We start from the raw sequence: 57,671 nt of genomic DNA, 5'->3' as shown, positions 1-57,671 counted from the left end.
CCCCTCGGGTCCGAATAAAGGCCATGACTTCCTCTCCATACTTGGGATCGGGCACACCTACCACCTGAACGTCGACGATATCAGGATGGGTCAGCAGGAACTCCTCCACTTCCCGGGGATAGATATTTTCCCCTCCCCGCACGATCATATCCTTGAGCCTGCCGGTGATGACAAAATACCCATCCTCCCGCTCCATGGCCAAGTCACCGGTATGCAACCAGCGGTCCTCGTCGATTACCTGAGCCGTGGCCACCGGATCCTTGTAGTATCCCTTCATCACCAGATAACCCCGAGTACACAGCTCACCGGGCTGCCCAGGAGGCAGTTCCCGACCGGTCTCGGGATCAACGATCTTCACCTCAACTCCCGGCAAAGGCCGACCCACGGTATTTACCCGCACCTCCAGGGGATCATCGACTCTGGTCTGGGTGATCACCGGCGAGGACTCCGTCTGGCCGTAGGCAATGGTTATTTCCCTCACACCCATTCGCTCCATCACTTGGCGCATCACCGGAGCAGGACAGGTGGAACCAGCCATGATTCCCGTTCGCAGCGTGGACAAATCATACCGGTCAAAGTCCTCTAACCCCAACATGGCGATAAACATCGTTGGTACCCCGTGTACTCCGGTGCAGCGAGCCTGTTCAATGGCCTGCAGGGTGTGCACAGGATTGAAGTGATCGATTACCACCATCGCCGTTCCCTTGGTGACACAGGCCATCGTTCCCAATACCGAGCCGAAGCAGTGGAACAAAGGCACGGGGATACACAACCGGTCCTGCTCCGTCAATTGCATGCAAGCACCGATGGCATTACCATTGTTGACCAGGTTATGATGGGTCAACATCACTCCCTTGGGAAAACCCGTGGTACCAGAGGTGTACTGCATGTTGATCACATCGTCGGGAGTGAGACTGGCTGCCACCTGCTCCAATTCCTCATCGGTAATCTTGGCAGCGCCGGCCAAAAACTCATCCCACCCCACCATCCCAGCGGGCACTTCGTCGGGACCGTGTTCACTGGGCATGTAGATTAATCGCCGCAGCAAGGGCACCTGGGTGGAATGCCACTGACCGGGCTCTGCCGCAGCCAGATCAGGGCAAAGGGAGTTGACATGGGCGATATAATCAGAATCCTTAAATCCCGCCGTCAGAAACAGAGTCGTCGTGTCTGAATGGGAGAGAATGTACTCCAATTCCGATAACTGATAGTTGGTATTGACGGTCACCAAGACCGCACCCATCTGCGCCGATCCAAACTGCAGCAAGAGCCACTCCGGTGTGTTGGTGGCCCACACTGCGATGTGCTCTCCAGGTTTTACTCCCGCTGCCAAGAGTGCCTTTGCGATTTGCCGACACAAAGCGGCAAACTCTTGATAGCTCCACTGTAGATTCCGCTGCGGATAGATCACCGCGGGGCTACTGGGATATAATTGAGCAACGTGATTCAATACTTGTCCAATGGTCTTGTCTATTAGCTCCATAGAAACCTCCGTCTGGCAAATCTGCCCCTTCGCCAAATTTGCTACAAGTATATCCCAGCAGGAAGGCAGAAACAATAGAGCAGACAGGGCATTTACTCCTGGGACCAGGATTGGCTTGGGGTCTCAATATAGCACATTACCGGGCATACAACAGCGGAATCGCTATTCCCAAGAGCGCCCCGGCAAGGACTTCGTAGGGCGTGTGTCCCAGCAGCTCCTTCAACCGCTCCGGGTGCAGTTCTCTGTTCTGGTAGAAATCCACCACCATCTGGTTCAAAATCCGGGCTTGACGTCCTGCAGCCCTTCGCACCCCCGCCGCGTCGTACATTACAATTAAGGACAAGACAACGCTAATGGCAAAAAGCGTTGAATCAATCCCTTCCTTCAGTGCCACGGCAGTGGAGAGGGAGCACACCAGCGCCGAGTGGGAACTGGGCATTCCTCCCGCGCCCACCAGGCGACGCAAATCCAACTGTCTATGGCGAAAGGCATGAAGAACGGTCTTCAACACCTGAGCTACAAACCAAGCGACAAAGCAGACCTGTAAAATAGGTAGATCCTTGTTCATTAAATTCCTCCAAGCAGACAAGACGTCGTGATCTATAACATCCCGCAGGGCTAGGCATCTTACCAGGGGCAGTCCTAGCAAAAAAAGAAGTGCAGTCCATCTTCCGGCTGCACTCCTTTCATTTCTACTAATTGCGCTGGCATTCCTACCCCTTTAGAAATTGACAGGCAATTTGAGTACTCCTTTGACTGCCCGTGCCAGCCTCCTCACTCCTTCAGTGATTTCCTCCGGGGTTACTTGGGAATAGGCAAGACGAATGGTATTCTGGCCGATGTTATCGACGTGAAAGGGACCACCGCTGACATAGGCCACACCCTCTTCGATGGCCGCGGGTAACATCCTTTGCGCGTCGATGCCCGCAGGCAGCTGCAGCCAAACGAAGAAACCTCCCTCAGGCCGAGTCCAAGTACAGCCCTGGGGCATGAACCGAGCCAAAGCCTCTAGCATGGCATCCCTTCGGGCCGCGTACACCGACCGGAGCGATGCGATGTGCTCTGGCAAAACCTTGGCCTTCAGTACCTCAGCCACCAGCTTCTGGCCGTAGGAAGGGGAACACAGATCCGTTCCCTGCTTGGCAATGGTGAGTTTTCTCACCACTTCCTTGTCCCCTACCAGCCACCCAACCCGAACTCCGGGACTAAATACCTTGGAGAAGGAGCCCAAGTAGACCACTCGATTGTTTTCATCGAGGGCCTTGAGATGGGGCAGGGATTCCCCGGTAAATCTCAGCTGTCCATAGGGATTATCCTCGAGGATGATCAGGTTATATTCCTCCGCCACCCGGAGCAGTTCCTGCCGGCGGGATAGGGACAAAGTTGCTCCCGTGGGATTATGGAAGTTGGGAACTACATAGACAAACTTTACCCGTCGGCCCCGCATCCTCAGCTCCGTCAGCTTACTTTCCAAGAGATCGGTGCGGATCCCCTCTTCATCCAAGGGAATGCCAACTAGCTCCGCCTCGTAGTTATTGACCGCGGATAGCCCCCCGATATATCCGGGCATCTCCACCAGCACCACATCACCGGGATCCACCATTACCTTGGCGATCAGATCCAGTCCCTGCTGTGAGCCGCTGGTAATCAGGATGTTTTCCCAGTCACAGTCCACTCCCTCGGACTGCATCTGCTCTGCGATCAGCAACCTGAGTTCCTTCAGACCCTCGGTAGGCCCGTACTGTAGGGCCGCGGAGTTATCTTCCCGAAGCATTTTGGCGTGAATCTCTTGAATTAACTCCACGGGGAAGGTCTCTTTGGCAGGAAATCCCCCGGCAAAGGAGATTGCCTGACTTTCTTCAGCAACACTAAAGGCATCCCGGATAGCCGATGAACGCATACCCTGTGCTCGCTTCGCCCAAAACTCGTTATAGTTCATGAAATTCGGCCTCCTTATCACCCAGGTAAAATCGCTAACAAAAAAACCGCCTCTGCGCCTGCAGAGACGGCCATGACCGCGGTACCACTCTGATTGCCTATCCCCGTTGGGATAAGCCCCTCTTGGCGATGATAACGGTGTCAAACCGAGGCTGTTTTCCCGTGCTTTCCCGGTGGGAAAGCACCAGCCCAACTCAGAAGTGGCTCGCAATGAAGGGGATTAAAGCCTTGCACCCACCGGCTTCTCTCTGCAACCCACCAAACCATTGCTTCGCTTCGTCAACGCTTTTGCTGTGAAATTGGTAATTCCCAAAGACAAAAAGGCCCTTCATCCCTTTGGGACGAAAGGCCTCGTGTTACCACCCAAATTCGTTACCTTTTCGCAAAGGCAACCTCATGCAGTCTCCTCGACTGCCCTTTGTTAACGGAGTGTGCTCTCCGGGTACCTTACAGCACATCGCCTATCGGCACCGGCTCCCAGGTGGCCTTCCCAACTCATCGCCGTTGTCTTGCACCCACCGACAACTCTCTAGAGGACGGAGTGAAGTTGGTACTCTCCTGTTCAACGCCACGTTTGCTCTGTTAGATTAGCATACCAACTATTTTTGATAGTATACTACACCTACTTCAGAAGTGTCAATGGTATTTTGCAATATCTTGAATAATTATTCCTTGCCCAGTTGAACCTCCATGGCATAGGAGGAAGAGGAAATGGTGTCCCCCATCCCTACAGTGCTGACGGGATCCGGAATCACATGGGCAGGAACCACCATCACGATATGGTCCTCCATCACGGCATAGCCGGTTTCCATCAACTGTTGGGCATCCAGTCCGTGCTTTTCAGCCATTTCCTTGGCAAAGCCCTTTAGTTGAGTGTAGCCAATATCCGACAACTGGATATCCTTGGCTTCCTCCAGTTGACTGGGACCGGGATAGCCGCCATACCGCGCCTTCATCGCGTTCACTGCAGAGGCAAAGAGACAGGCTTGACGGACCTTCTCCGGTGCAATGGGGTAGTCCTTCCTGAGCAACAGCACGTAATAACCGAGGTTATGTACCTGAACCCGCTCCACCTGCATCTTTTCCAGCAGACGCAGGCCGCCCTGATACAGGGAATAGGCCCGTTCGTCCTCGGCAATGGCCTGGGATTCGGCCTCAAACCCAAACTCCGTCAAGACTCGCCGAATTTCGTTTTCATTGATGCCAAAGCTCTTGATCTCGCTGGCCACCCGCAGCAAGGTTTCCGGTTCCATTTCCGCGTACTTCATCGGTACATATTCGTAATGCAGCTTCAGGGCAGGGTTCTTACTCTTCAGCGCCCGCAGATGGTCCACGGTGTCCTGCATGAATTCTTCGTAGCTGCGGCCATCGGGATTGGTGGTGTCAACGTAATGGTAACCAGCCATAAAGGCCACTTCGCTGGAGGCACCTAATTCCGGTAAGTACTCTACCACAGGTTCCTGGAAGGACATCACGGCACCGGCCGGTCGCGTTGCCACAATCACTCGATTGGCCCGGGGAGTGACCACCTTAGCAACTCCAAAGTCTACCTCAATACCCTTGCCATACTCAAAGATCCAGTTGATCTTCGTCTCGTCCTCGGGTCGGGCCGCCTCCCGGATGGGAGCCAGTCCAAAGCCGTCATCGATCAGGGGAGTTTTCACCCGGTCATCGAAGAGACTGCTTTGCTTCGGTGACAGCAGAGCGGTATAGGCGATGGCTTCTGCCCCCAGGGCAGCCATTTGGTTGGCGATGATTCCCGCCTGTCCGCCCATACGCTCAGATTCGCCGGCAAACTGCTTGTCTAACCAGTTCATCAACTCCCGTCCCTCAAGGACGATGTGAAAGCTCTTGCCCTCTTGCATCATGTCTCGGAGGACCACGAGGAAGTCTTCCTTGGAACGGATTACCCCAACGTCTTCAACACTGCGATTTTGCACAGCTTGCATATCGATATCAGGATTGTCTTGAAGCAATCGCTGGATCTTTTCACTGGTAATGTGAGCCACCACGTCAACATTAGTATTGAAGGCTGCAAAGACGCGAAGGTTTAAATTTTCTTGACAGGCCTGCTGCAAATACCCTTGCCAGAGTTCAGTATTCAACGTATTCGACCCTCCTATATTGCTACGAAATTCACAGACTTCAATTCTCTATAAAGATTCTTCACCCTCACCACTAATCCTGCCCCGCAGGGCCTCAGGCCTTGACAAAGGTTTTTGTCACAAAGGGTGAGGTCATCAATCCCACCAGGGCCTCATAATCGGGAAGAAACTTCACCCTCTCACCTACTCTGGGAGGCATCCGTTGGCTGCTGGCTCCATCTCCTCCCATCCAGCGGAGGACCAAATGATCACTAGACACCCCAAGGAGCACCATATCCTCAGGAACCACCAAGCTCCCTGCTCCCAGGTCCTGTCGCCCCAGGGCCGAGACCACCTGGGTTTGCCCCACTGCCCCATCCCCCTCGGGGCTCTGTTTGGTCCCCACCTCAATTACCTCCGCCTCCAGCACAAAGCCATCCTGGCGCAGGGTAGGCAAGAACTGCTCCTCCACGGGATCCTTGCCCAAGAGCAAAGCCTCCCCCACCCTCACCTGGGTAACAGCCGCGCTCAAGGTCAGCAGGCCTTCCCGGTACAGTAATCCGCTGTTACCGCCGGATACAATGGCCAGTTTCTTTTCCAGGCGCCCTTCCACCAACGCCACCGCCTGCTGCAAAATCCCTTGACTAGTGGCTGAGGGTCCTGACGTCGACAAACACCCCATGTTGCACCCGATGCCTGCTAACTCTAAATTGGGAAGGGACTGGCACAGGTCCACCAGGTCCAAGAGCTCGGCCAGTTCCTTTCCTTCCCTGAGATCCCCGGCCTCTACCATTAATATAATCCTGTGCCGGGTGTGAGCTTTCCCCGCGGCTTGATCCAGGGCCTTTAGAACCACCGGCTCCGTATTGACGGAAAGGTCAGCCCACCGCACCACCGCCTCTACCTCCGACAGGGCGGGGGTACGAATTAACATCAATGGCGCGGTGATTCCAGCTTCCCGCAACCGCCGCAGATTTTCCCAGCGGGAGTCTGCCAGACCCTGGCAGCCACCGGCTAACATCGCCGACCCGATCCTGGGATTGCCCAAAGCAGCCTTGGTCACCCCATATACTTCTACCCCGTAGGCAGCAAACCAATCCACGATCACCCTAGCGTTGGCTTCGACTGCTGCAAGATTGATGCGTAAAATCGGAGGCACCTTAGGCCAGCTCCTCTTCTAACTCGATGGGCACACTATCAACCAGCTGCTCAATCAACCCCTCGGGAGTAATCCCCCGCAGCTGGCTTTCCGGTCGCAGCAGAATGCGATGGGCCAAGACCGCGGTCGCCAGAGCCTTGACGTCATCGGGAAGGACAAACTCTCGGCCCTGAAGAGCTGCCCGGGCCTGGCTGCCCCGCATTAGGGCCAAGGAAGCCCGGGGACTAGCCCCGAGGCTGACATCCCTGTGGTTTCTCGTGCTGTGAACGAGACGAACTATGTACTCCGCCACCGAGGATTCCACGTAGACCCTTCCAATCAGTGCCTGGGCCTGAAGGATATCCTCTGGCTGGACAACGGGCTTGAGGGTGGTAATGGGATGATCTTCTCTCAGGCGGGCCAAGACCTCCAGCTCTTCGGAAAAGCTGGGATAACCCAACCTAAGGCGCAGGAAGAAGCGATCCAGCTGCGCCTCCGGTAGAGGAAAGGTGCCTTCGTACTCGATGGGATTTTGCGTAGCCAACACCATGAAGGGCCGGGGTAGTTGGTGACTTACCCCGTCAACGGTAACTTGGCCCTCAGCCATGCATTCCAGGAGGCTGGCTTGGGTTCTGGGAGTGGCGCGGTTAATTTCATCGGCCAGCACTAGATTGGCGAAAATCGGACCGGGGCGAAAGCGAAAGTCCTGGTGTTTTTGATCAAAGACCGATACCCCCATCACATCGGAGGGCAAAAGATCGGGGGTAAACTGAACCCGCTGAAAAACACCGCCCCAGGAGATGGCCGCCGCCCGGGCCAGCATCGTCTTGCCCACTCCGGGAACATCCTCCAGCAGTACATGTCCCCTGCTGAGGAGGGCAACCAGCAGTAGTTCCACTGTCCTCTCTTTGCCCACAATCACCTGGGAGATGTCCCCCATGATTTTCTCTCCTAGATCTGCAATCCTTTCCGCATCTTGCCGATGCAGCCAATTATCTGGTGACCTTGTCTCTGATTCCTGCATACTAGCACCTCCATATCGCCCCAGACCTACTTCCCCGGAATGAACCCTGTAACCCTTCCTCGTCAATTGGGGTGACTGCTGTCCCTTTCCCCTTCCGCACCTTGAATCTCAGTCCAGGCCGCCTCGACCCTATCCCTCACCCCAGCCTGGGGCAGATAATAGCCATATCGTGCTTCCTGGTAGGCCTGCACAATAATCGCAACGGCGTCCTGGTACTGACTAAAAACCTGCTTCAGCCGTGATCCGTATTCCTGCGCGGTCTGATGTCTCGCCCTGGCTGCGCCATAGCTCTTGGCCCTTTTGGCTAGAGCGACAAACACATAGCGCAGATACAAACTCAGAGTCGACGGTGGACCCTGGTCCCAGGAAAACTCACCCTTGATGGGTTCTGCAGCGGTTCTTGACCGGTCCTTCAAACCCGAGGGCCTTGGGACAAGGCCCTTCAGGGTTCGCCTTCCCCACCGCAGCAAAAGGGCATAGCACCGACGAAGATGCAGGAAGATCAAGAGGGGAAGCCTCAGCAGCCCGGGCACCCGGGCGATCTCCTCGCCGATGAACATCACTACTACCGCCCCGACCATTGCCAATATTGTTCCTAGCACCAACAGAATTAGCAGAAGAAAAAGCAGCGATTCCAGCAAAGGGGCCTCAACATCCTCCGCTAGCCAAGGGGAAGGAGACTGCCCGGCCGGTGGGGCCGCAACTTCCGCCGGATTACTCCAGGTTCCCTCTAACCTGGTAATCGGTGCCAGCAGCCTCCCTAACCACTGCATCACTGCGGTGAAGGGTAGAATCGGCCAAGGACCGGGCACCAACAAACAGAAACCGACAACTCCCGTCGCGGTCACCAGCAAACCGGAAAGCCACCGGCCCGGCAAAGCTCCGTCGACCTGTACCCGACTCTCGCGCCAGATAGTTTGCAGCCGATAAAGATAGACACATCCCTGCAGGGCCAAACCAGAGGCCACAAGGAGCGCAGCGGAAAGCACCAGGCTTGGCTTCCACTCTAAAGGGAAACCGCGGCTGGCGGCAACTTCGATGGCTATCGCCCCGGCCAAAGCAAAGCAGGCCAGCCAACCCAGTACCTTCCGGGTCATCTGCCCGACAACGCTCACCCGCCCAAGGTCAGCCCGATACTGGGAAAACATCGCCTCTTGCTCCCAGGACAAATTGCCCTGGCTGTAGTCGGACTGGATATCCCGCAGGGTGCCAAGGGTGAAAAACTGCCCTCCCAAGCTGCAACCCTCAAGCCACCCGAAGGTGACCAACAGGACCGGTACATACACCTTAGACTCCCGCCACACAGCTAAAGGCGAAGGTGGCAGAGCCCCTTTACTGCCAAGGTACAACAGCAGATAGGTTCCCGCTAGGATCACAGCCAGTTCCAGGACTCTGGTGGTGACGGGAGTTCTGGCCTTGATCAGAATCGGAGTCAACCAGACACCTTCTAGAGCCGCTGCCGCAGCTGCCAGCACCACCCAAGGAGGAATCCCCAATGCCGGCAAAAAGATCTGCAGAAACTCCCGCATCACCATCACCGTCGCGGCGACGAAAATCGTCGCCAAGGCCGGCAGCACCAGTTGCTCCATCCAGTGACTTTGACGCTGGGCCAAGTACTCCATATCCCCAGCCATGACCTCCGCCTCCCTTCTTTCTCCAGGGCTAAATCACACCGCTTTGCCGCAACTGCTGCCCACGGACCTGCAGGATCTGCAGCGGCGATCCCGAGGGTCGGTGCAGCCACTGCCGGTGACTTACCCCTCCGGTAACGAAAATCTTCACCACATAACCCGACTCAACCAAGGACAAAGCGGTAGCCACCAGGGCAGCGGAATCCCCAGGGGAGACCAGCAGCAAAGTGGCTCCCCGGGGAGAACTCCGGGCCTGGTGGGCAACAAGCTGGGGAAAATCTCCAGCAGGAGCACATCGGGCCCTGGCCAGTACCTCTAAGGTTTCCATTAGATGGCTTTGCCCCTTGCCCCAAGGGATCCGCAGCCAATCCTGGGGGCTGCCTGGCAGCGATGAATTAAGGAGAAAGGTGTAGGGTTGGTCCCGCTGGCCCAGATAATAGGCCAGGGAGGCCGCGGTTTCAATGGCCAGTTCGCTATCGGTGAGCCAGGAATCCACAGAGTATTCCCGGGCATCGAGATTGAGGGCCAACAGGGTATCCGCGGTGATGGTGTGATCGAACTGTTTCACCTGAAGTTGTCCCGTCCTGGCGGTAGCCTTCCAGTGAATCGCCCGGCGGGGATCTCCCGGTTGGTAACCACGAACTCCAGCAAAACGAGAGGGATCGGGGTAAATCCTCTGCGGCGGCGGTAAAGGCCCGATGGGCGAGGTTGGATTTAGGCCCAATTCCTGCAAGGGATAAACCCTGGGATATACGATTAGCTGATGAAATAGGGCAAAGGAACGCTGGACCTGATGAAGGCCAAAATAATCTCCAGCAGTTACCGTTACCGGTCCCAGTTGATAGATTCCCCGCCGACGACCGGTCACCACATATTGGACCTGGCCAGTGGCCTTTGCCGGCAGCGACAGAACCCATTGCCGCACTGCTCCTCCTTGGATCTCTACGGGCAGATGCTCCCTTACCGACAACCAAGCAATGGGCAGCGGTGTGGGATTAGTAAGCTTCAGAGCAATACCGGTGGTATCTCCGGGAAAAAGGCGAGTTTGATCCGTCACTCGCTCTAGGCTGATCCGCTCCACCACTGCCATCAGCACCCTACCACCGATGAAGTACACCAATCCAAGGGTCAATAGGCCAAGGTAGGCAATCCGGACCGGCCACATCACTGAGATCAGCGCCAACAATACGAGATAGAGTTTCCACCAGTTCATCCCTATGCGGTACCCGTTGTTGACACCACTGACCAACGGGCCTCCTTCCCCCCTATCCCCAGGTAGCACTAAGGGGTGCCCCCAAGGACACCCCTCACTTACCTATTCCTCCTTCAGCCACCGGTTCCTTGTCGTAGGTGCTCCCTTCCTAAGGGGCCTCCTACTGGGATGCGCGCACCGACTGCAGGATCCGAAATCCCTTATCCTTAGCCAAGGTAGCGACGTTGCCGAAGAGGCTGGCCATGTGCTTCTCCATGCTCTTGGCCCCCTGCTTGGTGCGAATCACCAGACAGAGACGGCCTCCCGGCTCTAATCGCTGGTAGGCTTCTTCCACCAGAGGATAGACCACCTTTTTTCCCGCCCGAATGGGAGGATTGGTGAGAATCAGGTGATAATTTCCGGCGGGCAGGGGAGCAAAACCGTCTCCCAGAAACACCTCAGCATTGGTCACATTGTTCAGCTCTAGGTTACGCTCTGCCAAGGCCACAGCCCTGGCATTGACATCCACCAGGTGCACCATACAGGCCGGAGATTGGTCCGCGGCCACCAGTCCAATGGGACCATAGCCACAGCCAAGATCACAGATCAAACCGGAGGCGGGAAACTCCACAGTCTCAATCAACAGGCGGGTACCTTCGTCAACATGCCCTTTGGAAAACACTCCAGCATCGGTGACAAACCGATAGCTTTTTCCCCGCAGGGAGGCAGTGATCTCCCTCTCATCGGTTTTGCTTTCCGGTTGTGCAGTAAAGTAGTGTTGTGATGACATCTTAAAAGGGTAACTCCTCTTCTTCGGCGGCAGCAACCTCACCCTTGGTTCCCTTGGAACCAATGAATACCGCCCCTTCGATAATTCGATCAAAACTGCTCCAGGAGTCTCCGCTTTCGGCAGTAGCCTGGGCCAGCTCGGAAAAGTGGGCAATTTGCGCATCCATCATATCGGCTTGGTGCAGGATACAAGCTTCCACCGTCTGGGGACGCTTTGGCGAACCGTACTCTAATCTCCCGTGATGACTAACAATCATATGCAAAACTCGTTGCGCGGTCTCTTCGGGAAAGCCGGGAATTTTGGCAACAGCATCCTGGACCCAATTTGCCCCCACGATAATATGCCCCAATAGTCTTCCCACGTCGGTCATTTCGATTACACCCTGGTAGGAATACTCCCTGATCTTGCCAACATCGTGCAAGAGCACTCCCACGGCCAGAAGATCCCGGTCGACGAAGGTGGGGTACAGGGTAGCGGCGGTCCGAGCAAACTGCCAGACATTAAGGGTATGCTCAATCAGTCCTCCCAGGTAAGCCTGGTGGACGCCTTTGGCCGCCGGAGCGGTAGCAAAGGCTTCAAAGATCTCTTCGTTGCCGAAGAACACGCCGAGAAGTTGACGCAAGTAGCGGTCTTCCACGGATTTTACAAGGGCCTGAACTTCCCGCTTCATTTCTTCGATGCTCCGGCTGGTACTGGGCACTAGGTCGGCCAATCGATAACTACCCTCGACGGCCTTCTGCAAGTCGGTAATGGTCAACTGCAATTCGCCCTTAAAGCTGCCGACACTGCCACTGGCGTAGACGACATCACCGACCCGAAAACAACGGGACAGGTAATCGGCATTCTCCCAGACCTTGGCCTGCACCGTCCCACTCTTATCCTGAAGCACTAAGGAAAGAAAATTGCCGGGCTTGCGGGCAAAGGACTGCAGTTGCTTTTCCGCTACCAGGAAGAAACTGGAGAAGCCCTGTCCCTCCTGCAAATCTCGAATATACATAACCAACCTCCCGTTTACACTCCAGGCGTCAACTTACCCGTTGCACCATTTGCTGTCGCTCCCTGACCAAGGACATCAACTGGAAGAGACTGTACAAGTCCTCAACGTTATGGCGAAGGATGCCTAACATCAGCTCCGGTTTCTGCTCCACCACAAACCGATGATACAAGTCTGGAATCAAGTGTCCAGGCACATCATCTAAGCGCACCCGATTGAGCAAATATGCCTCCAAGGTGGTCAACCGGCAGTTGGGCAAGATGCCTCGATACAGCTTTCGGGCAGCGCTTAACAAGTCGATATGCAGGATCGGCTGCTGGAAGGACATTCCATAGTATTCAGCCCGAGTCCGCAGGTAAGGAGCATCAAAGCAGCGACCATTGAAACTAACCCACACTGGATACCCCTTTAAGAACTCCAGGGCTGCAGCCACCGCCGCCGCTTCCTCGTCAAAACTTCGGGCCAGGTACTGCTGGCAGGCTAACCCACCTTCCCGCTGAACCATCGTGCCGATCAAGAATAGCGGGCGAGTTCCGTTTAAGCCCGTGGTCTCCAGGTCCAGAAACACCACGTCCCCGGAGCCAAAATATCCCAAGAGGTAGTACTCATCGGCTCCGAACCGCCCTAGGTAGGCAATATCGCCATCGGCAATGGCCTGCACCAACTTCCGGGCCTGCCTCCCCCACCGCTGATGATTGACCAAGGAGCGAAGATCGGTGTATCCCTCTTCTCGCAACTTGCGGGCATTATAGGGACCTACCCCATAGAGTAACTCCAGACAGGAGTACAACTTCTGGGGATCGCCTCCGACCTCAAAGGTGCCTGAGCGGTTCTCTGTCAGGTGCAAATAGGTGCCCTGTGGGGTTGTGACAATCCGGGAACCGGGAAAATCTAGGGCCGGCTCCGGTGGAGCCAAATTCCCTGCGCCCCTAGCTGTGGTGCCCTGGGGAGCCGGCAGTCTGCACCCTTGCCTTTCCCGCAGTCGTTTCTTCAGCGACAATCCCGACACAGCCCACCAGCCTCCCCCTTAGACTACTCCCCATCAATCTCCAGTTCCTGAGCCAGTTTCACCAATTCCTGTCGAAAGGGACTATCCACATCTGCCGCCTTGAGGCCATCCTTCACAGCCTTGGCCGCCGCAGCCTCGGCCCCACTGGCCCAATAGGCTAAGGCCAAGTGGTAGTACACCTCTGGCAGGGCCTGGGGATCCAGCTGATCCTCCCCCACCGCCAGGGCTCGCTTCAACAACCGAACAGCCTCCAGATACCGCCCTTGGTGGTAGTAACCCCAACCAAGAGTATCTAAGTAGGCGGCGTTATTGGGCTCGAGACCAACGGCAGTTTCTGCTAGGGATACTGCCTTAGCGATATGGCGGTTCCCTTCGATATACAAGTAGGCCAAATTGTTATAAGCCACAGCCAGCTTCGAGTCAAGCATCAGGGCCTGCTGTAAGTGGGCCTCTGCCTTGACATCGTCGCCCAAAATCAAGTAGGCATACCCCAGGTCCAAATGAACGGCAATGTTATAGGGATCCAACTGTACTACCTTGGTAAAGGATTGGGCCATTTTGGTGAAATCGCCCTCTGCCCTGGCAGCCTGTCCTGTCTGTAGGTTAATCCGCATTTCCTCCAGCAGAGCTACTTCCAGATCCCTGCGCTCCCAATGTTGGTCCCACTCCACCTGACTTAGCTGCATCTCCATGGTTGCCATCTCCGAGGTCACTCGAATCATGGTAGGAAACCACCGGTGATCATCGTGACGGCGGAAGACCGCCACCAATTGCTCCCCCGAGGGATGGCCTACTCCGCTGAGGGTAAAGGCGGTAATTTGGCCGCTATCATCATCCCGTTGGACTAGGCTGACCTCAAGAATCTCCCGCCACTGATCGCCGCTGAGCTCATAGCGCAGAGGAACCCCCCGCTGCCAATCCAGCCATACCCGTCCAGTCCAGGGGACTACCGTTGGTTCCTGCTGTTCCCTCTGCTTAAGCACCGACGGGTCGGGAATGATATCCAAGACCAGAACGTCCTGTCCTGACCAAACCTCTCTCTGGGCCGTCAATACCAGCAGCGACCCAAGGTATTCGCCGAGACTGGCCAGCCGCACCATCGGGATGAGATAACCCACCCCTTGGGGATAGTAGAGCCAATCCCCCGATTCTCCTTTGTTGGTCCAATAGGCATATCCCAAACCGTCACTGACCACAACCCGGCGACCGGCCAGATTATCGGGACTGTAATAACTAAAGCGATACAGATCCTGGTCATAGACCTCCAAAGTTCCCGCCAGTTCCATACTCAAGGGTTCAATTTGTCCTTGGAGAGAGACAACCACATCGGCAGAGAACTGCGTTGGGAAGCTAAAGGCCCGTTGAAAGCCCGATAGCATTACCTGGATCTTGGCCAAATCCACGGGTTCCGACGGTTCCGTAAAGGACTGGGCCGCAAGAACCGTCACTGGGGCCAAGACGATAAGCAAAATCACCACCCACGACCACTGCAACCTTCTGGGCAACAGTAACACCTCATTTTCCGAGTTTCGGCTGAGACCCAAAGGGAGCATCCTGGTTTCGACATCCCCTTTGGGAACCATCCCGACTACCCTTTCAAGATTTGGTCGGTGCTGCGGAAATGCAGTTTTGCTACACTTTCTAAAATCTTCGGACCCTTGGCAGCCACCAATTTCTTGCCCGGTTCAATAATGTGCGTTGCACCCTTAGGCAGCGTCATCCCCACCTGCTTTGATAATCGCTCCAGAGTCTTGACGAAGACCGAACGGGCCAGAATCGAAGCCGCGGCCACTGCCACATCGGCTTCAGCTCGAGGCCGCTGCTGGATCTCGATCCGCCGACCCCGCCTTTGCAGGGCATCTAGTACCACTTGCTCACTGCCAAATTGGTCGATAATCGCTAAATCACAGGGGTGTTTCGCCAAGAGATTTTCAATCACCCTACCATGGGCCCAGGCCGAGAGCCGATTTAAATTGGCACACTTCCGATACAACTCATTGTACATGGCCGGTGAAATCATCACTATTTCTTGTAAGCAGGAGGCAGTAATCAGATCCGCCAGTTGGTTGACTCTCCCATCGGAGAGCCGCTTCGAGTCAGCGACTCCCGCCTGGAGCAACAGCTCCTGTTCATCGTTACTGCGAAGCATCACTCCGGCGACTACTAGATATCCGAAGTAATCACCTTTGCCTGCTTCATCGGTACCAATACGAGGAAAATGCTCACTCACTATGTAACCACAAACCCTTCTGTATGAAAACCTTTCTCCGCCTATTCCTCACTTAGACGCTGGCTTCCCTTTCTCCCCTGGCTATGGTGACTCCCGAGCTGGTACCGAGGCGATCGGCGCCGGCCCTGATCATAGCCATCGCTCCGGGATAGTCCCGAATTCCTCCGGAGGCCTTGACCTGCGCTGTATTTCCCACTACCGTCCGCATCAAGACCACGTCTTCCACCGTGGCACCACCGCCACTAAATCCCGTCGACGTCTTCACGAAGTCTGCCCCCGCGGCCGAGGCAAGAATACAGGCCGCAATCTTCTTCTCCTCCGACAACAGTCCCGACTCAATGATCACCTTAACCAAGGCCTCACCCTTGACTGCCTCCACCACGGCCTTAATGTCTTCATAGACCAGCTGGTAGTTGCCGCCTAGTAGGGCTCCGATGTTAATCACCATATCCACTTCCCTGGCGCCCTGCTCTAGGGCCTGGCGAGCTTCATAGGCCTTGACCTGGGGAAGGGTGGCGCCCAAGGGAAACCCAATTACCGTACACACCGCAACGGAGGAATTCTCCAGGCGCTTTGCGGCAACCTCGACCCAGACGGGATTAACACATACCGAGGCAAAGTCATACTCCATCGCTTCATCACACAGCTCACAAACATCTACCGCAGTGGCCTGTGGCTTCAGTAAAGTGTGATCGATCCTTTTGCACAATGAAGTTTGCCCTTCCCAGTCGGTAATGTCCCTGGGTTCTGGATTCTCCGAGGGGATATCCCTTCGTCCCAGGGAATGGAAATACTCCACCAACCCATGCCTGACCCGGAGAATCAGCTCTGCGTTCATGATTAACCTCCCCTTCTCATGGGGTAACCCTGCTCGGTACCCATTAGCTACTCTGCCAGTAAGTCAGCAATCGAAGACAACACAAAATCCGGACGGATCTCAGAACTGGCCAACATTGCCTCATCGGTAACGCCGGTCATCACCAGAGCCGATGGAATTCCGGCATTTTGCGCCATCACCATATCCGTCTCCAGACGGTCTCCCACCATGATGCAATCCTGACCGGCTACCTGGAGAGCACTGAGGGCGATGTCCACCGTGATGGGACTGGGCTTGCCAACGACCACCTCCACCTTCTTGCCGGTGACACCTTCAATGGCTCCGATCATTCCCGCCGCGTCGGGAACTTCCCCACCGGGAACGGGACAGGTCCGATCGGCATTGGTAGCAATGAGCTTAGCGCCCTTCTTCACTGCCTGCAGGGCATGATTAAGCTTGTCGTAGTGGAAGGTGCGGTCAAAGGCGATGATCACATAATCTATTTCATAGTTCACTTCGTCGGGACTGAGGGTATAGGCGATTCCTGCCCGTTCTAAATCGGTTAGCAGCGCCTGTTCTCCGATGACATAGGTCAAGGCCTTGGGGTCCCGTTTCTTCAGGTATTGGGCGAGGACGTAGGTGGAGTTGACTACCTCTTCTTCCTGGGTTGGGATTCCCAGTCGGGTCAATTTCGCCGCGTAATCGGCTCGGGTTTCCAAGGGTTTGTTCGAGAGAAAGACTACTTTCTTTCCCAACTCCCTTAGCCGCAGAATGGTCTCCCGCGCCCCAGGGATCAGCTCGTCGCCTAGGTACACTGTTCCATCGAGGTCAAAGATATATCCATCAAATAGCTGCATAGTTATCACATCCCGTCTCGTGTATCTAACTGTCCTGGTCTTTGCCACAGTTCCTTTCGACTAGTGGATACGGCAACCACTGGGCCCCCTAGGACCATATCGATATCCTGCTGGTCCCGGATCAGTCCACCGGCAATAATGGGTACCTGGACCTCCTTGGCCAAAACATCGGTCCAGTAGGGCACCACCAGTGCCGGCAGCACCTCGACGGCATCGGGTTGGGAGTTGCGGATCACCTGGATCCCAGTGCGCAGGCTCTCGGAGTCAAGGAGAAAAACCCGCTGAATTGTCAGTAACTGACACTCCTTGGCATACCTGATCAGGTGACTGCGGGTGGTGACGATGCCGTCTAACCCCACTTCCTCGGACAAAAACCGCATCCCATCGAGATCCCGTCCAATTCCGGTGGTCAAGTCCACATGGGCGAAGGTCAACAGACCATCGTCCGCCGCCCGGGAGACCAGATCCCGCAACTTAAAGATACTCCCTCCGAGGAAAAACACCGTCTGTACGCCCTTGGCAATGGCCGCTTCTACCTCAGCCGCTTCCCGCAGCCCGGCAATGATCGGAGCCTGCCGAAAATGTTGCGCCAGAGTTTGCATCCCGGCGGCACCTCCTCTCCCAATACTTCAACTTCGCCGGCAAGAACCCTGCGTCAAGGGTCCAAGGTACTCCTCTAGCCGATGTCGCTACCCCGCCGACAGAGGATTGTTTCTTGATCCGTAACCACCCAATCCACGGGAACATCGTGGACTTCCCCGGGAACCATCGGTAGCAACTGCTCTTTAAAGGCTATCCCTATCTTGCTACCGGTAACTTTTGGCAAGAAACGATCGTAATACCCAGCACCATATCCAATCCGATACCCCCGGGGGTCAAAGGCCAGTGCCGGCACGATGACGGCATCAATTTCCTGGCCTGGAATTTGGCCTTCCCTCAAGTCCGGCTCACGGACACCAAAAGTGCCAGGGCTAAGCTGCTCCCAGCCTACCACCGGCACGGCAAGTAGCTCTTTAGTTCGCGGAACGGTGAGGGGAAAGGCGACCCTCTTGCCCTGGCGCCAGGCCCAGTTAACCAACTCAGTGGTATCCACCTCACTACCCATACTGGCATAGACCATCAGCACCTTGGCCCCCTGCACTTCGGGCATGGCCAGTAAGCGAGTCACCACTTGATGACTCTTCTCTTGTCGCTCCTTGGGGCTGAGCCCATCCCGTCGAGCCAGCACCCTTTGCCGCAGCTGCCTCTTGTTTGCCGCCAAATCCCTTCACCTCTATTCCCTTACCTGCCTGCCCCTTTGCAACCGGTTTTTCTCCAAGACAAACCAGCCAATTCCCCAAAAGATGATCAGGCCTCCCAAGAGCTGTGCCCCCGTGGGGATCTCATGGAGGAAGATCATCGCCAAGATCACAGCCCCCACCGGTTCCGCCAACACCGATACCGAAACCACAGACACCGGCAAATAGGCCAAGGACCAGTTAAAGAGGGTATGTCCTAAGAGGTTGGGACCCAGGGCCAAGGCCAAGAGAATGAGATAATCCCAAAGAGAGTAACCAAAGAAGGGTACCTGGCCAAGGGCCATGATCAAAGCCGCGACCAACGCGCCGACCCCGTAGACAATGGTGACATACAAGCCTAGGGAAAGCTCACGCCGCACCACCTGCCCCAACAGCAAATATCCCGCCATGAAACCCGCGGCCACCAAGGCCAACAGATCCCCCACCAGATATTGCTGCGATGCCTGAAGATCTTGACTGCCGATAATATATCCCCCAACTAGGGTTACCGCCAGGGCGGCAATCAGCTTGGAACTGACGGGCTCCCGCCACAACAGCCACGAGATGCCTAACACAAAGAAGGGATGCAGCGTCACCAGCACCGTGGAGCTGGCGACGGTGGTCAGACGCAGGGATTGAAACCAGGTATAGTAATGCAGCGCCAAGAACACTCCCGACAGTGCCGCCAAGGCAAAGTTCTTCCCTTGGGCCGTTAGCTGTCCCTCCCGGCGATACCGCCGCACCTCACTGCAGCAGACCGGAACTAGGACCACAGCAGAAAAGAAAAGACGGTAGAAGGCAACGGCAATGGGAGACACATCGGTAAGCCGCACCAAAACGGCAGCAAAGGAAACAGCAGCCACTGCCAGGATTAGAGCCCCATAGGCAAGGCGGGATCCACCCCGGAGGTCTACCGTTTCCTTTGCTGATTGGATATCAATGTCATTGTTCAAACTCATCGCCTCAGCTATTGCCCCTTGGGCAGCACCAAAGACACCGCCATGTTATCCGGGGCAAAATGTTGTTTCAGGCGTTGTTCCCCATCTTCAGGCGTAATTCCTTCTAGGACACTGAGGTAGTCGAACAAAGACGTGCCCCGGAAGTGGTAGCGAATGTAATTGTTGGCGATAAATTCCAGGGAATCAAAGGCCTGAAGAAATTCGCCGATGGCTTGCCGCTTCACCCGCAGGAAGGCATCGTGGTCAAAGCCCCGAGCCAACTTATCCTCAAGGTCCCCTTTGATCTTTTCGATTAATCCCTCCGGGTCGGTGGTTTCCCCGCCTAACATGGTAAACCCATATTGGGGTTCGGCGGTGTAGAAGGCACCAAAACCGTCATCGATGAGACCGGCCTCATAAAGTTCGGTGTACAGACTTGAGGTGGGCCCAAACACCACCTTGTGCAAAAGGTTAGTAACCACCGTCTGGCGCAGCAGCTCAAGCCCTTCTCCCGGGGAATTATCCTTCAGCCCCAGGTACACCAGGGGCCTTGACACCACCATCTCTTCGATAATCCGCTCCTGGTTAATCTCGTCGGGCTCTTCGGGATAAATCCGCTCAATTCCCTGATCCAAGGGGTTTTCCGGTTGACGCACATGGGCTGCAGCTAGTTCTACCACTGCCTGGGGATTCACATCCCCGATGACAAACAAAGCCATATTCCCGGGATGGTAGAAGGTGCGGTAACATAGCAACAGATCCTCTTTGGTGATCTGATAGATGGACTCGACGGTGCCCCCCACCTCAATGCGCACGGGATTTTTTTGATACAGGGCCTGCAGCAGGTTGGAGTAAACTCGGCGACCGGGACTGTCGGCATACATTCTCAATTCCTGCTCGATAATCCCCTTCTCCTTGGCCACATTGGCATCGGTGAGATAGGGGGTTTGGACAAACTCCAGCAAGGTTACCAGGGCTTCGGTAAACATATCGGTACCGGAAAAGAGGTACGAGGTAATGGTGTTGCTGGTGTAGGCGTTGGCCGCGGCCCCCAGTTCGGCAAAGCGATCGAAGACCGGCCGGTCCTCTGATTCAAACAACTTATGCTCCAGGAAATGGGCTATGCCGTCGGGCACCTTCACCCTTTGTCCAGTGCTGGGGTCGACAAATTCGCTGTCGATGGCTCCGTATTTCGTGGAGTACACCGCGTACTTTTTCTGAAACCCCGGCCGGGGCAGAACAAAGACCTCTAGACCCTGGGGCAGTTTGCAGTAGTGAAGGGTTTCCTGAAGATGAGTATTACTGAGGGTTGATATTTTCACCCTTTTCCCTCCCCTCTTGATTGGTCAAACAATACACTGTATCCAGTAGGAACCGCTGGGCGGCGGCCACCGCCTCATCCTTGGTGACGGACTCAATTCCCCTCACCATCTCGTCAATGGAAAGGATCTTGCCTCTAACGATGCCCGCGACCGTTCGGTCAATTACCAACCCCGCGGAATCACCCGCGGACTTCAGCTGGTTGATCAATCCCTTCTTCGTGGCCGACAGCTCAGCTTCCGTAATCTCTCCCCCTTGGAGAGAGGCCACCTGGTCTGTGATGATCTCCACTGCCCGGCGGTAATTCTGGGGATCGATCCCAGCAGTAGCTACCAAGGTACCCTTGGTGGTATTGAGATTTGATGAGGCATAATAAGCTAGGCTGGCCTTCTCCCGCACATTGACAAACAACTTAGAATGGGGAAAGCCCCCCAAAATCCCGTTGGCCACCAGGGCAGCAAAGTAGAGGGGATCCGCCACAGTGATCCCGGTCCGATACCCTAAGAGCAATATCGCTTGGTTAATGGGCTGGTGCTCGATTACTTCCTTGACTTCGGCCACGGTGGATTTGACCACCGCCGGAGGAATCGATTCCGTGGTTCCGGTCCGGGGAGGAAGCAATGGAAGCAGTAGGTCCACCACCTCATCGGCCTGGATATCGCCGACGACAAACACATTGATCGGTGCCGTACCCCTGACCCTTTGCCAATGTTCAGTCAAACTGGAGCTAGTAACCACCTCCAGTTCTTCAATGGTTCCATATTTATAGCGGGACGCAGCTTCCGTGGCGTACATCGCTTCGTTAAATCTTTGGTGAGCGTATCCCCGTTTGTCGTTGATCACTGCGGCAATCCGCTGACGCATCAAGGCCTTTTCCTGATCAAGATATTCATCAATAAATTGGCCCCGCTCCATGCGGGGATAAAAGGCCAACTGGGCTGCCATGGATAAGGCTGCCGCTAGTAAACCAGGCTCGGAAACATATTTGGGATTTACCGTCAACACCTCAGTGGTGATCAGCTGCTGCTCACCGATCTTCATCACGTCGGAACCATGGCGGGTCCCGTAGAGATCCGCCATCCGCAGGGCGATCTCTCTAGTGGTACCCCACTGCTCCGTTCCCCGGGCATTGACAAAGGGCAGCAGCGCCGATGCTGCCGTGTTATCGGCCAGATGGCGATGCAAAACAATCTTGATGCTGACATTTTTGAACTTCGGCGTGGGCCATACCCACAATTTCACCCCATCCTGTAACTGGTGGGACACAAATCCCATCTTAGTTTTCACCCTTTCTTCTACCACGACCACAAACCCAAGGGGTAACTGCTCACACCCACCAACGGCGGTTCATAAATTAAAGTGAGCACAAATTCACCATCAGCTTTGCTCGGACTAGGAGGAATTTTTATGACTGAGTCCTATCAACTGCTTCGGCAAGCCAGAGACCTGTTGCAGGAGGAAGTCAGACAGCTGCAGGAGACCATCGAAAGCAAACAGGCCAAACTCGATCAGTTAAACCGCCTAGTGCACGGGTCAGCTACGCCATCACCGAAGCTGACCATTAGCGAAGTGATCATCCAAATTTTGCAAGACTCGCCGACTCCTTTATCGGCTAAGGAAATATGCAGTAAAGTTCGCGAGATGGGGGTTCGGCAAAAGGCCACCAACCCTCATAATAGTATTCTTGCCCTACTTCACCATCTAAAAAAACATCCGGACTCACAGGTTTGTCAGGATCAAGACAAACGTTGGTACTGGAAGGGAGCCGCCTCCGATCACCAATCTCCTACCGATGCCAACGACTAAGCAGCCGATTGAGCCACCCCCGCTGGAGGGTAATGGCGGCATGGGGACACAGCTCCTGACAACAATAGCAGCGAATGCAGCTTTGGTAATCAATGACGGCGACATCCTTCATGGTAATCGCCCCAGGGGGACAATGGCGCTCACAGATGCGGCAGCTTTGACACAACTCAGGCTCCACCACCGGTTGGGCAAAGGCATAGGCCTGGAGCCAACGATGCAGCAGTGGCGGAAGACCTCTAATGGAAGTATGGGTCCCCGACACGGTTTGAAAATCATCCTGTTTCAGTTGTGAGATTGAGGCGCCGACCACATCAATAAACTTAGGGTTGGCCCGCCCCACTCCCCTCTCCTCGGCAAGGCGCAATGGGACAATGGATAAGGGATCTACTCCGATTAACTGACAGGCAACGGCATCGGCAGCCACCCCGTCCCTACTGACGATCAAGGCCCCCAACTTCTTTGGCTGCCCGTTGCGAGGTCCCGGCCCCTCCATGGCAACGATACCATCGATTACCGCTAATTGGGGGCTAATGCGTTGATACAAGTCCACCAACATCCCGGAGAAGTCCTCAATCTCACGAAACCGCAGATGCAGCTGCGCCTTAAAGGTCCCGGGAATGCAGCCGTAGAGATTTTTCACCGCCCCGGTGTAGCCGGTAAGGCCGTGGGTCTTCAGCTTAGCACAAGTCACAACGGCATCCGCGGCCAAGACCCTTCGGCTGATGGGCAAGCGCTTGACCACCGCACCCTTCGGACAAGCTGCTTCCTCTGGCTCCGTCAAATCCAACAACTGTGCCCCTCGACTGGCGCAGACCTCCGTCAAGCCAAGGCGTGCCGCCACCTTGACTCCAGACCCGATCCCAGGGCTGTCTCCTACCCATACCTCCCTGGCTCCCCTTCCCAGAGTATCAATCACCGCGCCAACCACTTCCGGATGGGTACAGACGGCCTGTTCCGGAGTGGAAGCCGTCAGGAGATTGGGCTTAATGAGAAGGCGCTGACCGGCAAAGGGCTGGGAGGGTATTCCCAGCAGATCCATCCCTTCCTGCATTGCAGTCTTTACCTTCGTCGGCGAGTAATCATCGACGGGGATCAGGGCTACTTTGGCCCTTGGTTCGGTGCTCAGCAAAACAACTCCTCCCTTTCTTCGGCCAATCAACACCGGGCATATTCGCCGCCCGGATCAGTCACCATATAGTCAGAGAAATTTCCCACCTTAAGGCTTGTGCAATTCCTAGTGTTGTAGTATACTTTGATGGAAGAGGCATCTATTGGATGTCCTCTGTGGTCAAGGAGGTGGCATTGTGAAGGAAAAGGTAGTTGACATTCTGGATAGAATCCGTCCCAGCTTGCAGGCCGACGGTGGAGACGTGGAACTGGTTAACGTATCCGACGACGGCATCGTTCAGGTCCGCCTCGTAGGTGCCTGCGCCGGTTGCCCGATGTCGCAAATAACTTTGAAAAATGGAATTGAGCGCATTCTCAAGGAGCACGTTCCCGAGGTAGTGAGCGTCGAAGCGGTTTAATGGACTCATTGAGCATGCGGCTTTAAGGGGCGGATTCTTCCGTCCCTTTTTGCCTTCAGCAAAGGTTTTGGCCAGTTCTCGCTGACAGGGTGGTGGCAACCGATGAACAGCAGCAGTTCCAGGATCCTAAAAACCAAGATCATAGAATTTGCCCAAAGCTGCGGCTTCGATCTAATTGGATTTACCGACGCCCAACCCTTTGTCCGCAGCTTCCAGGTGATGGAGCAGCGGGTCAAGGCGGGAATCTACCCCCAGGGACTGGCGGAATCGGACCTGCGGCTTCGTACAGAGCCCCAGCGGATCTTGCCTGGAGCCAAGACCATCATTTCCTTGGCGGTATCCTATGCCACCATCGAACCTCCCAGCCCCCCGGAGGATTCCCTACAGGGAGTTTTGTCCCGGTACGCCTGGGGCCAGGATTATCATCACGTGCTTCGGCCCCGGCTGGAAAAGCTGGCCGCCTTTATCGAGAATCTAGGAACCTATCGTTGTGTATTCATGAGCGATACCGGACCTTTAAGTGATCGCGCCGCGGCCAACCGAGCGGGATTGGGAGTCTTTGGCTGGAACTCCGCCTTGATTACCCCCGACTACGGATCCTGGGTCTTCTTGGCGGAAATCATCACCGATCTGGCGCTGCCTCCCGACCCACCCCAGGAGGGAACCTGCCGACAATGCGGCCGCTGCCACGAGGCCTGTCCCACCGGAGCCATTGAGGCGCCCTACAGGGTTAACCCCTTTAAGTGCCTATCCTACCTCACCCAAATGAAATCCCCCATTCCCGAGAAGTTCCGGGCAAGCATGGGACGACGGCTCTTTGGCTGCGATACCTGTCAAGCAGTCTGTCCCCACAACAGGGCCGCCCTTCGGGGCAACCACAAGGAGTTTGAGCCCGGTCCGGCGGGCCCAACCCCGGATCTAGGGGCAATACTTACCATGTCCAAGAAGGAGTTTGCTGCCGCCTACGGCCAGACGGCCGCCAGTTGGCGGGGACGTCGGGTACTGCAGCGCAACGCGGCCATCGTCCTTGGGAATACCAGATTACCCCAGGCCGTCGAGCCCCTGGCCCATGCCCTCCAGGATCCCAAACCCCAGGTGCAAGAGGCTGCCCTGTGGGCTCTAAAACAGATCAACACAAAGGCCGCTCGCAGCTTGATCGCAAGCTATCACGAGCGACCTGAAAGGTAACTGTTATCTTAGTTATTGGGCTACTGGGGAAAACCCGCACTCTGCCAGGAAGGCCAGGAAGGCCCTTTGCCCTGTCTCATCCAGCTTAAAGACCCCGGCATCCTCCAGCACCCGGGCAAACTTGGCTCCCACCTCATCCTGAAGAATTGCCATCGCCTGGGAGTAATCCTGGGGACTGTACCGCTGCTGCAGTTCAGCAATCCAGGGCAGGTGTTGCTCCAGTCCGTGGTCTTCGGCCTCGGATAGAGAACGGTTGCCCAGCAGAATTTCCGCAATCTCCTGGAGTTCCCGCTGCAATCGGCCCGGCAATACCGCCAGTCCCATTACCTCGATGAGCCCGATATTCTCCTTCTTGATGTGGTGCAAATCCCCATGGGGGTGGAAAATTCCCAAGGGATGCTCATCGCTGGTGCGGTTGTTGCGTAAAACTAGGTCCAGCTCAAAGCGGCCATCCTCCCCTCGCCGTGCGATGGGAGTGATGGTATTGTGCCGCACCACCTGTTGATCTTCACCTTGACTGGTGGCCAAAATCTCCACCTCGGGATCGGAATATCCCCTCCAGGCCTCCAGCACCTGTGTCGCCAAAGGAATCAGCGCCTCCCCATCTGCACAGCGCAGTCTCAGAGTTGACAATGGCCAGTGCAAGATGGCAGCCTCAACCTCCGGCCATTCTCGGTGCCTCAAGACAGTGCGCACCGCCGCCCTTTCCATCGGGAACCGGTGAAAGCCGCCCTGGTAGTGATCGTGGCTGAGGATGGAGCCACCGACGATGGGCAAGTCGGCATTGGACCCGATGAAGTAGTGGGGTACCTGCCGGACAAAGGCGATGAGATTGGCAAAGGTCTCCCGATTGATCTCCATCGGGACGTGCTCTGCGTGGAGCACGATACAGTGCTGATGGTAGTACACATAGGGTGAGTATTGGAAATACCACTGCTTCCCGTTCAAGGTCAGAGGCAAAATGCGATGGTTTTGTCTAGCCGGGTGATTAATCCGCCCGGGATAGCCTACGTTTTCCCGACACAGAGCACAGGCGGGATACCCACTTTGGGGGGCATTACGGGCAGCAGCAATCTCCCGGGGATCCTTTTCGGGTTTTGACAGATTGATGGTAATCTCCAGCTCGCCATACTCCGTCTGGCTTGTCCAGATTACATTCTTGGCGATCCGCCCTTGGCGGATGTACAAGGTGTCCTGGCTGAACTGGTAAAAGCGATCCAAGGCTTCTGCCACACCGTAGGTGGTTTTGTCCCGTTGAAACTGTTCAATCACCTGGGAGGAACGGGGAGTTAACAACCCCATCAGCTTGGTGTCAAAGAGATCCCGATGGGTGGTGGTATCCTCGATGAAACCCTCCTGCACGGCATAGTCCACGAGCTTAGCTACGGCAGCCTCCGGGGTTGGGGGAACTTCGATCTGCGGATCGGGGGCAAGGACTGCGGCTGGCTCCGCCAGTCCCATCACCTCTAGCAGGGCGTTGCGGATCTCCACTAGGTCAACCGGCACGACCAAGCCCCGATCTAGCCCATAGGCTAAGAGTCTTTCCACTTCTTCCTTGGCAATTTCCTGAGTGATTGGGCCTGTCACTGAACTTCTACTCCCTTCCCTGGCACTTGCTTTTCCCATAAAAACACTTAAATCAACCGACCATCGGTGGTAAACTCCATGGCCTTTGGCTCTCCCACTATTTCGATCCTGGGATTCGCCTTAGCTTCCGGCAGCAAAGCAGTGGAAATCTCAATCGTCGACAGCTCCAAGGTATTCTTGATGCGCACTACCTTGGCCTCTTCCGGTTCCACGCCGTTACAGGTACGCAAGCCCACCACAATGGCCTGATGGTCCGTCTCCATAACCATAGGGATCTTAGCACCCCTTATTTCCGTAGAGGTGATGGAGTTGGCGTAGGTGTACTGGAAATTGATCCCTTCAAAGAGCCGCCGGGTAATAACATCGGCCATACCTAAACCGTTGGCATTGCCGTGGGTTTCCTCGGTGAGGTCCAGGACCACCACCTTCTGAATCCGGGGAGTATGATCCATCACATCCAAATGCCGAGGGATATAGCGTCCGGTGACGTTGGGATCCATCCCATCGCCGCTGATGTCCTTACCGATCTCCTCCACGATCAAAAGATCAAAGTCGTCGAAGAGAATCCGGGGCATGTTCTCCCGGGCAATGGTCAACAAACGGGCATCCTCTGCCTCAAAATCATTGGGATGCACTGCCTGCAGCAGCATCGTTTCATCGTAACCATTTTCCACGATGGCCAGCCCCGCCAGAATCGGCGCCTTCTCGAGGATTACTCGCCCGGCCGCGGGGATTAACTCGGCAAAGCGGGCGAATCCTTGGCGATGAATGACGGTGGCACCCTTGTGCTTTCCTAGACCAATCACCATCATCTTCATCAAGCCGCTCTCAACCTTGCCCCGAAAGGCAGTGTGGGGCTTCACTCGCCCGACCACAAATATGCCATCAGCTTCCATCGCGGGCTTGGAGACATAGACCTCTACACCATCGGGGGTATGGCCCACCAAAACAACATCCATTTCCGCGCGAATGGGTACACCCATGGTTTCCTCGGTCACACCGTAACTGGCCAAGACCTCCCGTTGACCCTCGGGATTGGCGCCTCCGTGACTGCCCATGGCTGGAACGATAAAGGGAGCAACACCCAGGGCCTTGAGGTTGTCGATGACGGCCTTGGTGATCCGGGCAATATTGCTGATCCCCCGGCTGCCCACGGTTACCGCCAACGATTGTCCCGCCTGAAACTGACCACGAATTTCCGGTTTGGCCAGTTCCGCGGCCACGGCAGCCTCGATATCATCGATTTTGTCAGCGACGAAACTCTGTCTAATTGTTACCATCTGGGGAAAATTGATGTCAAATCCACCTTCAATTATCGGCACAGCCCTTGCCTCCTTGTCTGATCAACCCAGGATGACATCGCAAGATGCCATCGCAAAGCAACGCCGGCAATACTACCATAAGCCCTGCAGGTACCTGCAGGGCTTCTTTTCCTTGACTTACCATGCTTTAAAGGATTACAAACTAAACTGCTTCTTCTCCATCATCGCAAAGACCTGGGCGGCGTCCTTGTCACCCCGGCCAGATACATTGACGATGATAATCTGATCCCGGTCACACTGGGCGGCTAGTTTCATCCCATGGGCTACGGCATGGGCACTTTCCAGAGCGGGGATAATTCCCTCCAGCCGGGAGAGATCCTTGAAAGCCTTTAGCGCCTCGTCATCGGTGATGGTGACATACTTGGCTCTTCCAGAGACCTTGTAGAAGCTGTGTTCCGGCCCCACTCCGGGATAGTCTAAACCTGCGGCTACGGAATGGGTGGGAATCGGCTCCCCGGAGGCATCGAGGGTGGCAAAGCATTTGAAACCATGGAGAATGCCCGGTTGACCATAGGTCAGGGGAGCGGCGTGTTCACCGGGGCCGCTGCCAACCCCTCCCGGCTCAACGCCGATCATAGCAACACTAGTATCGTCATAGAAGGGAGCAAATAGACCAATGGAGTTGCTCCCGCCGCCAACACAGGCCACTAGATAATCTGGAAGTCGGCCTTCTTTCTCTAGAATCTGGGCCCGAGCTTCCCGCCCGATAATCGACTGGAAGTGACGCACGATCAGGGGGAAGGGGTGAGGCCCAACGACGGAACCCAACATATAGTATGTAGTTTCATAGTTGGCGGTTAAATCCCGGAGGGCTTCATCGACGGCATCCTTCAAGGTTCTCGTTCCCGTGGTCACCGGGACCACCTTGGCTCCCAAAAGCTCCATCCGGAATACATTCAGAGCCTGGCGTTTAGTATCTTCCTCGCCCATATACACCGTGCAGTCCATCCCAAACATGGCGCAGGCCGTTGCCGGCGCCACCCCATGCTGACCGGCACCGGGCGCGGCGATCACCCGCTTGATTCCCATGCGCTTGGCCAGCAGGGCTTGACCGATGACATTGTTAATCTTATGGGCTCCGGTATGGTTGAGATCCTCTCGCTTGAGATAGATCTTGGCACCACCGACATGCTCTGTTAGCCCTTCGGCAAAATACAGCGGACTGGGACGACCAACATACTCCCGATTGTAGTAGTCTAATTCCGCCAAGAACTCTGGGTCATCCCGATAGCGAAGAAAGGCTTCCTCTAAGTGATCCAGGACCCGCTGCAGCTCCGGTGAAACATAACTGCCGCCAAACTCCCCGTAAAGCCCGTTAACCCCCAACTGGTCTCCCGATACAGAATTAGTCTTACCCTGGCTAATCACAGCTTTTTGCTCTTTGCTCATCTAGGCTCCTCCTCGCTGTTCTCAAACTCAGCTAAATCTCATTCATTACTTCCTGCAAACAGGCTAATACATAGCTAACATCTTCGGCACTGATTTGATAATGGGTGACAAATCTAATGGATTGCTCCGTTCTCGGAGACAACACAATTCCCCGTTGGGCTAGGCGCCGGCACACTTCCGGGGCGGAAATCAACTCGGGGTCGATGGTCGCAAAGACGATATTAGTCTGCACCCGGCTTAGATCCACGGTAAAGCCCGGCACCTGGGTTAAACCTTCAGCCAGGGCCCTGGCATTGGCATGGTCCTGATCCAACCGGGTAGTCATTTGCTCTAAGGCAATGATCCCAGCGGCCGCTAGAACCCCGGCATGGCGCATTCCTCCGCCCAATTGTTTGCGAAACTTCCGGGCCCGATTAATAAACTCTTGGCTGCCGGACAAAATTGATCCCACGGGAGCCGCCAGGCCCTTAGACAAACAAAACATCACCGAATCTACCTGGTCAGTAATATCCGTTACCGGCCTTTTTAGGTAAGTAGCGGCATTGAACACCCGGGCTCCGTCAAGGTGCACAGCCAAACCTGCGCTCCTGGCCACCGTCGCTACTTCCGCCAAGGTTTCCGGAGGGGTAACGGTACCTCCCGCCACATTGTGGGTATTTTCTAAACACAACAGGGCTTGATCGGGAAAGTGCAGTTCTCGATTTCGCAGGACGGACTGTACCAGCTCAGGGGTAACCACCCCATCGGGAGCGGAAATAGCCCTGGGGATCAGTCCCGCAATGGCTCCGATGCCCCCCACTTCATAGTTGTAAATGTGGCTGTTGGCCTCCAGGATCACTTCTTGGCCTGGGCGGGTATGGGACAGCAATGCCAACAGGTTACCCATGGTCCCTGAGGGGACAAACAAGGCAGCTTCCTTACCAACCTTCTCCGCGGCCAAGGCCTCTAACCGATTGATCGTCGGGTCTTCTCCATAGACGTCATCGCCAACGGGGGCTGCTGCCATCGCCTCCCGCATCTGGGGCGTTGGTTGTGTTACTGTATCACTGCGTAGGTCAATAACTTTGTCCATGCCATCACCTTCCATCCAGCGTATGGACAGATATTCCCCGCCGCCTAAGTCATCTCCTGCATCCTGTCCACCCACGGGACGCGAAGTCGTTGGTAACAGGAACTTACTGCCGGGAATTAGAGCAGCGGAAGGGTTAAGTCCACCACCACCGGTCGGTGATCGGAACCATCGGCATCCACTACCGCCACATCTTTGACGGTGATGTCAGCAGTAGTAAATACATAATCAATGCGGGCAGCCTTGGGGCCAATCAAGGTTGGTTCCAACCCTCGGCCAAGCAAGGCGGCAGAATCCCGTAAACCGGCCTCAAACATCGCCTTGACTTCTAGACTGGTGGAAGTGCTGTTAAAATCCCCGGCGACAATTACCGGCCCCTCCAATTCGGCGACGTAAGCCAACATCTTGGTCAGGTGGGTTAACCGGTGATCGTGCTCAAGCCCCAAGTGGGTAGAGATAAAGTGAAAGCTGCCAATGGGGCTGGTAATCTCACTGTGCAAAAAGGCACGGTTTTCCGTCAGTCCCGGGGCCTCGACAACTACGTTGTTGACATTTTGCAGAGGATACTTGCTTAAAATGGCGTTACCATAGTATCCGGGACCTCGTCCGAGGTTCAAAAGACTTCGCAAAGCTGGTCCATAGGCCACTTCCATATCCAGCAGTTCCGCTAAGACTTGAGCTTGATCCTCCCAGTCTGACCGAGGTGAAAAGTTGTTGTCTACTTCCTGGAGGGCGATGACATCGGGATCTAGTTCCCGCAGGATGGCGGCAATGCGCGCTAAATCTAAGATCCCATCTAAGCCCTCGCCGTGTCTGATGTTATAGGTTACTACTCGAATTTTCCACTGACGGGCTGCATCCATCTCCATTGAAATCACCTGTTTCTCAGCTACTGCCCCTGATGGTTCAACTAACTCATCCTCTGGGCTCCATTTTTCGTTACCCGATTGTGCTTCAAATCCTGGCAAGAGAACTCCTTCTACTTGTAGATAAAAAAAGCCCTGAACCAGCAAAATCACTGCCAGGGCTAAAACCCCCAGTCTAGATTGGCGCAAGTGCTACCCACCTCCCACGGGTTCAGCAGCAGAGGTTAGAAACAGGTGTGAGTAATCCCTTTAGGATTAAATTCTGGAGAAGCTCTGCTCACACCTCTTGGTAGACATTGCGCTGGCTTTGGTAAGTTCTTGCTCTAGACGGGGAAATCTACGTATTCACTTCCCAGGACTTCCACGTGGCTCTGTCCCCCAGTCAGCTCCTGCACCAGGGTCTCAAGGCCTCCCAGTCTCGCCGGGGGAACTAGGCCGGAAAAGGTGACCCTGTCGGTATAGGATACCGGTTCCAGGATCAGTTGATCATAGCCGTGCAGCTCGTTCTCCATTTTCCCACTGGTGGAGTAGTCCACGGTAATTTGGATGCGATTGTGCAAAACCTTGCGCACAACGCCCGCGGCTTCAATTCCCACCTTGGCGCCTCTACTGTAGGCCCGCACCAAACCGCTGGCCCCCAGGAGAGTACCCCCGAAGTACCGGGTGACGACAACAACGGTATTTTTCAAGCCCATTTGCTTCAACACTTCCAGGGTGGGAACTCCCGCGGTCCCGCTGGGCTCCCCATCGTCGCTGTAGCGCTGCCATTGGTCCTGTTCCCCGATTTGATAGGCCCAGACGTTATGGGTAGCGGTCTTGTGTTCGTCGGAGATCTTGGCGATAAATTCCATCGCCTCGGCCTCAGACTCCGCGGGGGCAGCGTGACCAATGAACTTCGAGCGTTTCACCACGATGAGGTCTGAGCCAGGGCCGGCGACACTCAAATATTCCGGTAACTGCATAACATCACCTCGAAGGTTGCTAAAAGTCAACGAATTTGCAGGACTGTTGGTCCCTAAATAGTAGTTCCTTGGTAGGGGAAAACCAGATTTAAAGGAGGCTTCTGGTCTTGAATAACAAAAGGCAAACCTGGAATCAACTGTATCAAGAAGCATTGCCGCAAAGTCTACAGGAAGTTCGCGATGTCCCAGGTATCATTTTAGGATTTCACTCAACCATCGACGGACTGAAGCGAATCACCGCTCCGATCCTCCAAGAAATCCTGACCAAGGATGAATCACTGCTGCAACAGGTGTTGGATCGGTTAGGGTCGGTACCCCCGGAAATTAACGGTCCCGTAGATCTCTTGGTGGCACTGATCGATTCGATGCAAAGGGGCAAAGCCCTGCAGCTGATGATCCGCAACCAAGAGACCGCCGATTGGACTATGGAGAATTTCGGTTATGATGAAATCCGGATGGGAGGCACTTCCGGCAACATGGCCAATTCCCTCTGCCCCCTCCCCTTTGATAAGATCCTGGTCTACGCCAATCCCTTAACCAGGGAGCAGGCAGAACTCTTCGCCGATGCACCTAATCTCAATGTACTTACTTCGGATCATCGCCTGGCCCACCCCCATCAGGCCTGGGAAAATGAGGGCATTTACGCGCTGCACTGGATCTTTGAGTATCAAGCCGGCGAAGAAATCGACCTGCCGGGATTGAAATTCACTACACCCAGGGCCAATCGCTTTATTGCTGCCTGGAATCCAATCAACAACAAGCTGCAGATCGACCCGAACTTCAAAGCCGGGCTGCAGGAGCACATCAATGAGTTTACCCATATGCTGGTCAGTGGGTTCCACATCCTCTCGGAAAGCTATCCCGATGGAACCACTTGGAAGGATTACCTGCTGCCGGTGGCAGACTACCTCAAGCAGGTGAAGCTGGAGAACCCCAACCTGAAGATGCACTACGAGTTTGCCTCCATTGCCAGCGGTCAGATCCGCAAGGGCATTGTGGATCACATCTTAACGGTGGTACACAGCCTAGGCCTAAACGAAGTAGAGCTTCTGGCCATTCTCAAGGACATTGGTGAAGAGGAACTTGCGGCTAACCTGGAAAAGGAGAATTCCATCGAAGCGGTTTTTGCCGGAGTCAATCGGCTGATGGAGATTACTGGAATTAAGCGGATTCAGCTCCATGATCTGGGCTACTACTTAACCCTAGTGGACTGCCGCTATTCCGATGGCGAGACCACCCTGCGGGGTTCCCTGCTTGCCGCCACCCTAGCAGCCAGCCGGGCTCTCCTGGGCAGGATCGGTACCGACGACGAAATCGCCCAGGGCCTCGATGTAGAGTTGTCCGCCGATGGCATGAGCAAACTGGAGCAACTGGCGACCAGTCTAGGTGCACCGGAGCTCGCGGAAAAAGGATACACCAAGGTTGGCGAACACTATGTGGTGATGACGCCTACGAAGGTGGTAGCCAGACCGGCCATTACCGTGGGGATGGGTGATATCATCTCATCCTCGGCCTTTATCATCGGTTCTGGCATCTAGAGGAAAGACAAATACCGATCGAAAAGCGGAGGGACTTCCCTCCGCTTGTGTTTTTGATCAATTGCTGTGTCTCGAAGCCTTGGCGCTTTCCTGGAGCTGCCTGATGGCCCACTGCAGTTTCCGTGGCAATTCTCCTTCAGAGTCCGGTCCAACGTCACCGAAGGTCTTCTCTTCCGGGAGAAGCTCTCCCGTGGGGATGGGATTGGGAGCAGCTTCACCCCAAGGGCCCTTGGTTAGGCTCTTATTTCTGTCTTCATCTTGAGTAAGACACTCACCTGGGCCCAGCTCACCTTCCTCCATCAACGCCGACTGCAAAACCGGCAGAACCTGGGGATCTCCGTACTCAACCAAAGCCTGGAGGATGGATATCCTCTGACTTGCCGGACGCAGGGTCTGAAAGAGGCCTACCAGGGTATTTAACACTTCTTCGCTGGGGCTGACACCGGACAATACCCTCGCTAGGATCACCTTGGCTTCGTCACTGTCCAGGGTCTCGATCCTTTTGACAATCCGGTTAACGGCCTTCTGTCCAATGAAGCGCAGGGCCCCGATGGCCTCCTCTAGCAGCGGTCCCTGAAGCCCACCCCACAGGATCGCATCGACCATGGAGTCGATCACTGCGTTGGTTGGGATGTGGCGCAGGATGCGAAGGCAATAAAGGGCTGCCCACCCATCGCCGGGAGCCTCTGGTCTTAGCATTCCAGGAGTCTCGATTACCGCTTGCAGCAGCGGTCGCACCGGTCGAAAATCGCTGGGCCTAACCCTTCTTTCGATGTCGAGATCCGGTGTTCCGGAAAAGATCAGGGTCAATAGATGATCTAACTCGTCGTTTTCCAATACTTCGCCATTGGTATAGTCCAGGGAACTGAAGGGGTATCGGCGGTTCCGAAAGGCCTTGAGATCGATGACAGCCGCGGATTGCTGGCTGCTCCACTTTTCCCGTTCTCTGGAGATCTCATCGAAGGGAAAGGAAAAGTGTGGGGCCGCGGCAAAATTGCCCACCAGACTCAAGATTCCTCGGACCCAGATCTGCAGCTGGCCCTTGAGAACGTAAAGCCAGGAGGGTCTAATTCGCCTTCCCCGAAGGGCCATCGCCCCTACCTGGGACACCAGGTGAAGGGCCTTCTCATAGGACCCATCGATTTCCTTCTGCGCCTTATACAACAACTCGTTGATGTTCTTGTTGGGGTTGTAGTCGTTGTTCATGTAGGCTGCGAACATGCGCCGATACAAGGGAAGCCGTTCCTTGATAATCCAGCCCCCGGTGTCCAGGTAACCGTCCACCATCATCCGCACATCGATGGGCATATCTGGAGCGGTCAATCGCCCTTCTGACTGATGAATCAAGGATTCCACTAGGTCAAAAATCGCTTCTGCTTCTTCCTCCGAGGCTAGACTGGCCCACATATAGGCCAAGGTAATCAATAACTCCACGGTACTGGCATACCCTGCTAGAATCAGTCCCCGGTCGTAAAAGAGCATGTTGTCACGTAGGTCGAGGCAGGTCTCAACGAAGCCATCAAAATCAACGACATACTCCAGCTCACGAAAAATATCCCAATGTCTGGCTCGCACCCTGCAGACCTCGCTTTCTACTTGAGACATCGATTATTACGTCTGTAACCAAAACTTACCTTTCCCCATTTCGCAAACGCAGATGCATAAGACCTGCCACAGTCTTGGCATCGGTAATCTCACCGGATCTGATCATCTGGTCTAGTTTATTCAGAGGAATCCACCTAACTTCAATATCCTCTGTATCATCCAAATTCTGCTCTCCCATAGTCAAATCCTCTGCCAGGTACAAGTGAATTACCTCGGTACTGTAGCCTGGAGCGATATGCAGCACCCCGAGCTTTTCCCAGCGGGCCGCTCGACAACCGGTCTCTTCCTCTAACTCCCGCACCGCACACTCATCGGGATCCTCGTTGAATTCCAGAGTCCCAGCGGGAATCTCCAGCATCTTGCGCCCAATCGCAGGCCTAGTTTGCCACACAAAGGCCATCCGATCACCGTCAATGGCCAAAATGGCCACAGCTCCGGAGTGGCGCACTATCTTGTAATCCTTTTCTATCCCATTGATACATACCCGCTGAGTGGTCATCTCCAGCATCCCGATCACCTCTTAATATATGTTTATAGATACAAAAAGGGGCCACTAAAGGCCCCGCTGCTTTTGTACTAAATCCAACTATTATTCCGGTTGAGCAGCATCGGTCGGACAGACGTCGGCACAAGCACCGCAATCAGTGCACAGATCGGCATCGATAACGTACTTGTCGTCGCCCTCGCTGATGGCTTCAACTGGACACTCGTCGGCGCAGACGCCGCAAGCGATACAGTCGTCGCTGATCACGTGAGCCATTACACGCACCTCCCTAATCCTCTATACAGGTCCAGCTAGACAGGTTCAGCTAGCTTTCAGACTAAACTAAACTATATCCGCTGCCTCCTATATGGTACTACCGAGCTTTGGGGTTGTCAATAAATTGCACCGCACCCATTTATTAGTGACTTCGCGGCTCTTTTCCTCCTAAAGGGCCAGCCCAGAGTTGCAAATCTGATCCAAGAAGGATCCTGGGGTTTTTTCGGGAAGATTTGCTACTAAGGTTACCCCGGGTGCTCCAAGCAGGGACCAACCCCAGCTCCAAGGAGTACTGTAGATGGGAAAGCCATGGGTTTATGATTCTACATGGAGGGAGGGTACCCGACTGCGCGGTGAAAGCAAGTGCAGCCGGTCTGAGGATATGGATACCAACAAGACCGATCTTCATGTCTACTCCATTGGTCATGTGATGGAGAAAACCGGGCTATCGGCCCGACAGATTCGCTACTATGATCAAGTGGGATTGATTTCCCCACAGCGAACCGCGGGAAATCAGCGGAGATTTTCCGACAGAGATATCCAACGTTTGCTGCTGATCAAAGACCTAATCCAGAAGAATCTCACCACGGAAGCTATCAAAGAAATTCTCGAAGGCGAAAACATCCAGGACGCCGACTACCACACGGAGGAACAAAGGGCCAAGGACCGATTAACCCCCAAGGAACTAACCAGCCTATACCCCGTCCTGGATTCGGCCACCTTGCAGCGAATTCTCCAGGAAAGACGCCTATCTCGAGAAGACAAATGATCTAATCAATCGCAAATTAGATGGATAAGGAGTGCAGTAATGCAATTATTAGTCAGGGATAGAGACTTCTACAAGACAGCTCTAATGATCGCTGTTCCGGTAGTAGCTCAATCGATCATTAATATTTCGGTGAACCTAGTAGATACCATCATGCTCGGCTCCCTGGGAGATGTCCAAATTGCCGGATCCTCCCTGGGTAATCAATTCTTTTTCATCTTTAACGTACTCTGTTTGGGAATGGGCGGCGGTGCCGCGGTGATGACTGGCCAATACTGGGGCATCGAAGACACCCAGTCCTTCCGCAAAACCCTGGCCCTGATGTGGCGGGTGTGTGTCTCCTTTGCCCTGTTATTTTCTCTCTTGGCCTTCACCTTTCCTAGGCAAATCCTTTCGATCTATACCAAGGACCCAGAGGTAATTGTCAGTGGGGCTAGGTATTTGCGCATCCTGGCCTTCGCTTTTCTCTTTCACGGACTCAACCTAACAACGATTATCGTCCTGCGCACCGCCAGAATTGTCCGGATTGGACTTCTGGCATCTCTGGTAGCCTTTCTTGTCAAGCTGTTCTTCAACTGGGTCCTGATCTTCGGGAATCTGGGAGCGCCTCGGTTGGAGATTGCAGGGGCGGCCATTACTACCGTGATCGCCCGCATCTGTGAGTTCTCCGTTACCTTCGGCTACCTGTTGTGGTTTGACGAAAGACTGAAGGTGAAAATTACCGACTTCTTCCGCCGGATCGATCTGCATATCGTGAAGCAGTTCATCCATATGGCTGTGCCGGTAATCGTCAGTGACGGATTGCTTACCTTGGGAAACAATGCCTTGGCGATGATCATGGGCCGGATGGGCACCGCGATGGTGGCTGCCCACGCCATCACCAATGTTACCATGCAGCTCAGCACTGTAGCTACTCAAGGACTGTCTAGTACTAGTTCGGTGATGACCTCCAACACCGTGGGCCGGGAGGAATATGACAAGGCCCAGGCCCAAGGGTATACCTTCTTAACCTTAAGCGTGTTTATTGGCATCTTCGCCGGAATCTTCATTCTGGTGACCAAACCCTTTGTGCTCAGCCTGTACAACGTAACCGCTGAGACCCGGGCGGTGGCCTCTCAGCTGTTGTCGGTCATGGCTCTGATCGTTCTTTTCCAATGCGTCCAATCGGTGATGACCAAAGGGGTACTCCGAGGGGGAGGAGACACCAAGTTCCTCATGCTGGCCGATGCCCTTTTCCTATGGGTGGCCTCTATCCCTCTAGGTTACCTAACAGGTCTTGTATGGAACATGCCCCCCTACATAGTCTATTTCTGTCTATATATAGACTTTGCGATTAAGTCCTTCTGGTGCATTTTCCGGCTCCGAAGCAGAAAATGGATCCGAAACGTGCGGCATATCGAACCGCAACGTACTACTGAAAGCCTAGCTTCTTAATACAGATCTTCTCAATGCTCCATCGGTAGTTGCTTCCAGTGCGGTACGGCTCGGGCAATATCTTGACAAGAGAGTCGATATCCGCACTCGAAGCAGCACCGCCAAGAGCATGAGAAGGAACTTACCCATATCGCCATACAGTATTGGAAGCCGATGCTTCCGAACACGACTACATCTTGAAAAACTTCAGTGCGGAACCATCGAGCAATTGGAATAGTACGAAGCTTTGCCGGCGGTACCCCCATGGCCCACGTGTCTCCTAACCGTATAACCGACTCCACCGAAAAGTTCCAAATGGGACCATGTCATCATAGCGATCTCGAATCTATGGGACGACCATACGAGGAGTTCTACGACTTCTACAAGCTTGCCCAACATTCGACAACAACGAAAGATAACAACTCATCCAATACACAGCCAACAAGAAAGAGACCCGACAGTCTACCAGGTCTCTGTCCGCACTCCCGATTTGAACCGAATTCGGTGATCGAATTAACCGAAATACACGTTTTTTCTACTGGACGTATCTAGATATATCCCCTACGTCCGCACGTGCCTCTTCGATAAGACCATCTTTTTCGCCGCAACGTTGATTGCCGGCACTTATCCAATGTTCCCGGTGCGAAAGTACCTATGTAGCAGAACGAATCTTCACCCGGGTATCTCCTAGTCCCATATCCAGGATCGTTAAGAAATATTGCTGCAGCTTCTTCTTGCGCTCACTAAAGAAGCGCTCTGTTGGGACTTCGCGCTCACCCAGCTCTTGCAGCATCTCACCTAACTCTTTGACCAACCAGTGGTCACCCAACCCCACTTCCTGATATGCCTTGAACGACTCTTTAGCCGGCTTATTTCCCAGTCGACTGTTACTCGGTCTGTCCAGGAGCATGAAGTTTCCGAGTTCATTTACGTACTGTTTCCTCTGTCTTGAATCAGTATCTTTCGGATGGAAGTACTCATCACGTTTGGATTCATCTATGTTTTCTGGCTCAAAGTGATCTAGTTCAAGCGTTTTCACTTTCGTAAAGAGAGGTTGACTGTTTGCATAGTGAAGATGATTATCTCGCTTGTCGGTACGAAGCAATCTCATGAAGAGTAGTTTTATCTTGAAATTCTGATCCTGGTTCCTATCTTTCATCCATTGGTCGGTCCAATCAGTAAATTCCTTTTCAGCCTTCCTAAATTCGTCTCTGGTCAAACTAAAGCAATATAACTCTGGTCTTCCGTAATGTGCATCCTTAATGATCCTCTTTGCTGCCTCCCTAGGTAGCTTGAAGTCCTTAGACATGATTGCTAGCCTTGAAAGATCATGGGCACAACTATGTATGTACATGAACCTATTATCAGTATGGTCACTATCCTTTTTGAGCTCCTTCAAGAACCTCTCAAACTCTGTCATATCGAACTCTTCATAACACTGACTCGAGAAACTGTGGAGCACTACGTTTACAAGAGCACACATGACTCCATCTAGATTAAGGGCATTCAGTAGATGGAAGGTCTTATACGTAATGGAAGCATCCAAAGCGTTGTCGGCCTCAATCGCCGGCTGGTACTTTTTCCGAAACGGAAGCTCATATACACTCAATAATGTCTTGATAGCCTCAAAACATCGAAACTCATATCGAATATCTTCGAATCTATACGGTCGTTCAGGAAGCGAGTATCGCTCATCCAAATATTCTTTGATTGCCCTACAGTTCCGGCTGTGCAATACAAGAAGGACTCACCAATACCTAGCCGAAGTTAGCAATTGACTGACACATCCCACCCACTGATAGTCACTGGCTAGGTCTGCTTAATTCTCAAAATCGGGAGGGCTATGAGATGGAATCTGCAGGGGTAATAAACAGCGACATTACCATTATCGGCGCGGGGCCCGGTGGCTACGTAGCCGCCATCCAGGGTGCTAAACTGGGAGCAAAGGTAGTCTTAATTGAGAAGGACAAAGTGGGTGGAACCTGTCTCAATCGGGGCTGTATCCCTACTAAAGCTTTGGTTCGCTCAGCAGAAGTGTATGAAAGCCTGAAAAACGCCAAGGATTTTGGCTGCATCGCCCAGGATGTAGGAGTGGATATGGCCGCGGTTATTGACCGCAAGGACCAAATTGTCGGTCAGTTAGTAAGGGGCATCGAACACTTACTGAAGAAGAACCAAGTTACTCTGCTTACCGGAACTGCTCAACTTCAAGATGCCCATACTGTCATCGTAGATGATGGTGGTGGTACTAAGACAACGGTTCAATCAAAAAACATCATCATTGCCACCGGCTCTAATCCCATCCGATTGCCGATTCCCGGCAGCGATCTGCCTCAGGTGATGGATTCCACCGAGGCTTTGGAAACCAAGGAGCTGCCTAAGTCCCTGGCGATTATCGGCGGTGGAATCATCGGGATGGAGTTTGCCTTTATCTACGCCAGTTTCGGGGTGGAAGTCAGTGTCATCGAGTTCCTCGACGATATCCTCTCCATGCTAGACACCGACCTTCGCCGCCAAATCGCCCTCAGTGCCCGCCGGGCGGGAATCAAGCTCTACACCGGAGCGAGGGCTGAAGCCATCGAGGAGGCGGAAGATGGAGGCTGTGTTCTTTCCTTTACCCACAAGGGGGAAGTTAAGTCCCTCAGTGTCGACCGAGTACTGGTTGCCGTTGGACGTCGACCAAACCTTGGTGGCCTGGAGCTTAAGCGGATCGGCATTGAGCTCAACGACTCCCGTCGGGGAATCAAGGTCAATAACCGGATGCAGACCAATATTCCCCACATCTATGCTGTTGGGGATGTAACGGACAGGATACAGCTGGCCCATGTGGCTTCCCAACAGGGTATCGTCGCGGTGGAGAATATCGTGGGTAATGACGTTGTGATGGACTACAGCGCGGTTCCCAATGCGCTCTTTACTCAACCAGAGATTGCCACCGTGGGCCTTTCGGAAGCAGAGGCCAAGGCCCAGGGAATTGATTACCAGGTAGGCACCTTCCCCTTTGCCGCCAACGGCAAGGCCCTGACCTATGGAACCAACCGCGGTATGGTCAAGGTTATTACTGAGAAATCCTCGGGCAAGATTATAGGTGCAGGGATCATTGGGCCTCAAGCGACGGAGCTAATCGCCGAGCTAACCTTGGCGGTAAAGCAGGGTCTGACAGCTGCCGACATCGCAGCTACTATTCACGCTCACCCGACCGTGGCTGAGGCGGTGCATGAAGCATCCCTAGCCACCAAAGGTCTGGCGATTCATATTTGAGTAATTTGGTGTAGCATTGAACAAAGGTAGGAACCCGTTGAGGTTTCCTACCTTTATTCTTGTCTGGTACTTTTCTAGCTCTCTTGTCGGGGTTTTTCTAGCGCACTAACCCCGCTACCGTCTCAGCGTCTAACCGCTTTACTACCTCAGTAATCAAGTTAACGGTGGCATCATAGTCATCGCGGTGAATGATGCCGGTGTGGGTGTGGATGTATCGGGTGGGAACGGCGAGGCACACACTGGGAACTCCGGCCTTGTTGAGGTGTACCGCTCCAGCATCGGTACCGCCGCCCATCAGTGTGGCATATTGCAGGGGAATACCTGCAGACTTAGCCGTCTCTATTACCAAGGAACGCAGTCCCCGATGGGCCACCAAGGAGGCATCGGCCACCAGCAGAATCGGGCCCTTGCCCAGCTTGGGCGGAGCGTCCTCTTCCCTCACTCCCGGCATATCCCCGGCAATGCCTACTTCCACCGCGATACAGACATCGGGATCAATTTTGCTGGCCGAGGTGCGGGCTCCCCTAAGCCCCACTTCCTCCTGCACGGTACCAACCCCATAAACGGTGTTAGGATGATCGACACCCTGAAGGTTATTGATCACATCGATGAAAATCCCGCAGCCAATCCGGTTATCCCAGGCCTTGGCCATCAGGTACTTCTCGTTTTTCATTACCTGGAAGCTGCTGTCGGGAACGATGGGATCGCCAACCCGAATGCCAAAGACCTCCTCGGCTTCCTTCCGATCGGCGGCTCCCACGTCAATGAACATATCCTTTTTCTCGACTACTTTGTTCCGATCCTCTGGGGCGAGAATATGGGGAGGCTTAGAACCGATGACTCCAGGAACATCGCCGTTATCGGTACGAACAATTACCCGGTGACCCAAAAGGACCTGGTCCCACCAGCCTCCTAGGGGCACGAACTTGAGGTAACCTTCCTCGGTGATGAAACTGACCATGAACCCAATTTCATCCATGTGACCCGGCAGCATGATCCTGGGACCAGAACTGGTTCCCTCCTTCTTGGCGATGATGCTGCCGAGATTGTCCTGATCTAGTTCTGCCTTGCCCTCAAGATACCGGGCGATTACTTCCTTGACCTCATATTCAAAGCCAGGGACTCCCTTTACTTCCGTTAAATCCTTTAACATCTCTAAGCGTGGATCCATGTTTGTTTCCGTCCTCCTTGTGGAATCAATGCTTCCCGAGTAAGTTCAGGAGCAGGCAGCATAGTGCCGCCTGCCCCTTTCCCGTCTACTAGTCTACCAATACCTGTCGCCGCAATTCCATTGGACAAGGCGTATCTTTATCCAAGGGACGCAGACGCAGTTTGAAGGTTGTCGGCAGCGAATCTACCAGATACTGCGGCAGAGTATCCGGGCCGCAGCTGCCGCTGCCTAAGCCCGACTGACGATAGTCCAAGGTGACAGTAATATTCTCTCGTCGGGTTAGCTCATGGGTATGCCGAGCCTGTTCAAAGTCCTCAATGGTGTAGTGATGGGTGGTAATCTCAAAGAGGGGATCTCCCACCACCAAGAGTCCCACTCGATTATCGTCCATCAAGGCCGCCCAGCGCACATCGGTCTTATTGCCGTTCTCCTGAGGATAGATGTAGGGGAAGTACTGCTCCGATACCGTCCCGGAATACAGCCCCACGGGGTAACCGGCCTTCCGATCCCAGTAGTTTTCCTGGGGTCCCCTGCCATACCAGGCGAACTGTTCAAATTGCCCCGGTATTTCCAGGAGCAATCCCAACCGAGGTAGCGGAGGCATGCTGTCGCCGAATTTCGCCTTCAGCTCAATCTGTACATCGCCGCTGCCCCAAATGTCATACCTGATGGAATAATCGGCGCCTTCATCGACACCCTCGGCCTTAGCTGAGAAAGTGGCGGTGATGGTGACCCGAGCTGGGACCTTCTGCTCAACGTCAAGGGAGACAACCTTCTCCTGTAGGCGATCATACCCGGCTTCCCGCCACATCTTCTCCAGTCGGGGCGCGTCGTTGTCCGTCGGGGCCCGCCAAACGTTAAATTGGGGACCGCTGACGATGAGATCGGTACCTTGGTACCGCCAGGCGGAAATTCTTCCTAAAGTACGGTCAAAGACTATTTCAAAGCCCTCTCCCGTGACGGTAACGGTGTCTCCCTCTTGCTCCCAGCGTACCGGCGGCATCTCAGCTGCCGATAACCGCTGGCCTTCCCCGGACTCTACCGGGACAGCAATTTGCTCCCAGGCCACTTCGTGACCGGCATCGGCCCAGGAAGTAGCTTCCTTGAGGGTAAAGCTGAGGTTAATGAAGTGTTCACTTCCCGCTACAAGTTTGTCTGCCGTAAAGGGAACGGTCAGCACTTCCGACTCGCCGGGTTTTGTGCTTAAGGATGGCAGGGTACCGGAATCGATTACCTTTCCATCTTGCACTAGTTCCCAGCTAATAGCGAGATGACTGAGGTCGGTAAAGTCGTATTCGTTGAACACCTCAACCTGACCCTTTGCCCCATCAATCACCCGGAACTGAACGGGTTGCTGTACCTTGCGGCATTCCCACATACCGGGATGGGGAGTTCGATCCGGGGAAATCACGCCATTGATGCAGAAGTTGAGGTCGTTGATTTCATCGCCGAAGTCGCCACCGTATCCCCAGTATTCCTGGCCGTCCTCGCTGGTCTTGAGCAGACCTTGATCCACCCAATCCCAGATGAATCCCCCAATCAGGCGTTCTTCGCTGCGGATGAGATCCCAATACTCCTTGAGGTTACCGTTGCTGTTACCCATGGCGTGGTTGTACTCACACATCAGGACCGGTCGATCATCTTCGGGGTCCTGGGCTAGGGCCCGCAGGCGTTCCAGCGCCGGATACATCACACTAACTAGATCGACGCAAGAAGAAATCTTGCCGCTGGGATCACTGGTGGTGCCTTCATAGTGCACCGGACGGGTGGGTTCGTTGGCGTGGATCCACGCGGCTAGGGCTTCAAAGTTGGGACCCATTCCCGCCTCGTTACCCATGGACCACATGAAGATACAGGGGTGGTTCTTATCCCTTTCCACCATCCGAATTCCCCGATCCATAATCGCGGTGAGCCAATCGGGATCATTGGCCGGTTCGATCTTGTAGTTGGGGCCGTGATTGACCAGACCATGACACTCGATATCGGCCTCATCGATGACATATAATCCGTACTCATCACAGAGCTCATACCAGCGAGGCTGGTTGGGATAGTGGCTGGTGCGCACCGCGTTGAAGTTAAATTGCTTCATCAGCTTGATATCGGCAATCATGGTTTCTTCGGTGATAGCCTTACCCCGGCGTTCGTCATGTTCGTGTCGGTTGACTCCCTTAAAGAGGACGGGACGTCCGTTGATCAGGATCTTGCCATCTTTGATATCAACCTGCCGGAAACCAACTCTCACTCGTTCCGCCTCAATGACTTTGCCCTGGGAATCCTTGAGCAGGAGAACCAATGTGTATAGATAGGGATCCTCTGCCGACCAAAGGCGAGGCTGGGACACCGGCTCGGCAATGTCGAGGACTTCCTCCTGCCACCGGGGTACCTGCTCCACAGATTTAGCTACACTCTGCTGAAACACCGGTTTTCTATCGGCATCGTATAACTTCAGTTCCACCGTCGCGGGCCCATGGTCGGTCTCGCCATAGTTACGGAGCTTCACCCGCACCTGCAAAGTCCCATCGGTATAGGTCTCATCCAGGGGAGTTTGCACCGCAAAGTCTCGGATATGTAACTTAGGAGTGGCAAAGAGATAAACATCCCTGAAGATGCCGCTGAGCCACCACATATCCTGATCTTCCAAGTATGTACCGGAGGACCAGCGCATTACCTGCACCGCTAACAGGTTGTTGCCGGGCTGGAGGTAGGGAGTGATGTCAAATTCCGCGGGCAACCGACTTCCCTGGCTGTATCCTACCTCAGTCCCATTGACCCACAGGTAAAAGGCTGAATCGACGCCTCCAAAGTGGATGAAGATTTCCCGGCCCTCCCACTCCTCAGGGAGCGTAAAGTTCAGTCGGTACAATCCCGTGGGGTTTTCCTCTGGAACCCGGGGCGGATCCGCGGGAAAGGGATACTTAATGTTGGTGTAGATGGGCTTGTCGTAGCCCTGCAGCTGCCAGTTACTGGGCACTGGGATAGTGTCCCACTGCTCATCGGCAAAATCTGGAGCAGAAAACCCCTCGGGAGCATTTTCCGGCCTATCGACCAGCTTGAATTTCCAATCGCCGTTTAGGGATTTAACCCAGGGAGAATCTCCTCCCGCCAAAGCTTCTTCTTCGCTGCTATAGGGAATTAAAGTGGCGTGGGCCGGTTCTTTGTTTCTCTCCACAAATCTTGGGTCTTCCCATTCGCGGATTTGCCTAAGCACCGTGCGAGCCATCTAGCATTCCTCCTTCTGTCCATAGAAAGGTTACTAACCAGTCGTTACGCTACCAGGCAGTGAGCAGGAGTAGCTTACTGCCCGCCGAAGATTACCCTCAAGTCCCCAGGACACCTAGGCCTGCCCCTCGGGCAGGAGGGGTTTTACATGTCCCATCACCCTAACAGATTCCCATTGTACGCCATTTTTCCTCTCGTCACCCTGGCGGCCTTGGGCCTATCCCTGGCCTCGCCGCAGGCAGAGCCTCCGTCAGCCTTCGACCATGTCCTGGTGCTAGATAGGATTGAAGGAGATTGGGCTGTATTGTATTCTGAGCTCGATACCTGTGTCCATCTGCCGGTCGAAGACCTACCGGCCTTGGCAAGGGAGGGAGATATCCTCCGCATTGCCTTCGACGAAGAAGGCAAGGTACGTACCGCCGAGATTGACTGGGTGGAAACGAGAATCGCGCTGGAGCGCAACCGCTCCCTGCTGCAGAGACTAATCAGCGGGGACTAGAGTTGAATTCAATTAGCATTAACCAGATGGCAGCGGGAAGAAACCAACTCTTCCCACTGCCATTTTCGCTACACTCGAACATCTAAGTGATTGGTCAACGCATAGACCAAGGTCTTGGAGACCTTGTGCCGCCGCCGAATCTCTTCGGGATCGGCGCCGCCGGCCAACAGCCCCTTGACCCAATGGGCGGAGGCTTCGATCTTGGCATTGGCCCAGCCTACCCGTTCCTCATTGACGTGGATCTCCATTTCCCCAGCTTTAATTGCAGCCACCAATTCCTGCTCGTTGGCAATATCTTGGGGAAAGCGAGTGGCAAACATCCCAATGGTGGTCTCGGCGTGACCATCGCTCCCGGCCACCTTCGGTACTTTCAGGCGCTGAGCCAATTGCTCCAGAGGTTCTTGGGTGTACCGGCGAATGTTACTGCTGCGAAACTCAATGGCATCGATGGTAGGAGTCTCAAAGAGGGTATCTGGCACACCATCGTAATAGCGATAGGCATGGGCCAGAACGACGCATCCGCCCCGCTCATCGACGATGTCCAGCAGCTTTCTCACCGGCATATCCCGATAGAACAACCCTTCCTCCAGGACGCCGTATACCAGGAAATGGTCTAAACCACAGGACACCTCAATCCCCCGGAAAATCTTAATCTCGGGAAACTCTGCCCGTAGCTCCTCAATTTCGTCCTTACCCCAAATATGATCATGCTCGGTAATCACCATTCCATCCAAACCGGCGGCAATGGCACCCCGCACCATACTCTGAGGGGTAAAATTACTGCAGGCCGAATAGCGACAGGTGTGGGTGTGTAGATCGATCAGCATCAAATTACTCCTCCATATTGTTTACCTATCTTCATTATTGGTCTTTGTTTCCCAGCAGTTCCTGGAGCAGGTTGCTTACCCGTTCCCGGCGCCGCTGAGTATCCTCGGAGTCCTTGGTAAAGGCTACGTTGATCACATCGCCTTCCCTAGCATATCCAGTGAGCATCTTGGCCGGAACCAAGATCTCACCTAGTTCTCCTTCATCGGGGATCAGGACGACCCAATTGCCCTCCCGGCGATCGTATACTGTCTTGTACCTTCGGGTCATACATTCACCTTCCCATCAGGAAGTATTATTAATCTACTTTCACCCAAGGTTTCAGATTCTCCAGGGTCTTGGCGCCAATGCCCTTGATCTGAAGGAGTTCATCGACGGACTTAAAGGGCTTAGCCCGGCGATGGGCAATAATCCGTTCCGCCAGTACCGGCCCAACCCCCGGCAGCTCCAAGAGTTCATCAAGGGTAGCGGTGTTGAGATCAAGCCTTGAGTCCTGTATCCCTCCCGGGGAAGTACTGGGACCCTTCCCGGTAAAGGTCTCCTTGCCCCTCTGGCTGGTCACCGTCAGTTGACTGCCATCGGTGGCAATCACCACGGTGCCGTGGACATCGGTGCGATAGACGGTGACACCACTGGCCTCTAGTCGCTGGATTACTTCCCTTGAGGGGTGATTGTAGCGATTCCCCGCCCCGACACTGATCACCGCCACCGTCGGTGAAAGGACCTGCAAGAATTCCGGTGAGGTGGAGGTAATGCTGCCATGATGCCCCACCTTGAGGACATCGACATCCAGCGCTACGTTAGCTTCAATCATCTCCAACTCCGCCGGTGTTTCTGCGTCTCCGGTAAAGAGAAAGGCCACCTCGCCAAAGTCCAGGCGCAAAACCACACTGTTGTTATTGAGATCGTCATAGAGCAGCTCTTGGGGATGCAAAACCGTGAGGAGCGCTCCCCCACCTAATTCGTAGACCTGTCCCCGCCGAGCCAGGGAAAAGGGAATTTGCCGCTCCTTAATGGCCAGCAATAACCTTTCGTAGGTAGCCGAGGTATGAATCTGACCATCGGCGATGATGGATTTGATCGGGAAATTCTCTACCACCGGTAACAGCCCACCAATGTGGTCGGCATGGGGATGGGTCATAACCATCAGCTCCAGTTGGTCCACTCCCTGTCCTTGCAGGTAGGGAACTAGGGTCCGTCGCCCCGGTCCCGCTTCTCCACCGTCGATTAGTACCCATTTCCCCGTGGGACTGGAGATGGCGATGGCATCACCCTGACCGATATCAATGATATGTACCGCCAGCTCCGTTGCCCCGACCCATGCCGGTAAGACAGTAACAAGTACAACTGCAAGCAAAAAAACTGCCAGTTTGCGAAGACGCTGCTGCAAGTCTTCCCACCTCGTCCTTCTGCCCCAATCTGTCCAGCAAACCTACTGTCTTCAATTCCCTTCCAGCCCTTTGTTACCTTCGATTCCGGCGGTTCTTGTCCTGCCATAATTTGGGACAACAGAGGCTGTCAAGCTGGGATCGCGGTGTGGGCAAAGGAAGGAAAACATGATAAGATCAGAAGGTGTGAATCTTTGACCACTACATCTATGAGAGGACACCGGTTATGTTCAAATCTAATCCTTTGTTTAACACCTTGGTGCAGCTGAAGGGCAATCCCAGGGCCTGCGTCTGGACAGAGCCCCTGTGGGGAATTCCCTTTAACCTTTACGCACCCTATGCCTCACTGTACATGATTGCTCTGGGGGTGACCACCAGCCAGGTGGGATTGATCGCCAGTCTGGGGATGTTTGTCCAGGTATTCTCAGCCCTGGTCAGCGGCGCCATTACCGACAAGCTGGGAAGAAAGCGGACTACTTTCATCTTTGATCTTATCTCCTGGAGTATTCCCTGTCTCATCTGGGCGGTGGCCCAAAACTTCACCTACTTTGTCATCGCGGCGATTATCAATGGCCTTTGGAGAATTACCGCCAACTCCTGGAGCTGCCTACTGGTGGAGGATGCCAACCCCGATACCTTAGTAGACATCTTTTCCTGGACCCATATCGCGGGGCTTTTGGCAGCCTTTGTCGCTCCCTTAGCCGGGGTTTTTGTCGGCAGGTACGGATTGGTCCCCACGGTGAGGGTGCTGTATCTCTTTGCCTTTGTCTCTATGACGGCCAAGTTTGTCATCCTCAATGTCTTTGCCACGGAGACCAAGCAGGGGGAAATTCGCCAGCGAGAAACCGCGAACCAGAGCATCCTCTCGATCCTGGGGCAATACGGTGAGGTAATGCGCCAAATCCTGCAGGCTCGACAAACTCTCATCAGCCTGGGGATTATGTTGGTGATGAGCATCTGTACCATGGTCAACGGCACCTTCTGGGCGATTCTCGTCACCGAAAGGCTGCAAATCCCCCAGCAGAACATCGCCATGTTTCCCTTCGTCAAGTCCGTGGTGATGTTAGGGTGCTTCTTCTTTGTAATGCCCAAGATCAGCCGCCTGCACTTTCGCCGACCGATGCTGACGGGTTTTGCCCTCTTTATTCTCAGCCAGCTGCTCTTAGTCTCCTCACCAGTGGGAGGCTATGTCATCTTGCTGGTCAGCATGGTGCTGGAAGCCTGCAGCCTGGTCTTAATCCAACCCTTTATGGACTCCTTGGTTGCCCGGTCTGTAGATGCCAGGGAACGGGCTCGCATCATGGCGCTGCTCAACGTGGTGGTGATCAGCTTGACCTCACCCTTTGGCTGGCTGGCCGGACTGATGGCGGAGGCGGATCAGAGACTGCCCTTCATGATGAACATCGGCCTGTTTGTCCTCGGGGCGATCTTGGTTATCCAGGCGGCCAGGTTTTTCAAACCCCAAGAGCCAGCAGCTTCGGCCTCTTAACATTAAGCCGTGCAAGATAAAAACCCCCAGGCAGGGAGCTAGGCCCCTTGCCTTGGGGGTTTTTTGCTGGTTCTTACTCAGAACTGTCCCCAGTCTCCCGCCTGGCCCGGGGAGGCCTGGGACCATAGTATTGAAAGAAATTTACCTTGATGTTGCCGTGATAGAGCTTGCGGCGCTTGGAGGCGACCCGACCAAAGAGGCTTTCAAAGCGGGGGTGGGAAGTCAAGATGTAAAAGGACCAAGTGTCCAATCGGGAAAAGATCTTGCCCATATCCCGATACAGGGTTTCTACCTCCTTTTCCTCGCCAATCCGTTCACCATAGGGCGGGTTGCAGATAATCTTGCCGTATTTCTTGCTGGAACTTAGCTGCCGCACATCCATAGTCTGCAGGTGAAGGTCCTCCTCTACCCCTGCCTCCTTAGCGTTGCGCCGAGCCACCTTCATCACCCGATCATCGATGTCGGTGCCGATGATCTGGAGGGGCTGGTCGTAATTGGCCCGGTCATGGGTTTCCTGACGAGCCTCCCACCACAACTGCTTGGGGATCACCGGCCAGTTTTCACTGACAAACTCCCGGTTCATTCCCGGAGCAATGTTCTTGCCAATCAGTGCTGCCTCGATGGGGATGGTGCCGGAGCCGCAGAAGGGATCAATTAAGACGGTGTCTGGCCGCCAACGAGAAAGGATGATCATCGCCGCAGCCAGAGTCTCCTTGAGGGGAGCGGTACCGATAAAATCCCGATAGCCCCGCTTATGTAGGCCAGGGCCGCTGGTATCGATGGTCAAGGTAGCAACGTCTTTAAGAAGGGCCACCTCGATTTTGTACAATGGGCCATCCTCGGGAAACCACTGCCTTTTGTACTGCTGCTTCATACTCTCCACCACGGCCTTCTTGACGATGGCTTGGCAATCGGGAACGCTGTAGAGTGTGGACTTAACAGACTTACCGGTGACAGGAAACTCAGCGTTTTCCGGTATCCATTGGGCCCAGGGCAAGGCCTTGGTTTGTTCGAACAATTCCTCGAAGGTAGTTGCGGTAAACTCCCCGACCTTTACCCGGACCCGATCCGCGGTCCGCAGCCACAGATTGGTCCGACAAATGGCCTGTAGGTCAGCAGTAAAGGTCACTTTGCCGTTTTCAACGGACAGGTCAGTATACCCCAAATCCCTCAGCTCCTGGGCTACCACCGCTTCCAGCCCAAAGGTTGCCGTCGCGATTAACTCAACTTTTTCCATGTTATCTCCTCACAATATTGCTGTAAAAAGTGCTGGTCACAAAAGTAGATTGTAAAGTGCTTCACGCTATTTGGCTAGTAGTTTTTCCCTTCCCGCCTCCCCTTTGCTGCAGCTGCTAGACTTAGCAGTACCCTTTACCAAGTCTTTAGCCGGATATTTTCTTTTCTTCAGCCTATTTTGAAAAAATAACCAGGACAAACCCAACTTGTGGAGAATTGATTTTGTAACACACGGCACTATTAGGTCTTTGCTGTTTGCTCTGAGATTATTTTGGTGCCGAGTTCTCTAGTTGCACACATCAGAATACACCGTACTTCGCCATAAGCAAAGCACACCACGGGGCTGCTCGGTGGTGTGCTTTGCTTCTTTTCTCCCTCCAGTAGATAAAACGCTTTCCCCCATCACCGCCCTGGCGACGATACCTAAACTATCGGGGCCTTCATCTAATATCTATCCGCTCATTGCATGGAAAAGCCCGAGCCAACAAGCTCGAGCGTTAGGATAGCGATCTTAACCTATCCACTTAGTCTTAGTCTAGTACCAGCTCCCTCGCCTACCTACAGAGGCTTGAGGGAATGGGTGGCTCGGTCAAAGCCCATGCCGTCAAAGGCTCCCAGTAGTGAGGTGGTGATCCGCAGGCAGAGCTCATGCTCGCCGAAGGTCTCCTCCGGTAGGGACCACACATAGGGGGACCAGGCTCTACAGCCCAGACTCTTCCCGTCTAGAAGCAGCTCGCAGGTCTGATCAAAGTCATCGCTATCTAATACCAGCTGGCGGCACTGCTGTGGTAGCCGAATCCTGCGGCGATAATCAATCTTACCCACATAAAAGGGCAGCCCCGGGCCCAACAGATCATTGAACCGTCCTTCTCGAATTGGATCTGCCAGCCGATGGCCATCCCTGACGGCAAAATCCCCTGCCAGGTACAAGGGACTAACCAAACCGTCGTACTGCTCCTCTACCTGAATGCAAACAGCGATGACATTTCGCCCTTCCTTCAGCCAAGGGGTGATCTCCGCGGCCAGATGGGTCGGGAGGAAAATCCCTTCAGATTTCCAATGTTCTCTAGGAATTTCCCACCCATTGACAAAGACCTGCCACTTTCCCAACAGTCCCTTGGGCTCCCGGACAAGGTAGATGGGGCTGTTGCACTCAAGTTCAAAGTCGGATCGATACCACAGGTTCAGCCCGGAAGGTAACAGGATCTTCGGCACCGCTCCGAAGGCATCGGACAGCTCAATACTAACGGGCAGCTGGCTATCCCGGATCTGGGTAATCCCGGTCTTGGGGGTGACCACAGGCCACTGGGAGGTATCATAGGCTGGGTCCGCCAGATCTAGATCTTCGTCAAGCACTGCCTGCATCTGCCAATGCCCCAAGCGGCAGAGATTCTTTGCCTTCAGGGTAATACTCCACTGCCCCTCGGTATCAATACGATAGACTCTTGCAGTTGGTAATTGCTGCCTTTCAACGGGCTTGAAGTGGAGAAAATAAGATTGGTACCGGTCAAAGTCTAGAGCAAAGGTGCTTCCTGTAAAGCTAGGGTCATCCAAGGGCTGGGACTTATTGGTCACTAGGTCAACTAGGGAAACTCCCTCAACGGGCCTCGATAACTGGATTTCAGCGGTAAACTGCTGGCCGCTGGTATTCACCAAGAAGCAAGCCTCATCCTCACCCTTACGGTACCGCAGGAACAAAACCTCCCGCAGCTCCTCTCCCTGGGCGGGATCAACTATTCGCACCCATCGCCCAGCTATCTCTTCTAGGTGCCGCTCCAACTCGGCAAAGCCGTCATTTGCCTTGAGGCTGCCCCTGGTGGCATACCAGGCAGTCCTTCCCCGGTGGAACCAATTCCCGCCGGCAGTGGCGGCCAAGTAGTCCTGCCCAGCTTGGCAAGGGTTCACCTCAAAGAGCGCAGCAATCTCTTCTACCCCTTTGGCTCCTGGTTCAATTTGTTCAAAGGGCAAGGTGCCAAGGAAAACAACGTGAACTCCCGCCTCGATGGCAGCCAAGAGAACTTCCGCCGCCCTCTCCTCTAAGTTGGTGGTGGGAGGAAGGATGATCACTTCGAAGGGGTTGTCTCCAAGTTTCAGCCTGGAGCCCTCCAGCCGACCTCTGGTAAGCAGCTGCGGATCGGCGATATGAAATTCCCAGTGATGCCGCAACAACTTCTCCTGAAGATACTGCCAGTCCTCCAGCAATTGTTCCGTCAGGGGATCGCCGGGGTAGCGGGTCCAAAGGGAGGTGACAGGATCTAACACCAGAATCTTGGCGGGTGCGTATCCACCGGACAGCCGGGCGCAGAGATGGCTGGTATATTGCGCCAGCTGATCATAGTGCTCCCAATAGGGATTTTGCCAGAAGGAAGAGGGTGGTGCATCGTGTTTGGTCAATCCGTCGGTGGTATAGAAAAACCCGTGGGGCACTATGAGGTTGATCCCCTGCACCGCCAGCCAGTCGGTGATCCACTTCATGTCTTGGATGGTCATGTCCCAGCCGATACTGTGGAAGGCTTCGCACAGAACCTCCGGTTTATGTAAAAAGTGGGCCGCTGAAGAGACTAACTTAGGGTTACTGCGATAATTCAGGGATCCCAAGGGCACCTCCGCCCCCACCTTCAAGTGGCCGGCGTCGATTCCAGGAATATCCATGTATTCCAGTTGGGTACTGCGCAGGATGGGCTTTTCCCCGGCGTACTTGATCCCATGGCGGGCACACCAGTCCTGGACGGGGCGCTCAAAGCTGTTAATGAAGGCACTGAGAAGAGTTTTGCGAAAATCGTAGCGTACCTGGGCTCCACCGGGCACATCGGCCACTAGAGCAGGAAGGTGGTCAACTAGTTTATAGCCATTTAGTTTCTCAAAATACTCCGGCAGACAAGGAGACCAGGGAATTCCCATCCCCGTTAACGCCCCGCCGGCACTGATCTCATCGACAAAGACCGCCTCAATCTCCCGGAAAAGCTCCGAACCCAGTTGGTCTAGGTAGCGCTGGTAGGTGGTGGTCAGGAAGTATTCGATGGCCTTAGGGTTGAGGACATCGATATAGTAGCCGAAGTACTTAAAGGGCTGAACGATACACTCCAGGAAGATGAAAATCTGCCAATTTCCCGGAGGACATTGCCAGACAAGGCGCTTCACTGGATTGCCGGTGAAATAGCGGGAGCGGTTATACTGGGACAGGCCCGTGTCCTGATAGATCTGCTCTTCTTGATAGGAGCCGATGTACTCCCTAAGATCGATGCTTTCCTCCCAAGCCACAACGCCATCCTTGACGGGATAGGCCTTGGCAAAGACCACCCTTCCCCAGGCCAGCCTGCGGTCAACAACGGCCTCGCCTTGCACCTCAAGGGTAATCCGCCGCAGCTCTCTGGCCAAGTACTGTGGGTGATCTAAGAATACCTCTCCCCCACTGGCTCCACTGGGATAGGGATACTCGTCATTAAACCAAACCCGAAGCCCCAGTTTCTTACCGGTCTCCACCGCCAACTTGACCTTACGAAACCACTCCTTGGATAGATAGGGTACCGTCAACCCCTGGCGGGGATGAATAGAGAATCCGGCCACCCCTTGCGCGCCCATCGCCTCAATCTGGGCAACTATTTGAGAATCCTCCATATCGCCATTCCAAAACCAGAAGGGAACTATGCCCCGTCCCTTGTCCCCAACCCTTGCAGCCATCTGCATTATCACTCCTTGTAAGGATGATGCGGAATATCGGAGAACACCGTAGAGCAGCAAAATCAACCGTGGAGTGAGACCCCAGGGTCCCAACTCCACGGTAAGCTATCGATGAATCAAGTTTAGCCCTTCTCCTCTAGTCTTGGAAGAAGAACTGTTCTGGATTGGCACTGACGGGCCAGGCCATGGTAAAGGCTCCTACCTCCGGTACATTCCTTAGATTCTCTTTTGCAATACAGATATTTTTCGGAATGCTGACGGTACCAATCATCCAAAGGTTTTCCCCATTGATTTCCATAATCTCCCTTTCTAGAGCCAAACGTTCCTGGGAATCACTGGTGGCCAGAGCTTTCTCATAAAGATCATACAATCTCTTGATTTCCGCTGGAGGCTCCTCGCCGCTTCTGCCCCCTGACTGATACCACTGACCGTAGAAGGGAGCAAAGATGCTGGTGGACTGAATGGGGATGTACCAGTGGGCTTGGAACAGCGGATACATCCCACCGGAAGCGTCCTGCATCATCACGTCATGTTCTCCGGCTTCCTTCCTGGTTTCAAAGAGGCTTCTCTCCTCTGCCTTGACCACAGCCCTAATGCCCACCTTCGACCAGTAGTCGGCAAAGAGCTCAGCCGTCGTGACTTGTTCTTGACTGACGCCGGAGCGCACTTCGATATTAATGACAATTGGCTGTCCATCGGGACTGAGACGATAACCGGCGCTGTCCCGTTGGGTCAATCCTATTTCGTCTAACAGCTCGTTGGCTCTAGCTGGATCATACTCGGTATAGCGTCTGGCTGTGGATTCATCATAGGCCGGCGAGCCGGGAGTAAGGAAGGGCTGTTGGGGAGCTCCAGCACCTAGGAAGACCAGTTCATTAATCTCGTCCCGATCTATGGCCAGGGATAGGGCTCTGCGAAAACGGGAGTCGTTAAACAGGGGACGAAGAACTGGGTTCTTGGTGTTGAGGTTGAAGTAGAGAACCGCGGCACCGGCATAGTCTGAATTCCAAAGCAGCACGCGATATTTGCCGGACTCTGCATTTTGCATCAGCAAGGGGAAATCCAGCCAGCGGTTATGGAAATGCCTAATTTGAAAGTCGATCTCTCCCGAGATAGCCTTCATTACCATCAATTCCGTATCGGAAATCAATTGCTGGGAGACACGGTCGATATAGGGGAGTTGGTTTCCTTCTGGATCCACCTTCCAGTAATAGGGATTTCGACTGGCAACGAAGCGCGCACTCGGTCGTGCGTCCACCTTCCAAGCGGTAATGACGGGATAGTCGGGATTGTTGAAGGCGCTGTTCTTGTCGGTAAACAACTGATTCCAGGTACTAAAGCCTGCTTCCCTGGTCTGCCGCTCCAATTCTTCTTGGTCCGCGTAATTGATGTGGAACTGTTTCAAGTAATGCTTGGGAGCATAGATATTGCCGAATTCCGCCAGTTGATAGGGAAACCATCCATAGGGCTCGCTGAAGCTAATCTTGACGGTGTAGTCGTCGATCTTCTCTACCTGCAGCAACTCACCCTTAAAGGACCAAAGGGAGGGCGGAACGGGATTCAGTTCCTTGTTCAGGATGATGTCTTCGTACCAAAAGAGGATGTCATCCGCGGTAAAGGGGGTACCGTCGGACCACTTCATCCCCTTTCTCAGATGAAACACAAACACACGGCCATCTTCTAATACTTCCCAAGCCCGAGCCACATTGGGACGAAGCTGGACATACTCTCGGTCCCATCCAATCAGGGGCTCCCGAGTGAGTCGCTCCCATCCGGCGGCATCGGAGGTTCCAAAATACGTCCGATTCAAAGTTCCACCATACCTGCCGATCTCCTCCACCGGCTCCACAACCAATGGGTCATCGGGAAGGCGTTCCTCTACAGGAGGTAATTTACCAAGCTTGACCAACTCCGCCAACTCCGGGGCTTCCTTTGCAGCCCATGCCGCTGAAGCAAAAGCAAAACAGAGCACCGCTACAATGAAAAAGACACTCCCGATCACTTTGCCAACAAGCTTCAAGTCATTCCCTCCTTGATTTACTTGCTTACCCGAAGAAACTAGCTAAATTAAGCTCTCCCCCCTACTCCAAATGAGTCTTTTTTCTTGCCACTAAATTCTAATCCCGTCTACCGGGCATTATGCCATCAAAGGCGGCTATCATCACCGAAGCTGACCTTACCTTCTGACAAATATTTTCCGAAACTTCCATTTATTTGCTCTTTTTTGCTTTTCACACAGGGATTAAGCAGTGTTGGGTAGAACAGTGAACTATGTAACGACTTCCAGGTGGAAGGCATTCCGTCTAGCTACTAAGATTGACTCAATATAACCCTCTCCTCTTCAGACGACAGGAGGCACTTTACAGTGCCTCCTGTTGTATCT

General features: G+C 54.3%; 48 protein-coding genes and 1 other annotated feature (1 of these 49 running past the window's edge). Of the genes, 9 read left to right on the top strand and 39 right to left on the bottom strand.

Translation table 11 applies throughout. From position 1 onward, the window contains the following. From GX030_04520 to GX030_04425, 20 genes are all read right to left on the bottom strand, one after another. A protein-coding gene (locus tag GX030_04520; protein ID NLV91645.1) for an AMP-binding protein crosses the window boundary here: on the bottom strand, positions 1-1,483 show its 5' portion. Its footprint begins 182 nt before the window's first position; 1,483 of the gene's 1,665 nt are visible here — the first part of the coding sequence; its start codon is at positions 1,481-1,483; the stop codon falls past the left edge of the window. A 136-nt stretch (positions 1,484-1,619) separates the two neighbouring features. Next, a complete protein-coding gene (locus GX030_04515; GenBank protein NLV91644.1) occupies positions 1,620-2,072 on the bottom strand; it encodes a divergent PAP2 family protein in 453 nt (150 codons plus the stop codon). Between the two features lie 132 nt (positions 2,073-2,204). Next, positions 2,205-3,422, bottom strand: a complete 1,218-nt coding sequence (locus tag GX030_04510; protein ID NLV91643.1) for a PLP-dependent aminotransferase family protein — start codon at positions 3,420-3,422, stop codon at positions 2,205-2,207. A gap of 333 nt (positions 3,423-3,755) precedes the next feature. Next, positions 3,756-3,996 (bottom strand) — a binding site (T-box leader). A 90-nt stretch (positions 3,997-4,086) separates the two neighbouring features. Then, on the bottom strand, positions 4,087-5,526 hold the full coding sequence (locus tag GX030_04505; protein NLV91642.1) for a hypothetical protein: 1,440 nt from the start codon (positions 5,524-5,526) through the stop codon (positions 4,087-4,089). 94 nt (positions 5,527-5,620) lie between these two features. Then, complete coding sequence (locus GX030_04500) at positions 5,621-6,664, bottom strand: alanine/ornithine racemase family PLP-dependent enzyme (protein ID NLV91641.1); 1,044 nt, start codon at positions 6,662-6,664, stop codon at positions 5,621-5,623. A gap of 1 nt (position 6,665) precedes the next feature. After that, a complete protein-coding gene (locus GX030_04495; GenBank protein NLV91640.1) occupies positions 6,666-7,667 on the bottom strand; it encodes a MoxR family ATPase in 1,002 nt (333 codons plus the stop codon). A gap of 62 nt (positions 7,668-7,729) precedes the next feature. After that, entirely contained in the window at positions 7,730-9,301 is a 1,572-nt protein-coding gene (locus GX030_04490; GenBank protein NLV91639.1) for a DUF4129 domain-containing protein, read from the bottom strand. A gap of 28 nt (positions 9,302-9,329) precedes the next feature. Next, on the bottom strand, positions 9,330-10,547 hold the full coding sequence (locus tag GX030_04485) for a DUF58 domain-containing protein (protein ID NLV91638.1): 1,218 nt from the start codon (positions 10,545-10,547) through the stop codon (positions 9,330-9,332). Positions 10,548-10,671: 124 nt separating this feature from the next. Then, a complete protein-coding gene (locus GX030_04480; GenBank protein ID NLV91637.1) occupies positions 10,672-11,280 on the bottom strand; it encodes a class I SAM-dependent methyltransferase in 609 nt (202 codons plus the stop codon). A 1-nt stretch (position 11,281) separates the two neighbouring features. Next, complete coding sequence (locus GX030_04475; GenBank protein ID NLV91636.1) at positions 11,282-12,277, bottom strand: CRISPR-associated endonuclease Cas3''; 996 nt, start codon at positions 12,275-12,277, stop codon at positions 11,282-11,284. A 28-nt stretch (positions 12,278-12,305) separates the two neighbouring features. After that, positions 12,306-13,283 (bottom strand): hypothetical protein, encoded by a 978-nt coding sequence (locus tag GX030_04470; protein ID NLV91635.1) that lies wholly within the window; start codon positions 13,281-13,283, stop codon positions 12,306-12,308. Between the two features lie 23 nt (positions 13,284-13,306). Next, complete coding sequence (locus tag GX030_04465) at positions 13,307-14,788, bottom strand: hypothetical protein (GenBank protein NLV91634.1); 1,482 nt, start codon at positions 14,786-14,788, stop codon at positions 13,307-13,309. Positions 14,789-14,871: 83 nt separating this feature from the next. Then, positions 14,872-15,516: a ribonuclease HIII gene (gene rnhC, locus GX030_04460; protein ID NLV91633.1), complete on the bottom strand. Its 645-nt coding sequence runs from the start codon at positions 15,514-15,516 to the stop codon at positions 14,872-14,874. A gap of 49 nt (positions 15,517-15,565) precedes the next feature. Beyond that, positions 15,566-16,351 (bottom strand): deoxyribose-phosphate aldolase, encoded by a 786-nt coding sequence (gene deoC / locus GX030_04455; protein NLV91632.1) that lies wholly within the window; start codon positions 16,349-16,351, stop codon positions 15,566-15,568. Between the two features lie 47 nt (positions 16,352-16,398). After that, a complete protein-coding gene (locus GX030_04450; GenBank protein ID NLV91631.1) occupies positions 16,399-17,187 on the bottom strand; it encodes an HAD-IIA family hydrolase in 789 nt (262 codons plus the stop codon). A gap of 5 nt (positions 17,188-17,192) precedes the next feature. Continuing rightward, on the bottom strand, positions 17,193-17,789 hold the full coding sequence (locus tag GX030_04445) for a glycerol-3-phosphate responsive antiterminator (protein ID NLV91630.1): 597 nt from the start codon (positions 17,787-17,789) through the stop codon (positions 17,193-17,195). Positions 17,790-17,863: 74 nt separating this feature from the next. After that, positions 17,864-18,448 carry a 5-formyltetrahydrofolate cyclo-ligase gene (locus GX030_04440; protein ID NLV91629.1) on the bottom strand — a complete coding sequence of 195 codons (585 nt, stop codon included), beginning with the start codon at positions 18,446-18,448 and terminating at the stop codon, positions 17,864-17,866. 12 nt (positions 18,449-18,460) lie between these two features. Beyond that, positions 18,461-19,417, bottom strand: coding sequence for a DMT family transporter (locus GX030_04435; GenBank protein ID NLV91628.1), 957 nt, complete (start codon positions 19,415-19,417; stop codon positions 18,461-18,463). A 14-nt stretch (positions 19,418-19,431) separates the two neighbouring features. Beyond that, positions 19,432-20,718: an insulinase family protein gene (locus tag GX030_04430; protein NLV91627.1), complete on the bottom strand. Its 1,287-nt coding sequence runs from the start codon at positions 20,716-20,718 to the stop codon at positions 19,432-19,434. Beyond that, positions 20,702-22,009, bottom strand: a complete 1,308-nt coding sequence (locus tag GX030_04425) for an insulinase family protein (protein NLV91626.1) — start codon at positions 22,007-22,009, stop codon at positions 20,702-20,704. The genes GX030_04430 and GX030_04425 overlap by 17 nt, the downstream gene beginning before the upstream one ends. Before the next feature lie 120 nt (positions 22,010-22,129). Here GX030_04425 and GX030_04420 point away from each other — a divergent pair, with 120 nt between their 5' ends. Further along, positions 22,130-22,528 carry a hypothetical protein gene (locus GX030_04420; GenBank protein NLV91625.1) on the top strand — a complete coding sequence of 133 codons (399 nt, stop codon included), beginning with the start codon at positions 22,130-22,132 and terminating at the stop codon, positions 22,526-22,528. On the opposite strand, the gene GX030_04415 is transcribed toward GX030_04420, so the two are convergent. Then, positions 22,509-23,657, bottom strand: a complete 1,149-nt coding sequence (locus GX030_04415) for a DUF362 domain-containing protein (GenBank protein ID NLV91624.1) — start codon at positions 23,655-23,657, stop codon at positions 22,509-22,511. The genes GX030_04420 and GX030_04415 overlap by 20 nt on opposite strands. Positions 23,658-23,832: 175 nt before the next feature. On the opposite strand from GX030_04415, the gene GX030_04410 reads away from it, so the two are divergent. Together GX030_04410 and queG are read left to right on the top strand one after the other, a co-directional pair. Next, positions 23,833-24,054 carry a NifU family protein gene (locus GX030_04410; GenBank protein ID NLV91623.1) on the top strand — a complete coding sequence of 74 codons (222 nt, stop codon included), beginning with the start codon at positions 23,833-23,835 and terminating at the stop codon, positions 24,052-24,054. Positions 24,055-24,156: 102 nt separating this feature from the next. After that, the gene (gene queG / locus GX030_04405) at positions 24,157-25,242 is read left to right on the top strand and encodes a tRNA epoxyqueuosine(34) reductase QueG (GenBank protein NLV91622.1); all 1,086 of its coding nucleotides are present in this window, start codon (positions 24,157-24,159) and stop codon (positions 25,240-25,242) included. A gap of 12 nt (positions 25,243-25,254) precedes the next feature. On the opposite strand, the gene GX030_04400 is transcribed toward queG, so the two are convergent. The 6 genes from GX030_04400 to GX030_04375 all read right to left on the bottom strand — a co-directional run bounded on the left by GX030_04400 (position 25,255) and on the right by GX030_04375 (position 32,437). Further along, on the bottom strand, positions 25,255-26,868 hold the full coding sequence (locus tag GX030_04400; GenBank protein NLV91621.1) for a UDP-glucose--hexose-1-phosphate uridylyltransferase: 1,614 nt from the start codon (positions 26,866-26,868) through the stop codon (positions 25,255-25,257). Between the two features lie 8 nt (positions 26,869-26,876). Further along, a complete protein-coding gene (locus GX030_04395) occupies positions 26,877-28,109 on the bottom strand; it encodes a DUF2088 domain-containing protein (protein NLV91620.1) in 1,233 nt (410 codons plus the stop codon). Positions 28,110-28,286: 177 nt separating this feature from the next. After that, positions 28,287-29,540 (bottom strand): tryptophan synthase subunit beta, encoded by a 1,254-nt coding sequence (gene trpB, locus GX030_04390; GenBank protein ID NLV91619.1) that lies wholly within the window; start codon positions 29,538-29,540, stop codon positions 28,287-28,289. A 31-nt stretch (positions 29,541-29,571) separates the two neighbouring features. Next, a complete protein-coding gene (gene ltaE, locus GX030_04385) occupies positions 29,572-30,612 on the bottom strand; it encodes a low-specificity L-threonine aldolase (protein ID NLV91618.1) in 1,041 nt (346 codons plus the stop codon). A gap of 116 nt (positions 30,613-30,728) precedes the next feature. Next, the gene (locus tag GX030_04380; protein ID NLV91617.1) at positions 30,729-31,664 is read right to left on the bottom strand and encodes a hypothetical protein; all 936 of its coding nucleotides are present in this window, start codon (positions 31,662-31,664) and stop codon (positions 30,729-30,731) included. A 134-nt stretch (positions 31,665-31,798) separates the two neighbouring features. Next, positions 31,799-32,437: a YigZ family protein gene (locus GX030_04375; GenBank protein NLV91616.1), complete on the bottom strand. Its 639-nt coding sequence runs from the start codon at positions 32,435-32,437 to the stop codon at positions 31,799-31,801. A gap of 107 nt (positions 32,438-32,544) precedes the next feature. On the opposite strand from GX030_04375, the gene GX030_04370 reads away from it, so the two are divergent. Beyond that, positions 32,545-33,975, top strand: a complete 1,431-nt coding sequence (locus tag GX030_04370; protein NLV91615.1) for a hypothetical protein — start codon at positions 32,545-32,547, stop codon at positions 33,973-33,975. A 57-nt stretch (positions 33,976-34,032) separates the two neighbouring features. Here GX030_04370 and GX030_04365 read toward each other — a convergent pair whose 3' ends face one another. The 3 genes from GX030_04365 to GX030_04355 all read right to left on the bottom strand — a co-directional run bounded on the left by GX030_04365 (position 34,033) and on the right by GX030_04355 (position 36,340). Then, entirely contained in the window at positions 34,033-35,550 is a 1,518-nt protein-coding gene (locus GX030_04365; protein NLV91614.1) for a DUF2150 family protein, read from the bottom strand. A 55-nt stretch (positions 35,551-35,605) separates the two neighbouring features. Then, the gene (locus GX030_04360; protein NLV91613.1) at positions 35,606-36,088 is read right to left on the bottom strand and encodes an NUDIX hydrolase; all 483 of its coding nucleotides are present in this window, start codon (positions 36,086-36,088) and stop codon (positions 35,606-35,608) included. Positions 36,089-36,169: 81 nt separating this feature from the next. After that, entirely contained in the window at positions 36,170-36,340 is a 171-nt protein-coding gene (locus tag GX030_04355; GenBank protein ID NLV91612.1) for a 4Fe-4S binding protein, read from the bottom strand. Between the two features lie 298 nt (positions 36,341-36,638). Here GX030_04355 and GX030_04350 point away from each other — a divergent pair, with 298 nt between their 5' ends. Together GX030_04350 and GX030_04345 are read left to right on the top strand one after the other, a co-directional pair. Further along, positions 36,639-37,109: a MerR family transcriptional regulator gene (locus GX030_04350; GenBank protein ID NLV91611.1), complete on the top strand. Its 471-nt coding sequence runs from the start codon at positions 36,639-36,641 to the stop codon at positions 37,107-37,109. 39 nt (positions 37,110-37,148) lie between these two features. After that, complete coding sequence (locus GX030_04345) at positions 37,149-38,540, top strand: MATE family efflux transporter (GenBank protein ID NLV91610.1); 1,392 nt, start codon at positions 37,149-37,151, stop codon at positions 38,538-38,540. Between the two features lie 631 nt (positions 38,541-39,171). Here the strand turns inward: GX030_04345 and GX030_04340 are convergent. After that, positions 39,172-39,939 carry an HNH endonuclease gene (locus tag GX030_04340; GenBank protein NLV91609.1) on the bottom strand — a complete coding sequence of 256 codons (768 nt, stop codon included), beginning with the start codon at positions 39,937-39,939 and terminating at the stop codon, positions 39,172-39,174. 428 nt (positions 39,940-40,367) lie between these two features. On the opposite strand from GX030_04340, the gene lpdA reads away from it, so the two are divergent. Next, entirely contained in the window at positions 40,368-41,780 is a 1,413-nt protein-coding gene (gene lpdA, locus GX030_04335; protein ID NLV91608.1) for a dihydrolipoyl dehydrogenase, read from the top strand. A 97-nt stretch (positions 41,781-41,877) separates the two neighbouring features. Here lpdA and GX030_04330 read toward each other — a convergent pair whose 3' ends face one another. Both GX030_04330 and GX030_04325 read right to left on the bottom strand, forming a co-directional pair. Further along, entirely contained in the window at positions 41,878-42,951 is a 1,074-nt protein-coding gene (locus GX030_04330) for a M42 family metallopeptidase (protein ID NLV91607.1), read from the bottom strand. A gap of 88 nt (positions 42,952-43,039) precedes the next feature. Next, positions 43,040-46,171: a DUF4981 domain-containing protein gene (locus GX030_04325; protein ID NLV91606.1), complete on the bottom strand. Its 3,132-nt coding sequence runs from the start codon at positions 46,169-46,171 to the stop codon at positions 43,040-43,042. Between the two features lie 147 nt (positions 46,172-46,318). Here GX030_04325 and GX030_04320 point away from each other — a divergent pair, with 147 nt between their 5' ends. Beyond that, positions 46,319-46,669 (top strand): DUF3006 domain-containing protein, encoded by a 351-nt coding sequence (locus GX030_04320; protein NLV91605.1) that lies wholly within the window; start codon positions 46,319-46,321, stop codon positions 46,667-46,669. A 68-nt stretch (positions 46,670-46,737) separates the two neighbouring features. Here the strand turns inward: GX030_04320 and GX030_04315 are convergent, their stop codons facing one another. The 3 genes from GX030_04315 to GX030_04305 are packed head-to-tail and all read right to left on the bottom strand — an operon-like array spanning position 46,738 to position 48,884. After that, on the bottom strand, positions 46,738-47,496 hold the full coding sequence (locus GX030_04315) for a PHP domain-containing protein (GenBank protein NLV91604.1): 759 nt from the start codon (positions 47,494-47,496) through the stop codon (positions 46,738-46,740). A gap of 34 nt (positions 47,497-47,530) precedes the next feature. Next, positions 47,531-47,764 (bottom strand): DUF3006 domain-containing protein, encoded by a 234-nt coding sequence (locus GX030_04310; protein ID NLV91603.1) that lies wholly within the window; start codon positions 47,762-47,764, stop codon positions 47,531-47,533. Between the two features lie 28 nt (positions 47,765-47,792). After that, on the bottom strand, positions 47,793-48,884 hold the full coding sequence (locus GX030_04305; protein ID NLV91602.1) for an MBL fold metallo-hydrolase: 1,092 nt from the start codon (positions 48,882-48,884) through the stop codon (positions 47,793-47,795). Positions 48,885-49,108: 224 nt separating this feature from the next. Between GX030_04305 and GX030_04300 the strand changes: the two genes are divergently transcribed. After that, positions 49,109-50,371 (top strand): MFS transporter, encoded by a 1,263-nt coding sequence (locus tag GX030_04300; protein NLV91601.1) that lies wholly within the window; start codon positions 49,109-49,111, stop codon positions 50,369-50,371. Positions 50,372-50,444: 73 nt separating this feature from the next. Here the strand turns inward: GX030_04300 and GX030_04295 are convergent, their stop codons facing one another. The 3 genes from GX030_04295 to GX030_04285 form a co-directional block, all read right to left on the bottom strand. Further along, a complete protein-coding gene (locus GX030_04295) occupies positions 50,445-51,608 on the bottom strand; it encodes a class I SAM-dependent RNA methyltransferase (protein NLV91600.1) in 1,164 nt (387 codons plus the stop codon). Between the two features lie 557 nt (positions 51,609-52,165). Next, on the bottom strand, positions 52,166-55,288 hold the full coding sequence (locus GX030_04290) for a hypothetical protein (GenBank protein NLV91599.1): 3,123 nt from the start codon (positions 55,286-55,288) through the stop codon (positions 52,166-52,168). Between the two features lie 136 nt (positions 55,289-55,424). Beyond that, complete coding sequence (locus GX030_04285) at positions 55,425-57,308, bottom strand: ABC transporter substrate-binding protein (protein ID NLV91598.1); 1,884 nt, start codon at positions 57,306-57,308, stop codon at positions 55,425-55,427. Positions 57,309-57,671 lie beyond the last annotated feature (363 nt).

This window comes from Bacillota bacterium (assembly GCA_012727955.1).
Lineage (GTDB): Bacteria > Bacillota > Limnochordia > DTU087 > JAAYGB01 > JAAYGB01.
This window is presented reverse-complemented; position numbering and strand designations above follow the sequence as displayed.

Coding starts and splice junctions, on each gene's coding strand:
- lpdA (NLV91608.1), top strand. CDS start 40,368: ATGGAATCTGCAGGGGTAATAAACAGCGACATTACCATTATCGGCGCG.
- GX030_04320 (NLV91605.1), top strand. CDS start 46,319: ATGTCCCATCACCCTAACAGATTCCCATTGTACGCCATTTTTCCTCTC.
- GX030_04510 (NLV91643.1), bottom strand. CDS start 3,422: ATGAACTATAACGAGTTTTGGGCGAAGCGAGCACAGGGTATGCGTTCA.
- GX030_04495 (NLV91640.1), bottom strand. CDS start 7,667: ATGCAGGAATCAGAGACAAGGTCACCAGATAATTGGCTGCATCGGCAA.
- GX030_04375 (NLV91616.1), bottom strand. CDS start 32,437: ATGCAGTTACCGGAATATTTGAGTGTCGCCGGCCCTGGCTCAGACCTC.
- GX030_04355 (NLV91612.1), bottom strand. CDS start 36,340: ATGGCTCACGTGATCAGCGACGACTGTATCGCTTGCGGCGTCTGCGCC.
- GX030_04490 (NLV91639.1), bottom strand. CDS start 9,301: ATGGCTGGGGATATGGAGTACTTGGCCCAGCGTCAAAGTCACTGGATG.
- ltaE (NLV91618.1), bottom strand. CDS start 30,612: ATGGACAAAGTTATTGACCTACGCAGTGATACAGTAACACAACCAACG.
- GX030_04295 (NLV91600.1), bottom strand. CDS start 51,608: ATGGAAAAAGTTGAGTTAATCGCGACGGCAACCTTTGGGCTGGAAGCG.
- GX030_04450 (NLV91631.1), bottom strand. CDS start 17,187: ATGCAGCTATTTGATGGATATATCTTTGACCTCGATGGAACAGTGTAC.
- deoC (NLV91632.1), bottom strand. CDS start 16,351: ATGAACGCAGAGCTGATTCTCCGGGTCAGGCATGGGTTGGTGGAGTAT.
- GX030_04445 (NLV91630.1), bottom strand. CDS start 17,789: ATGCAAACTCTGGCGCAACATTTTCGGCAGGCTCCGATCATTGCCGGG.
- GX030_04345 (NLV91610.1), top strand. CDS start 37,149: ATGCAATTATTAGTCAGGGATAGAGACTTCTACAAGACAGCTCTAATG.
- queG (NLV91622.1), top strand. CDS start 24,157: ATGAACAGCAGCAGTTCCAGGATCCTAAAAACCAAGATCATAGAATTT.
- GX030_04480 (NLV91637.1), bottom strand. CDS start 11,280: ATGTCATCACAACACTACTTTACTGCACAACCGGAAAGCAAAACCGAT.
- GX030_04350 (NLV91611.1), top strand. CDS start 36,639: ATGGGAAAGCCATGGGTTTATGATTCTACATGGAGGGAGGGTACCCGA.
- GX030_04325 (NLV91606.1), bottom strand. CDS start 46,171: ATGGCTCGCACGGTGCTTAGGCAAATCCGCGAATGGGAAGACCCAAGA.
- GX030_04420 (NLV91625.1), top strand. CDS start 22,130: ATGACTGAGTCCTATCAACTGCTTCGGCAAGCCAGAGACCTGTTGCAG.
- GX030_04330 (NLV91607.1), bottom strand. CDS start 42,951: ATGGATCCACGCTTAGAGATGTTAAAGGATTTAACGGAAGTAAAGGGA.
- GX030_04340 (NLV91609.1), bottom strand. CDS start 39,939: ATGACAGAGTTTGAGAGGTTCTTGAAGGAGCTCAAAAAGGATAGTGAC.
- GX030_04300 (NLV91601.1), top strand. CDS start 49,109: ATGTTCAAATCTAATCCTTTGTTTAACACCTTGGTGCAGCTGAAGGGC.
- GX030_04310 (NLV91603.1), bottom strand. CDS start 47,764: ATGACCCGAAGGTACAAGACAGTATACGATCGCCGGGAGGGCAATTGG.
- GX030_04315 (NLV91604.1), bottom strand. CDS start 47,496: ATGCTGATCGATCTACACACCCACACCTGTCGCTATTCGGCCTGCAGT.
- GX030_04290 (NLV91599.1), bottom strand. CDS start 55,288: ATGGCTGCAAGGGTTGGGGACAAGGGACGGGGCATAGTTCCCTTCTGG.
- GX030_04360 (NLV91613.1), bottom strand. CDS start 36,088: ATGCTGGAGATGACCACTCAGCGGGTATGTATCAATGGGATAGAAAAG.
- GX030_04395 (NLV91620.1), bottom strand. CDS start 28,109: ATGGTAACAATTAGACAGAGTTTCGTCGCTGACAAAATCGATGATATC.
- GX030_04475 (NLV91636.1), bottom strand. CDS start 12,277: ATGTATATTCGAGATTTGCAGGAGGGACAGGGCTTCTCCAGTTTCTTC.
- trpB (NLV91619.1), bottom strand. CDS start 29,540: ATGAGCAAAGAGCAAAAAGCTGTGATTAGCCAGGGTAAGACTAATTCT.
- GX030_04400 (NLV91621.1), bottom strand. CDS start 26,868: ATGGGAAAAGCAAGTGCCAGGGAAGGGAGTAGAAGTTCAGTGACAGGC.